This is a genomic window from Streptomyces xantholiticus, assembly GCF_014651015.1.
GTDB classification, from domain to species: Bacteria; Actinomycetota; Actinomycetes; order Streptomycetales; family Streptomycetaceae; genus Streptomyces; species Streptomyces xantholiticus.
On the sequence record NZ_BMWB01000031.1, the window covers coordinates 1 to 41,585 of the forward strand.

Here is a 41,585-nt window from a genome sequence, read left to right on the forward strand (position 1 = left end):
CGGCCACCGCCTGCGCGAAGCCCGTCAGCAGCACATCGTTCACACCCGCCCGGTAGGCGGCGGGGACGCGGGTGAGGAGCGCCCCGGTCACGTCTGCGGGCAGCGTCAGGGACAGGTGCCGGACGGCCGAGGCGGTGTCCACGGCCGGGTCGAGCGGACGGGCGCCGAGAGGAGCTTGCTGAACGCCGGTCAGCATGTCCTGCCACAGAGCCAGTTCGTCGCCCCGCTCCGCGGCCAGCGTGCGCAGTCCCTGCGCCCAGCGGCGGAACGAGGTCCCCACCGGCTCCAGCTCCGCACCCTCGTACGCCTGGGCCAGGTCGGGGAGGAGAACACGCCAGGAGATGCCGTCGACGACGAGGTGGTGGGCCATCAGCAGCAGGCGGCCCGCGTCCTCGAACCAGACCGCCTGCACCATCACACCCGCCTCGGGGGCGAGTCGCTGCTGCGCATCACGTGCTTCGGCGGCAATGTCCTGACGTCCGGCACGGCGGAGGAGGCCGGCTGCCGGGACGGTGCCGGGGGCGGCAACCTCCAGGTTCCAGGCGTCGTCGCCGCGCACCAGCCGCGAGCGCAGCACGTCGTGGCGGTCGAGCACACGCTGCAGTGCCGACTCGATCCGGTCGTACGTTGCGTCCACCGGGGTCTGCACCAGCATCGCCTGGTTGAACCCGTCGACCTCAGTGTCCAGTTCACGCAGCCACGCCACGATCGGCGTCTCGGGCACCAGCCCCAGAGCGGCCTTCGGGTCCTCCGCGAGAACCGAGGAGTAGCTGACGGCGAGAGCGGCGAGAGCCTCCGGGGTGCGGTGCTGGAACACCTCACGCGCCGAGAACACCAGGCCGGCCTTACGGGCACGGCTCACCAACTGAATCGAGACGATGCTGTCACCGCCCAGCTCGAAGAAGCTGTCCTCGACGGAGACCGACTCGAGGCCGAGGAGTTCGGCGAAGATGCCGCAGAGGACCTCTTCCTTGACGTTCTGCGGCTCCCGTCCCTGACCGGCTCCCGTGAACTCGGGCGTGGGGAGGGCTTTGCGGTCGAGTTTGCCGTTGACGGTCAGCGGGAGGGCGTCGAGAGCGACGAACGCGGAGGGCACCATGTAGTCCGGCAGAACGGCCGCGACATGCGCCCGCAGCGCCTCCGTGTCCAGGTCGGAGCCCGTGGTGGGGACGGTGTAGGCGACCAGACGCTTGATCCCCGGCTGGTCCTCCCGGACCACGACCGCCACCTGCGCGACCGTGGCATGAGCACCGAGCACGGTCTCGATCTCACCGAGCTCGATCCGGAACCCACGCACCTTGACCTGATCATCCGCCCGGCCCAGATACTCCAGTTCGCCGTCACGGGTCCAGCGGACGACGTCCCCCGTCCGGTACATCCGCGAACCCGACGGACCGTACGGATCGGCCACGAACCGCTCCCCGGTCAGCCCCGGCCGACGCAGATACCCCCGCGCCAGACCCGCACCCGCGATGTACAACTCACCCGCAACCCCCGCCGGCACCGGCCGCAGCGCCTCGTCCAAGACGTAGACACGAGTGTTGGGAATGGGGGTGCCGATCGTCGGCATACCCGAACCCGCCACCAGCGGCACCGACATGGTCGCCGCCACCGTCGACTCCGTCGGACCATAGGCATTCACCATCCGCCGGCCGGGAGCCCACCGGTCCACCAACTCCGCCGACGTCGCCTCACCACCCACGACCAGCGACCGGAAGAACGGATACTCCCCCGCCGGAACACTGGCCAGCGCCGCCGGCGGCACCAGAGCGTGCGACACCCGCTGCGACTCCAGCACCCCGGCCAGCACCTCACCCGCCAGCGGACCGACAGGCGGCACCACCAAAGCGGCACCCGCCGCGAACGTCATCACCAACTCCAGCACCGACGCATCGAAACTCGGCGACGCGAACTGCAGCACACGACTGTCACCGTCAACCGCGAACCGCTCCACCTCCGCCGCCGCGAAACTCGCCAAACCCGCATGCGGAACCACCACACCCTTCGGCCGCCCCGTCGACCCCGACGTATAGATCACATACGCCGGATGAGACGGCGACACCGAAACCCGCGGACTCGACGCATCCAACGACTCGTCCAGCACCGGCAGTTCACGCAGCACCAGCACCGGCCGCGCGTCCTTGAGCATGAAAGCGATCCGCTCCGCCGGATAATCCGGATCGACCGGCAGATACGCCGCCCCCGCCTTCAACACCGCCAACTGCGCCACCACAATGTCCACCGAACGCGGCAGCACCAACGCCACCACACCCTCAGGCCCCACACCCCGGCCCATCAACCACCGTGCCAGCCGGTTCGCCCGCACCTCCACCTGCGCATACGACAACACCACACCGTCCGCACCGACCACCGCCGGCGCATCCGGACGCGCCGCCACCGCAGCCTCGAACAACCCGTGGAACGTCACCGGCGCAAGCACCCGCTCCCCACCGGCCCACTCACCCAGCACCCGCGCCCGCTCACCCGCACCCAGAACGTCGACCGCACCGACCCGCACACCCGGATCAGCCGCCACCACCCCAAGCACCGACACCAACCGCGCCGCCAGCACCTCCACCGACACCCGATCGAACAGATCGACCGCGAACTCCACACTCCCCTCAAGACCCCCCACCGACTCCGCCAACGTGAACGACAGATCGAACTTCGCGGTGTTCAGGCGGACGGGCTGGCGACGGGTCTCGACGCCGGGCAGGGCGACGTCGGCCGCCGGGATGTTCTGGAGCTGGAGGGACACCTGGAAGAGGGGGTGCCTGGCCATGGAACGCTCCGGGTTGAGCACCTCCACCAGCCGCTCGAACGGCACGTCCTGGTTCGCGTACGCCGCAAGGTCCGTCTCCCGCACCCGCTCCAGCAGCTCACGGAACGTCGGATCACCCGACACGTCCGTACGCAGCACCAGCGTGTTGATGAAGAAGCCGACGAGGTCGTCGAGGGCCTCGTCCGTACGGCCGGCGATCGGGGAGCCGATCGGGATGTCCGTGCCGGCTCCGAGGCGGTGCAGCAACGTGGCCAGGGCGGCCTGGAGGACCATGAAGAGGCTGGTTCCGGTCTCGCGGGCGACCTCGGAGAGCCGGGCGTGGAGTTCGGCGGGGACCGTGAAGTCGAGGGTCTCGCCGCGGTAGCTCATCTCCGCCGGACGCGGCCGGTCCACCGGCAGCACCAGCTCCTCCGGCACCCCGGCCAGCTGACCACGCCAGTAGTCCACCTGACGCGACAGCTCACTCACCGGGTCGTCCTCGTCACCCAGCACATCCCGCTGCCACAGCGTGTAGTCCGCGTACTGCACCGGCAACGACGCGAACGCCGGCGCCGCCCCACCCCACCGCGCCGCATACGCGGCCGACAGGTCGTTCGCCAACGGAGCCAACGACCAGCCGTCGCCCGCGATGTGGTGCACGACGACGAGGAGAGCGTGGTCGTCGGGCGCAAGGGTGAACAGGTGGGCGCGTACCGGGATCTCGGAGGCGATGTCGAAGCCGTGGGCGGCAGCGGAGCTCAGCACCTCGTCGAGGGCGTCGGCGTCCGTTCCGGCGAGGTGCAGCATGGGCCGGGCCGCCGGGTCGGCGGCGTCGAGGATCAGCTGGCGGGGCCGGCCGTCCACGTCGGGGAAGAGTGTGCGCAGTGCTTCGTGGCGTGCGGTGACGTCGGCGAGCGCCGCCTCCAGGGCGTCGGTGTCGACATGCCCGGTCAGCCGCAGGGACAGGCCGAGGTTGTAGGTGCCGCTCGGGCCTTCGAGGTGGCTGAGGAACCACAGTCGTCGCTGGGCGTGCGAGAGCGGGATCTCGGCCGGGCGACGGCGTACGGACAGCGCCTCCCTGGCCTGTTCTGCGTCGCCGAGGCGCGCCGCGAGGGCGGCGACGGTGGGGGCCTCGAAGAGGTTGCGGACGGTGAGCTCGACGTCCAGAGCGGTCCGGATGCGGCTGATGAGGCGGGTGGCGAGCAGGGAGTGCCCGCCGAGGTCGAAGAAGCCGTCGTCGATGGTGACGGTCTCCAGGTCGAGCACTTCGGCGAACAGCTCGCACAGCAGGGTCTCCCTCGCGGTGCGGGGGGCGCGGCCGGTGCTGAGGTGGGTGAATTCGGGTGCGGGCAGGGCCTTGCGGTCGAGCTTGCCGTTGACCGTCACCGGAAGCCGGTCCAGGGGGAGGACGGCGGCGGGCACCATGTAGTCGGGCAGGACGGCGGCCACGTGTCGGCGCAGCTCGGCGGGGTCGGCGAGGGGGCGGGCCGGGTCGGTGGCGACGGTGTAGGCGACGAGCCGCTTGTCGCCGGGACGGTCCTCGCGGACGATCACGGCAACCTGGGCGACGTCCTCGTGGCCGAGCAGCCGTGCCTCGATCTCGCCGAGTTCGATGCGGAAGCCGCGGATCTTGACCTGGTCGTCGACGCGGCCGAGATACTCGAGTTCGCCGCCCGCGCCCCATCGCACGAGGTCGCCGGTGCGGTACATCCGCGCACCGGCCGGGCCGTACGGGTCGGCGACGAAGCGCTCGGCCGTCAGGGCGGGCCGGCCCAGGTAGCCGCGGGCGAGACCGGCGCCGGCGAGGTACAGCTCGCCCGTGACGCCCGGGGGCACGGGGCTCAGGCCCGCGTCGAGCACGTACACGCGGGTGTTGGTGATGGGCCGGCCGATGGTGGGAGTGCCCGCCCCGGCGCGCAGGGGTGCGCTCATGCTGGCGCAGACGGTGGACTCGGTGGGGCCGTAGGCGTTGACCATCTTCCGGCCCAGGGCCCAGCGGTCGACGAGCTCCGCGGAGCAGGCCTCTCCGGCGGTGACGAGGGTCATCGCGGCGGGCAGACGCGCGTCGCCCATAGCGGAGAGCACGACCGGGGGCAGGGTGGCGTGGGTGACCCGGCGCTCGGCGAGCAGGGCGGCGAGCGGTTCGCCGGCGGCCAGCCGTTCGGCGGACGAGACGATGAGCGTGGACCCGTTGAGAAGCGTGGTGAGGATCTCCCACATCGACGCGTCGAAGCTGGGTGACGAGAACTGCAGCACCCGGTGGCCCGTGCCGCCTCCGAACCAGGTGCGGTGGGCGGCGGCCATGCTGGCGACGCCGGTGTGGCTGACGACGACGCCCTTGGGGCGGCCGGTGGAGCCGGAGGTGTAGATGACGTACGCGGCGTCGAGCGGCACGAGGTCGGTCACCCGGTGTCCGTCGGTGGGCAGTTCGCTCTCGTCGAGAAGCAGCCGCTCGGGCCCGTCGGCCGGGAGCGTGCTCTGGAGGGCTGCGGTGGTGACGACGAGCGCGGGGCCCGCGTCGTCGAGGATGTACGCGATGCGGTCGGCGGGGTAGGCGGGGTCGACGGGCACGTAGGCGGCGCCGGCCTTCATCGCGGCCAGGAGGGAGACGACGGTGTCCGCGGAGCGTCCCAGGGCGACGGCCACGGACGCGCCGCGGCGGACGCCGCGGTCGCGCAGGAGTGCGGCCAGGCGGGCGGCGCGGGTGTCGAGCTCCGCGTAGGTGTAGGACGTGTCGTCGGCGATCAGTGCGGTGGCGTCCGGTGTGGCGCTCACCTGCGCGGCGAACAGCTCGGGGGCGGTGGCGTACGGGAGGTCCTGGGCGGTGTCGTTCCAGCCGGTGAGGATCTCTTCGCGTTCCTCGTCGGACAGGATGCCGGCGGCCGCGACCCGGCCGTCCGGGTCGGCGGTGACGGCGGCGAAGAGCCGCAGGAAGCGCTCCCCGATCCCGGCGGCGGTGGACTCGTCGAACAGGTCGCGGGCGTACTCGACGCGGACCTCCACACCGGCCGGCTCGCCGGTGTCCGTGAAGCGCTCGCCGAGCCGGAACGCGAGGTCGAACTTGGCGGTGTCCGTCTCCAGACCGCGCGGGGACGCGCTGACGCCCGGCAGGTCCAGCACGGGTGCCTCGTTGTCCTCGAGTGCCAGGGTGACCTGCGCCAGAGGGTGGCGGGCGAGGGAACGCACCGGGTTGAGGATCTCGACCAGCCGCTCGAACGGCACGTCCTGGTTGGCGTAGGCGGCGAGGTCCGTCTCCCGTACCCGGTCCACGAGCTGACGGAACGTCGGGTCGCCGGAGACGTCGGTGCGCAGCACCAGCGTGTTGACGAAGAAGCCGACCAGGTCGCTCACGGCCTCGTCGGTGCGGCCCGCGATGACCGTGCCGACGGGAATGTCCTCGCCGGCGCCGAGCCGGTTCAGCAGTGCCGCGAGGGCGGCCTGCGCCACCATGAAGACGCTCGCGCCGCTGTGGTTGGCCACGTCGCGCAGCCGTGCGTGGACCTCCGGCGTGAGCCGGAGCGAGACCTTTCCGCCTTCGTGGCTCGCCACCGCCGGACGCGGCCGGTCCACGGGCAGGACGAGTTCCTCCGGCAGCCCGGCCAGCGTGGTCCGCCAGTGCGCGATCTGCTGGGCGAGGACGCTCGCGGGGTCGTTCTCGTCGCCGAGGAGCTCCTGCTGCCAGAGCGTGTAGTCGGCGTACTGCACGGGCAGCGGCGTGAACAGGGGTGCTCCGCCTGCGAGTCGGGCCGTGTAGGCGGCCGACAGGTCGCGGGTGAACGGCGCGACCGACCAGCCGTCGCCCGCGATGTGGTGCACCACCACGAGCAGGACGTGCCGTTCGGGGGCGAGGGTGAACAGATGGGCGCGCACGGGTGTCTCGGAGGCGAGGTCGAAGCCGCGGTGGGCCGCCTCGCGGAGCTCACGCTCGAGCTCGCCTTCCCTGACGTGGACGGTGACCAGTTCGGGCCGGGCGTCCTCGGGGGCGAGGATGTGCTGATGCGGGGCGCCGTCGAGCACGGGGAACACGGTCCGCAGGCTCTCGTGCCGGGCGACGACGTCCGCGAGCGCGGTGCGCAGGGCCTCGACGTCCAGCCCGCCGGACAGTTCCACCGTCAGACCGTCGTTGTAGGCGGCGCCGCCGCTCTCCATCTGGTTCAGGAACCACAGCCGGTTCTGCGCCGCGGACAGGGGCAGCCGCTCGGGCCGGGTGCGGACCGTGAGGGCCGGCCGGGCGCCGGGTGCGAACCCGAGCGCTTCCGCGAGGGTGGCGACGGTGGCGTTCTCGAACACGGTGCGCAGCGTGAGTTCCGCGTTCAGCTCGCGCCGGATCCGGCCGACGAGCCGGGTCACCTGCAGCGAGCTGCCGCCACGGAGGAAGAAGTTGTCGTCGACGGAGACGATGTCCTCGCCCAGCACCTCGGAGAAGAGGCGGCACAGCGCCTCCTCCTGGGCGGTGCGGGGCGCCCGGTGCCCGGCGGCCGTCACGGCCTGCTCCGTGTTCGTCGGCTCGTCGGTCCGCCGTCGCACGGGCAGGCCCGCGAGCTGCTCGGTGTCGAGCGCGATGGAGTCCACCCGCTCGTCCAGGGCGGCGGAGCCGAGCCGGTGCAGGAAGTCCAGGAAGGTCTGCTGGTAGGCGCGGAGCGCATCGTCCTCGTACAGGTCCGGATTGGCGTCGAAGTCGATCTGCAGCCCGGCGCCGGTGCCCCGGTCGTAGACGATGAAGGAGATGTCGTCCGCGGGGCCGATGGACAGGTTGTGCGGCTGGGCCGGGTGTCCGCCGAAGGTGACGTCGTAGTCGAACATCATGATGTTGACGTGCGGTCCGACGAGACGCCGTTCGTCGGCGAGCATGCCGAGGTCACGACGCAGGTCCTCGAACTGGTAGCGCTGGTGCTTCATCGCCGCGCGCATCTCGGCGGAGACCCGGCCCAGCAGTTCGCCGACGGTGACACCCGGCTCGAAGGCGATGCGCAGCGGCACCACGTTGGAGACCATGCCGGGGACGCTCCGGGCGGTGCGGCCGAGACGGGTGGAGACCGGCAGGCCGAGCACGATCTCAGGGGCGCCGGTGAGGTTCTTCAGCCATGCGGCCACGGCCGCGAGCAGTGCCGGCGGCCAGGTGACGGAGGCGTCGGAGGCCAGGTCGCGCAGCCGGTCGGTGTCGGCGGGGGCGAGGTGGGCGGTGCGGCGGGCCAGGGAGCGGGCGAGGGTGGGCTGTTCACCGGAGAGGCTGACCGGCTCGGGGCACTCCTTGAGCCGGTCGATCCAGTAGGCCCGGTCGCCCGCGAACCGCTCGGAGTCCTGGTATCCGCCCTTCTCCTCGAGGAGGAGGGCCAGTGGGGCGAAGGGGGTGTCGGGTACGGCTTCACCCGCCACCAGCGCGGAGTACACCTCGGCCGTCCGCCGGGCCACCATGTTGACGGTGAAGCCGTCGACCAGCAGATGGTGGTAGCGCTGCAGCCACAGGTGGCGGTCCTCGGCGACCTTGAAGAGGGCGAAGAGGAAGAGCTGGTCGTGCTCGGTGTCCAGGGGCTTGGCGAAGTCCTCGGCCATCCAGGCGCGGGCCGCGGCCGTGGGGTCGGGCTCGCCGCTGACGTCCACCACGTTCAGGGACCAGTCGAGGCCTTCCGGCGGGACGATCGTGGCGACAGGGCCGCCGTCCGCCTCGAAGAAGCGCAGCCGCAGGGTCTCGGCCTCGGCGACCACCCGCCGCAGGGCCGCCTCGAAAAGGCCGGCGTCGACCGGTCCCGCGATGTCCAGGAATTCGCCGGTGTTGAAGATCGTGTTCTGCGGATTCAACTGCTGCGCGTACCACACGCCCGACTGGGCAGCGGTCAGCGGAAGAAGGGCGCCCCGAACGTCAGACACAACCACTCACCCTCAATGCAGTGATGAATACGAAACTGCCAAGCATGGCAACCTGGCCATGTCTAACAGTCCGCTTTCGGCCGGGACAACGGCACTTGCAGAAAGCTGCCACCCGACGCCCGAGGCCCGTGCCGGGCACGCGTGCTAGCGTCGCCGGTATGACCGGAGACACGAAATCAGAGGCAACTCTGCTCGATCGTCACATGCCGAAATGGCATTTTCGCGAGCACCATTGGGTGGCGGTTCGGGCACCACGCGAGGAAGTGCTGCGGGCCGCCCGCGAACTGACCTGGCGGCAGGCGCCGGTGGCCCGCTTCCTGCTGGGCTTCACCCGGAACCGGCTGCGTCCCGGTGACCGGGTGCTCGATGATTTCGCCAAGGGCGGGGACACCGTACTCGCCCTGGGCGACGACGAGTTCCTGTACGGCGGGATCGGCTCGCAGGCCGGCCCGGTGACCCCGGACCGGCCGATGCACGAGGTGTTCCTGGACTACGCGGAGCCCGGCTGCACCAAGGTCGGTTTCCATATGCGCTATTCCGACGGGATACTGGCCACGGAGACCCGCATTCTCGCCACGGACGAGAAGACCCGGCGCAGCTTCGGCCGTTACTGGGCACTGATCCGCATTCCGAGCGGGATCATCCGGATCTCATTGCTGGCCGCTGTGAAGCGCCAGGTCGACGGCGGAAGAAAAGGGTCTGCGGGCCGCTCGGCGGAGCGGCCCGCAGACAGTTGCGGTCAGACCTGAGCGTCCCGCACGAGTTCGACGAAACGGCCTGCCGTCGAGTTGCGATAGAAGTCCTGTGTCGCAACCTTCGGCAGGCCTTTTTCGCGCATTTCCCGCAGCACCCGGATGACCAGCAGCGAATTGCCGCCGAGCTCGAAGAAGTTGTCCTTCAGAGTGACTTCGGTGTTGAGTGCGTGTCCCCAGAGCCCCAGAATCTGCTCGGTGAGCCGGTCGTGTTCACCGTCGAGCGTCCCGGCCGGCTCGGCCGCCTCGCCCGTCGCGGCGTCCGGGTCCGTCGAGCGGCCCCCGGCCGGCCGCGCCGCCTCGGGCGCCGGCAGTGCCGCCGTGTCCACCTTGCCGTTGATGGTCAGCGGGATGGCGGGGAGTTCGGTCACCGAGGCCGGGACCATGTACGCGGGGAGCACGCCGCGGGCGTGGGCCAGCACGTCGGTGGTGGAGACCGCCGCGCGCAGTGCCACATAGGCGTCGATACGGGCGGTCGCGGAGTCTCCCGGGGTGTCGTGGTTGAGCACGGCCGCCGCACCCGCGACGGCGGGGTGGCTGAGCAGCACGTTGCGGATCTCGTCGAGTTCGATGCGGTGACCGCGCACCTTGACCTGGCTGTCCAGCCGGCCGAGGTGGTCGAGGCTCCCGTCGGGCCGCAGCCGTCCCCGGTCGCCACTGCGGTAGATCCGGCCGCCGCCGTACGGATCGGTGATGAAGCGCTCCGTCGTGAGCTCGGGCTGCCCGAGGTAACGGTCGGCGACGCCGGAGCCGCCGACGCAGATCTCCCCGGGGACACCGAGCGGCAGGAGCCTGCCACGGGGGTCGCGTACCGAGAGGGTCCAGCCGGGCAGCGCGGCGCCGACCTTGCGGCCCGCGGCAAGGACGTCGGCGGGGGTCACCGTGTGCGCCGTGACGTGGACCGTGGTCTCCGTGATGCCGAACATGTTCACGAGCCGGCAGTCGGTGTGGGAGTGTCGGGCGAACCAGGGGCCGAGCATCCGCACGTCGAGCGGCTCGCCGCCGAAGACGACCAGGCGCAGCGAGAGTTCCTCCGGCCGCTGCCGGTCCGCCTCGACGATCTGGGCGAACGCGGACGGCGTCTGGTTGAGCACGGTCACCCCCTCGCGCACGAGGAGTTCGTGGAAGAGGTCGGTGTCGCGCGTCACCCAGTAGTCGACGATCACCAGGCGGCCACCGGTGAGCAGGCAGCCCCAGATCTCCCAGACGGAGAAGTCGAAGGCGCTGGAGTGGAAGAGCGTCCACACGTCGGAGCCACCGAGCCCGAAGTCCTCGCGGGTGGCCTCCAGGAGGGCGGCGACGTTGCGGTGGGGCACGACGACGCCCTTGGGGCGCCCGGTCGAGCCGGAGGTGTAGATGACGTAGGCGGTGGCGGAGCCGTCCTCGGACTGGGCGGGCACGGTGTGGCCGTCGCCGAGGGTGCGCAGTTCGGCGGGGGTGACCACCCGGACGCCGTCGATGGGGGGGAACGGCTCGTCCGCGCCGCCGACGACCACGGACGCCCCGGCGTTCTCCACGGTGTAGCGCAGCCGCTCCTGCGGGTAGCGCAGGTCCATCGGCACGTAGGCGCAGCCGGCCTTGAGGATGCCGAGCATGGTCACGACCAGGTCGGCGTTGCGCTCCAGGGCCAGGCCGACCAGGCTGCCGGGTTCCACGCCGAGCGCCGCGAGGCCGGCCGCGGTCCGCTCGGCGCGCGCGTCGAGCTCGGCGTAGGTGAGGCTGGTGTCACCGGCGGTGAGGGCCACCGCGTCGGGGCGCTGCCGGGCGACGTCGGCGAAGCGTCCGTGCAGTGTGCGGCCGGCGGCTTCGGGGCTGCCCACGGGCGGGGTGACGCCCAGCCGCAGCACGGCCTCGGCCTCGCCCGCCGTCATCAGTTCCACGGTGTCGAGGGTGCGCCCGCCGTCCTCGGCCAGCTGACCGGCCACATGGGCGACATGGCCGGCGAAGCGTTCTGCGACGACCGGGGCCACGGCACCGAGGTCGTGGCGGAGCACGCCGGTTGCCGTGCCGTCCTCGTGGCGCAGGAAGTGGAGTTCCGCGGGAACGGCCGGGGCGAGATTCGGCAGCCGCCGCTCCCCCGGCCTGGCCGCGTCGATGCGCAGGGCGATACCGGGCAGTGCCTCGCCGTCCGCCTTGCGCAGGGCTGCGAGGAAGTCGGTGGCGCGCTGCGACTCGTCGACCGGCCGGCCCGTTCCGTAGCGGGCGAGGACCAGCAGGGCCGCCCCGGTGAGCAGGGCGTCGTCGGTGCGTACGGCGGCGGGCAGCGGCACCGGCACCTCACCGGTGCGGCCGGCGAGCGCCGGGTCGCCGAGGCCCCACTCCGGCGGCGCGGCGACCTCCTGCCGGGCGGCCGCCCCGCTGGTGCGCCCGAAGGTGAAGCGCGGCTCGTCGAAGGTGACTTCGTGGCGGCCCACCAGGACGAGGTCGGCGTCGCCGTCGGCGTACCGCAGCAGCACCGCGCGCAGCGGCAGCGCCTCGGTGTGCAGCGGCCGTTCGGCCTCCGCGGCGGCCCGGCGCCGGGCGGCCGGGTGGTCGGCGGTGAAGGGCAGCGCCTCCTCCCACAGCCTGAGCCGTGCGGCCGGCTCCGGCCAGGAGGCGGCGGCTCCGGCACGCAGGCGGCGCTCCAGTTCGGCGGCATCGACCGGGCCCGGCACCCGGATCACCAGGCTGTGGCAGGACCTGGCCTGACTTCTCGACATGGCGGGACTCCTGAAGCAGTGCGAGGTGTGTGGTGGCGGGTCAGCGGGCGCTGAAGCCGCCGTCGACGGTGAGCGTGGTCCCGGTGACCTGCCGGGAGTCGTCCCCCGCGAGCCAGACGGCCGCGCCCGCGATGTCCTGGGGCTCGATGAGGGAGTTCATCGGCTGGGACTGGACGAAGATCTCCTCGTGCTCGTCGACGTCGACCTCGAGGGAGCGCGCGATCTCGGCGAGCATCCGGCCCTCGTTGAGCGGGTCGTCGCGTACGGAGCCGGGGCACAGGGCATTGACCCGCACCCGGAACGGCGCGTAGTCGAGGGCGGCGGCCTTGGTCAGGCCGATCAGGCCGTGCTTGGCGGCGACGTAGCCGGCGAAGTGCCGGTAGCCCACGAGACCCGCGGTGGACGCCACGTTGATGACGCTTCCGGACCGTTGTCGCACCATGGCCGGCACCACGGCCTTCGTCATCCGCCAGGCACCGGTGAGGTCGATGCCGACCATCAGGTCCCACTCGTCCTCGGCGATCTCGTGCACGGCCTTGCCGGAAGGGGCGGCGATGCCCGCGTTGTTGAGCAGCACGTCCACCGTTCCGAACCGCTCCAGCGTCTGCCGGGCGGCTTCCTCGACGGCCTCGGGCCGGCGCACGTCGGCGGTGACGGTGACGACGGCCGCGCCGTGTGCCCGGCACAGCTTCGCGGTGTGCTCCAGCTGACTCCCGGAGCCGAGCGGGTACGGGACTCCGGGCAGGTCCCCGCCGACGTCGACGAGGACCAGGTCGGCCCCTTCCTCCGCGAACCGCACCGCGCAGGCCCTGCCGAGGCCGCGGGCGGCCCCGGTGACGACGGCGGTCTTGCCGCCCAGCAGCGCGCGCGGCGTCCGTTCCCGGGTGGCCGTCATGACGCAAGCGCCGCGGCGACCGCGTCGATGAGCGGCAGCGGCGAGTCGATGAGGTACATGTGGCCGCCGTCCGGCTCCACCAGGCGGAAGGCCCCGGTGGTGGCGCTGCGCCACTCCTCGGCCTGCTCGCGCGTGACCAACTGGTCGCCTGTGGCGCGCAGCGACGTGATGCCGGTGCGCAGCGGTTCGTCGGAGACGGGCTTGTAGTTCTCGTGCATCTCCACGTCGGCCCGCAGGATCGGCAGCAGCAGCTCGCGCATGTCCGGGTCGGCCAGTGCGTCGTGCTCGTATCCCGCGAACTCCTGGACACGGGCGAGGAATTCGCTGTCCGGCAGTCCGGTGGCCCGGCGGGTGCGGCCGGTCCAGGGCCCCGGGGAGCCGCTGACGAAGAGGTGGCTCAGCTCGACAGCGGGATCGTGCTCGAGCCTGCGGGCGAGTTCGTAGGCGAGTACGGCGCCGAGACTGTGTCCGAAGAGGGCCACGGGGTCGTCGCCGGCCAGGTCGGCGATCTGCGGGGCGAGCGCGTCGGCGGCCTCGACGACGTCGTGGAACGGCTCGTCGATGAACCGCTCCTCGCGGCCCGGGAGCTGCAGGGGCACGATGCGCGGAGCGTGGTCGGGCAGGTCTTTCCAGGCGCGGTAGAAACCGGCGCCGCCTCCCGCGAAGGGGAGGCACACCAGTGCATGGGTCATGAGCGGCATCGCTTTCTGAAAGGGTGCTGCTTCCCTCGAGGCGGCGTGGGTGCCGCGCTCGCAGCGGCGTCAGTGCCACGGTCACATCGGCGAGGCCCTCGGGCAACGGGCGTTGCAGATTGCTGCCAACGCCCGTTGCCCGGCCGCCCGTGGGGGGTCAGGCGGCGTCCATGGCGACGGCGAGGGACTTCGGCCGCATGTCGGTCCAGTTCTCGTTGATGTGGTCGAGGCAGGCCTGGCGGCTGTCCTCGCCGTGGACGACCGTCCAGCCGGCCGGCACCTCGGCGAAGGCGGGCCAGAGGGAGTGCTGGTTCTCCTCATTGACGAGGACGAAGTAGCGCGCGTCGTCGTTCTCGAAGGGGTTGGTCGCCATGGTCAGTCTTCCTTCACTGTGTGTCGGTCGAAGTGGGCACGGACCGTTCCGACGAAGTCGGGCAGCCGGTCCACACCCCAGAACTTGTCGAATCCGCTGATGAAGAACGGCACCCCGAACACCCCGTCCCGGTGCAGGGAGCCCAGGGCCGCGAGGCCGCGCTCGCGTATCTGCGGATCCTGGTGCGCGCCGGCGAGCACGAGGGGGTCGAGGCCGAGCGTCTTGCCGATCCGGCCCATGGTCTCGGGCTCGGAGATGTCCTCACCGAGCTCCCACCGCGCGCGGTAGGTCTCGTCGATGAACTCCCGCCCGGCGCCCAGTTCGTCGGCCGCCAGATAGGCGAGGTGCGACACCTCCCAGCGCGGCGCCGGGTCCACGGGCCACACCATCTCGAGGCCGCGGGCCCGGGCGAGCCTGCGGACGTCCTGAAGGATGTAGAGGTGCTTCTCCTTGGACATCGCCACGTACGGCAGCGCGATGTCGTTGCGCTCGAGGTGGTCCTGGGCGGACTCGTCCGGCTCCCAGAACGGCAGCCATTCGATCCGCTCGGCCACGTCCGGGTGGCTGCCGGTCAGGTCCCGGTACGCCATCCAGGAGTACGGGCTGCGGAAGGAGAAGTACCAGCGTGGTCCGCGTCGTGCCATCACCGCCTCCAAGGGGGTTCGCGGATGGATCAGATGGTGATGCCGCCGTCGATCTGGAGCACGGCTCCGGTGATGTAGGCGGCCCGGTCGGAGACGAGAAAGGCGACGAGGTCGGCCACCTCTTCCGCCGTGCCCATGCGGCGCAGCGGGATGGAGGAGAGCGCCTCCTTGCGGGCCTTGTCGTTCATCGCCGCGACCATGTCGGTCTCGATGAAGCCGGGGGCGACCGCGTTGACGCGGATACCGGACCGGCCGGTCTCCTTTGCCAGGGCACGGGAGAAGCCGATGATCCCGGCCTTGGAGGCGGAGTAGTTGGTCTGCGTGCCGTGCCCGTACACGCCGGCGACGGAGGAGATGTTGACGATCGCTCCGCTGCGGCGCTTCATCATGCCGAAGACGACGGACCGGCAGACGTGGTAGACGCCGTCCAGATTGGTGTCGATGACCTGGTGCCACTGCTCGTCCTCCATGAGGACCAGTGGGTTGTCACGGGTGATACCGGCGGCCGTGACGGCCGCGTCGATCTGCCCGAACTCCTCCTCGGTGGCGCTGATCCAGGCCCGTACGGACTCGGCGTCGGCGACGTCGACCCGGCTTCCCGTCACGCGTACGCCGAGCTCCGCGGTCTCCTTCTCCAGCGTGCGCGCGGACTCGTCGTCCGAGCGGTAGCAGAAGGCGACGTCGAATCCGTCGCGGGCGAGGGCGTGGACGGTGGCCCTGCCGATGCCGCGCGAGCCTCCGGTGACGAGGGCCACCCGGTTCGTGGTGTCTCCCATGATGTCTCTCCGTGAGTGTGCGAATCAGGTGGTCGCGGCGGCGGGGCGCAGCGCCTCTGCGGGCCGGAAGGCCATGACGATGCGGCCGACGCTCATCACCGTCTCGCCGGCCGAACGGCACTCGCCCTCGAACAGAACGGTGTCGTCGACCCGGCGGTGGAGCCTGACCCTGTGCTCCAGGACCTCGCCGGGCAGCACGGGCCGGTGGAACTCGACCCCGGTCATGGAGCCGAAGAGCATGACCTGCCCGTCGAGGACGTCCGGGTTGGGGTCGTCCCAGGTGGCGAGGACGCCGGCCGACTGGCACCAGGACTCCACGAGCAGGGACTTGGGGTAGGCGAAGTCCTCCTCAAGACTCTGCGGGCCGAGCTTCTCGTACCAGGGCTCGTTGCAGGTGACCGCCTTGAGCGCGGTCAGCCGCTCGCCGGGTACGACGTCGACGACCCGGTCCACGAGCAGCATCGGGAAGCGGTGCGGCAGCCGTGCCCGGATGTCACGCTGTCCGGTCATGCCGCCACCTCCGGGGCCGCGGTGCGGGCGCGGTAGCGCAGCCGTACGGTCGCGGCGTCACCGCGCCGGGTGGCGAGCTTCGCCCGGCACAGCCAGTCCCCGGCGGGGGTCTGCTTCCAGCCCATGGCGATCTCCAGCCGGTCGCCGGGGAAGACGGGCCCGGTGAACCGGGTCGACTCCACTGCGGCCAGCTCGGCCGCCTTCGCACCACCGGGTGCGGTGGCCACGGCCGCGAGATGGGTGCACTCCACCAGGCAGACACCGGGGAAGATCGGAAAGCCCGGGTAGTGGCCGGGCAGCACGGTCTCGCTGTCCTCGACGGTGAAGCGGGCGGCGGTGTGCGACTCGTCCTCGGCGGGCAGCACCTCGACCCGTCCCGCGAGCGGGCTCGCGGCGGACATCAGGCCGCTCGCTGCGCCGCGTCGAGTTTGCCGAGCAGCAGGTCGTAGGCGCTCTGCAGGGTGACGATCTGCTTGAGCTCGGACTCCGGCAGCTTGATGCCGTACTTCTTCTCCAGCACGACGACGATCTCCAGGGCCATGAGCGAGTCGACCTCCAGGTCGTCGACGAACCTGGCGTCGTCGGTGATCTCGGACTCGTCGACGTCCAGCACCTGGGCCACGACGGCACGCAGTTCTTCCTTGTCCAGCACGGTTGGGGTTCCTCTCATCAGCTGGTGGTGGGGCGGGGCCTGATCCGCCGGAGGGGTCTCAGCGCAGGCCGAGCAGGGCGCAGCCGACGGTGCCGGTGCGGTCCACGGAGGTGATCACGCCGATCCGGCCGGCCGCGGCCTCGGGCCGGTCGGCGGCGTACGACAGCAGGGCTGCGGCCTGGAAGGCCGCGGCGGCGGCGCCGGTGTCGCCGATCAGCCCGGTGGGCGTGAGGTCGGCGGGGCCGCCGTCGCCGAACACCTCGGCCACGGCCTCGGCCTCGCCCCGGCCCTCGCGGCCGGGCGCCGCGGACCGGGCGACGGCCACGACCTCGTCCGCTGCGACACCGGCCCGGTGCAGCGCGGAGCGGAGGCAGGACACGAGGGCGGGGCGGGTGTCTGAGTCGAGCACGACGCCGAGTTCGACGGCGACGAGTTCGGCGAGGACGGGCTGGGCGGCGTCGTCGGGGTCGTGCGGTTCGACCAGGAGCATGGCGCAGCCCTCGCCGAGCGGAGCGCCCGGCGAGGCGTCCCCCTCGTCACCGGACCGGCGCTCCAGCCAGGCTCGGGCCTGCGAGAACTCCTCGGCGGCGCCGCACAGCACGGTGCGGGCGCGGCCGGAACCGAGCAGGCGGCGCGAGTAGTTGAGGGCGTGCAGCCCGGCGGTCCGGCCGCCGGCGATGGTGGCGTTGGGGCCCTTGAGCTGGTACCAGATGGCGCTCTGGCCGGCGGCGCAGTTCATCACGGTGTTCGGGAAGCGCGCCGGGTCGACGAAGAAGGGCTGTTCGCCGGTGAGGGAGTCCCGGGTGAAGTCCATCATGGACTGGGCGCTTCCGGTGGTGGTGCCGAGCGCGAAGGCGGCGCCCTCGCCGGTGCCGACCGTCCGGTTGCGGTTGCCGTCGTCGAGGAGAGCGCCGACGGCGGTGACGGTGAGTCCGGTGACCCGGTCCATGGAGCGGGTGCCCTTCTTGCCGAGCACCTTGCGGATGTCGAATCCAGGGACCACGCAGCCGGTGCCGTCGGGGGTCTCGCCGTGCTCGGGGCCGAGGTCGGCCACGGTCCGGCGCTGCTCGCGCAGGCCCTCGGCGAACGCCGCCCTGCCGATGCCGTACGACGACACGGCCGACCAGGCGGTGATCACCGGGCGGCCGGCGCCCGTGGTGAGTGTGGACATGTGCGTCGTACTTCCTTCCGCTCATCGAGCTCGTCGAGCTCGCGAAGTCACTGCGGCGCGTGCGCCGTCGGTGCGGCGGTCACAAGAAACAGACCATCCGGTAGTCGGTCCAGCGGGAGGCCGTCTCGCCCTCCCGGGCGATGCGGATGCCGGCCAGCAGCCGGTCCGGTGAGCCGGCCGCACCCAGGGCGGCCAGGTCCGGCTCCTCCGCCCAGACGCCGACGCCTGCCTCCAGGAGGGTGCGCAGCCCCTGGCGGGGGTCGGTGAGTGTGTCCACCGTGCGGTTGCCGATGCGCAGCGGCGGTACGGGCGGCGCGTCCAGGGCGTACGTCACGGCCTGGCCGCGCAACAGGACGTCGAGACCACCGAGCTGCCGGTGCAGTTCCGTCGCGAGGTAGAGCTCGTCGAAGAACTGCTTCTCCAGCGCGCCCCGGTAGCCGCGTTCGACGATGGCGAGCACCCGCCCGTCCGCCTTCTCCTGATGCCTCATCAGATCACCCCGACCAGTAGGGTCTTGCCGGCGGCGGCCACATTGGCCGCGTATCCGGCGGGCGGGCGCAGCACCACCTGCGGCAGATGCTCCGCGGCGCCCCGGTCGTCACTGCAGAACCGGCAGCCGTACCAGTACAGCCGGCCGGGGAAGGCGGTGAGCAGTTCCTCGGCCAGCGCCGCCGTGGAGGGGTAGTCGCGGTTCCAGTCGGCGAGATTGCGCGGCTTGTCCGGGCCCAGCGCACGCTGGGTGAGCAGCGTGGCGTAGCCGCAGGTCCACACCTGGACACTGGCCCCCCGCTCCAGCAGGGCCTGGGTCAGCCGCAGTGCGCTGGTGACCTGGTCACTGCCGTGCGGGGCGCCCATGAGGGTGATCAGCACATCGGTCTCGGGAATCCTCCTGGCCACTTAGTGCCACACCACCCGGACGGCGGGGTCGAGGATCCAGCCCGCCACTTCGTCCATGCCGACGACCCGCAGCTCGGGCCTGAGCAGATCCGTGTCGAGTCCCCGCTGGGCGAGCGAGAACCCGTCCGCGGCGAGCACCCCGCCGCCCTTCTGGAACCGGTCCAGGTCCTCGTCGCTGCCCGGCACCGCCAGCACGACGCCGTCCTGGACCAGGAAGAGCAGCACCGAGTGCCCGGTGAGGACCTGGGTGACCGCGTCGCGCCGGAAACCGGAGTCCTGCGCGACGCGCCCCTGGCTCTCGATGAGCAGCAGCCTGGGCGGGCCGCCGCTCTCCCAGATCTCCGTCACGCCTGCGGCGCCTTGCCGTTGATGGCGTCGATCACCCGCTGGTCGAAGTTGACCAGGCTCCAGTCGCGGCGGTTCTCGATGACGGCGTAGCCGTGCACGATGCGGCCGGTGGCGGTCTTGACCAGCTTGCCGTCGCGCAGCACGTAGAAGTCCATGCGCGAGGTGTAGGTGAAGTCCTTGAAGACCTCCTCGACGGTGTAGACCGTATAGAGGTCCTCCTCCATCAGCGCCTCGTCGAGGACGCGGATGTCGGAGCGGGGCACGACCGGGATCCAGCGGCGGTCGTCGAGCAGGGTCTTGATGGAGATGCCGCGGTCGGCGACGAAGCGGTCCTTGCCCTCCTCCATCAGCCGCAGATAGCCGGACATCTGGATGCGCTCGGTGAAGTGGCAGTACGGGTACGGGATGTTCCACTTCCAGGCGTACGCGTTCTGTCCGGCGGTGAGCGAGGCGAGGATCTCCTCCTCGGCAGGGGCGGCGGTGGGGGCCTCGCGCTCCAGGTCGTCTCCGAGGGTGGCGACGGCGAACCGGGCCAGCTCGGCCGGGACCTCCCCGGCCGCCTCGAGGTAGGTGTCGATGCGCAGCGAGACGCGGACCTTGGAGGTCACCGCCTTGTGGATCTCGCCGTTCCGCTCGAACTGGATGGTGACCTTGAAGCCGATGGTGGCATCGTCGTCCTTCGTCCACGGCACGACCTCGGCGTCGGCGATGTCGTCCATGTGGAAGGCGTGCAGGATGCGGCTGTCGATGGAAACGATGTCGAGGCCGAGGCCGTGCTCCTCGTACAGCGCGCGGGCGGGCAGCCCGGCCTGCCGGAAGTGGTCCAGGACGGCTTCTTCGACGAGGTAGTTGACGTGCTTGAAGCCGATCCAGGTGCAGATGTTGGAGCCCTCGTAGCGGGGGCGCACCTGCGTGGTCGTGGTGGAGTCGAGGAGCGCCTTGACGGCGGTGTCGGTGACGAGGGTCATCGCTGGGGCTCCAGAGCGTTGAGAGGGGCGGTCCCGCGCTGGGGGGTGACGCCCATGGTCGTGTTGACGAAGTCCCGAACCGTGGCGGCGAATTCCTCGGCCGCCTCGATCATCGGGAAGTGCCCGCAGCCGGGCAGGACGCGGGAGACCGCGTCGGGGAGTGCGCCGGCGAGCGCCAGGCTCTCGTCCGGCCGGGCGGCGAAGTCCCTCTCGCCGCCCAGGACCAGGGTGGGGACGGTGATGCGGCCGGTCTGCAGGGTCGGCGTGCGCAGATAGAGGTCGAAGAACCGGAACCAGCCGTAGGGCCCGACCCGGTCGCGCACCCGCCGGCCCATGGCCTCCTGCAGGTCGGCGGGGAACCGGCCGTCCGAGTGGACCCGGATCCCCTCTTCCATGATCAGGTGGAAGTCGTTGAGGTAGTAGCTGATGGTGTTCCAGTCGAACTCGTCGGCGGAGCGGCGGTAGAACGGCGAGACGAGCACGAGGGCGCGGATGCCGAACTGGCGCAGCGCGTCGACGCCGCCCCGGTTCTTCTGGTCGAGCAGGTCCAGCAGCACGTTGGCCGCCATGGAGTGCGCCACGACCACCGTGGGCCCGCCGGGCACCGCCTCCAGCGCCTTGGCCAGCCGGCCTCGGAGGTTGGGCTGCTCGCCCCACTCGGCGATCGTCTCCGTGCGCCACGGCAGACGCGCGGTCCACAGCTGGTAGTCGTCCGGCAGCAACGGGAGCGTGCGCGCCCAGACGCTGTCGTTGGCGGCCAGGCCGTGCAGCAGCAGCACGCGGGGGCCGGGGCCCTCGGTGCGCTGCTGCACGGACACGGGCCTGAGGTCCACATGGGTGGTCATCACGCTGCCTCGGGAGCCATGAGCAGCAGGCCGGCCCTCGCGTCGTCCGCAGCGGTGCCGGCGACGGCGTGGACCGGGCCTCGCTCCCCTGCGTCGAACCAGCCGACGGCGGCGGCGCACTGGAGGACCCCGTGCGCTCCGGAGGCGCGCCCGAGGTGCTCCGGCAGTTCCCAGCGTCGGGCGCTGCCGGGCACGGGCGTGCCGGCACCCCTGGTGTACGGGCCGAGTACCGCGCGTACAGTCGCCGAGCGCCGCTCGGCCGCCGGCCGGGACTCCAGGACGAGGGCCGCGCCGCCGTCCACCGCGCGGGCGCCGCCGAGCAGCTTGCGCACCACGTCGTTGTCGGGTTCGACGCCGAGCACGAGGACGCGCTCGGCCCGTCCCGCCGCGATCATCGTGGTCGCCCAGTGCATCGCGTCCAAGCCGGACGTCTCGCCGTTGCAGACCATCAAATTGGGACCGCGCAGGCCGTAGCGGATGGCCGCGGACGAGGCGATGACGTTGCTGGACGCGTTGGGGAGGTCCATCGGGCTGGTCGCGGTGACCGTCTCGTCCCGGATCGTGTCCAGGGCCCGGGCGACCGTGTCGAGGTTCCCGAAGTTGGAGCTGGCGACCACGCCCACGCTCTCGGGGGCGCAGGTGAGGCCGTCGTCGCCGAGCAGCCCGGCGTCCTTGAGGGCCGCCGCGGTGAGGCAGTAACCGAGCTGGGTGGCCCGGTCCTTGTAGCGCAGGCCCTTGCGGCCGACGTGCTCGGCCGGTTCGACCGGGGTGCCGCCCTCGGCCGGGCCTTCGGCGAGGGCCCGTACGGTGTCGGCGCCGGGTAGTAGCACGGCGGCGCCGGAGACCACCACGGTGGTGTCGGTGCTCTGCGAGGTCATCGGGGGCCCTCCACTATGGCGACGGCGTTGATGCCGCCGAATCCGAAGGCGTTGAGCTGCGCCACGTTCAGCTGCCGGGAGCCGGCCGCCTCTCCCGTGACGAAGCGGAAGGGGGCGGCCTCCTCGACCGGCTCCTCGAGGCCCACGGTCGGCGGTACCCGTCCCTCTTTCAGGGCGCGCACGCCCACGATCAGGTTGATCAGGCCGGACGCCCCGGAGGTGTGCCCGGTCATGGACTTCACCGCGGTCATCAGCGGCCCGGAGGCGCAGTCGCCGAGTACATCGGCGAGCGCGGTGGCCTCCGCCTCGTCGTTGAGGAGCGTGCCGGTGCCGTGCAGCATCACCAGGTCGACGTCGGAGGGCTTGACGCCGGCGAGCCGGTGGGCGGCACGCATGGCCTCCGCGATGCCCTCCGGGGAGGGCGCGGTGACGTGGTAGGCGTCGCAGTTGACGGCGACGCCGCGCAGCCTGCCGTGCACCTGGGGCGCGTCCTGCTCGGTGCGGCGCAGCACGATCGCCGCGGCGCCGTCGCCCATCAGCACACCGGTGCGGTTGCGGTCGAAGGGCCGCACCCGGTCCGGCGGCTGCGGGTGCACGCGCTCGAGCAGCCCGTACATGGACTCCGTCAGCACGTCGACGCCGGCGACGATCACGGTGTCGGGCGCGTCGTCGCCCTCCTGGTTCAGCAGATCGGAGCCGAGTGCCAGGGCGTACAGCGAGGCGGAGCAGGCGTTGGAGAAGGTGTGGGTGACGTCGGCGTTGAAGCGCTCGCGCAGCCCAGGGCCGAAGTGCAGGCCGGAGTCCGCGAACGGCGAGCCGTCGCGCCACCACAGCTCGAGGGAGCGCAGCTCCCGCAGGCCGGTCCCGACCAGTACGGGGATGCCGCTCAGGTCCTCGCCGAGACCGGCGTCGGCGGCCGCCTGGCCGACGGCGTCGAGCAGCAGCCCCGTCGCACGGCCGGGTACGTCCTCGCCGGCGACCGGTCTGTTGTCGACCTCGTACGCGTGCTGCGCCCGGAACCTGCTGCGGTCGAACCCGCGGAGCTCGGCCCGGCCGCTGCGGCCCTCGCACAGGCTCTCGAAGAGTTCGTCGACCCCGGAGCCGGTGGCGGCGACGGCGCCCATCCCGATGATGGGGCGGATCGTCATGACGCCTCCTTGATCGCGTCGTACCGGCCGAGGAGGACTGCCGCGTTGTTGCCGCCGAACGCGAGACCGTTGTTCTGCACGATCCTCAGGTCGGCCTCGACCGCCTCGTTCGGGACACAGTCGACGTCGCACTCGGGGTCGGTGGTGACGTGGTTGATGGTGGGCGGGATGAAACGGTTCTGGATGGCGAGGGCGCAGCCGATGGCCCCGAGCGCGCTTGCGGCACCCATGGAGTGGCCGAGCATCGACTTCATGGAGACGGTGCGCGGAGGCGTGTCCCCGAAGACCTGGCGGATGGCGCCCGCCTCGGTGATGTCGTTGGCCTTGGTGCCGGTGCCGTGCGCGGAGATGAGGTCCACCTCGTGCGGCTTGACGCCGGCGTTGTCCAGGGCGAGCCGCATCAGTTCGGCGACGCTGTCCCGATCGGGCGCCACCTGGTGGTGGGCGTCGCAGTTGAGGCCGTAGCCGAGGACCTCGGCGTAGATGGTGGCGCCGCGCGCCAGGGCGGAGTCGAGACGCTCCAGAACGAGTACGCCCGCGCCCTCGCCGGTGAGGATGCCCTTGCGGTCCACGTCGAAGGGCTGGCAGCGGTCCGGGGCGATGGTGCCGAGCCGGTAGAAACCGGTGAAGGTCTTGCGGCACATCGCGTCCGCGCCGCCGCAGAAGGCGAACTCGGCCTCGCCGGAGCTGACGGCGTCGAAGCCGTAGCCGATGGCGTAGTTGCCGGCCGAGCAGGCGGTCGGAATGGTGAGCGCCTCCACGTCCGTGAGGCCCAGCTCCTGGGCGATGGCCACCGAGAGCCGGCCGGCCGGCACCCGCCGTGCTGCCATGGGTTCGAACATGCCGGTGCCGTCGGCCAGTTCGTTCTCGACCATCTGGTCGAGGTCATAACTCTCGCCGTCGGTGGTACCGATGGAGATCAGTCCACGACGGGCGCGCAGCTCCGTCAGGTCGAGTCCCGAGTCCTCCAGGGCCATCCGGGCCGCCGCCGCCGAGAACTGCGCGGCCCGGCCGAGCTGTTCCACGTCGAGCGTGCCGATCCAGTCCCGCGGATCGAAATCGGTGATCTCACACCCGTTCGCGTGGGCGAAGCCCTCGGTGTCGAACACCGAGATGGGCCGTGCCCCGCTGCGCCCTTCCCGGAGCCCCCGGAGGAACTCCTTCGCCCCCAGCCCGATGCTGGAGACCACACCGAGTCCGGTGAGGACGACCCGGTGTCGTTCCGGCCCGGCCTGGCCGGTGCCGCGCACTGCCGTCATGCCAACCTCCCAATCCGCCGCGGCCGGACCGACTACCAGCCGGCCGGCTCCGAGACGACCTCGTAGACACCCTTGAGGTTCACCATGCGCGGCAGCTCGGACTGGTTGATGACAACCTTGAACTCCTTCTCGAGCGCGGCCAGAATTTCAATCGCGCGAAGGGAGTCGGCATTGTGGTCCTCCTTGAAAAGGCTGACCTCCGTGACCTCGTCCTCCTCGATCTCGAGAATGTCGCAGACGATTTCCTTGATGGTGACGAGACGCTCGTCGCGCGTTGCAGTGGACACGCCTTTTCCCCTTTTCGAATGTGCCGCCGATCGGTCCGCGGCAGGATTACTCGCAAATGAATACTGTCGCCGTGCCCCATCGGCCACAACGGCGGCTGCAACAAGCTGCCACCGCTGCCCTTTTGTTCACGTTCCTGCGGAGCCGGCAGGCACGAATTCACCCTGGATACGCCGCAGTGCGTCACTCAGCGAGGCGGCGGAATCGATCAGCGCACCGCTGAGCATGCGGCTCGGTGTCGCGGGCACCCGCTCGAGCGGCCCCGACAGCGCCAGGGCGGCCACCACCCGGTGCTCCTTCGTCCGCACGGGCACGGCGTACGCTGCACTGCCCGGCGCCATGGAATCGGGGCCGTGCGCCCAGCCGCGGCGGCGCACCTGGGCGAGCTGAGCGGCGTTGAACCGGGCCCCGCGCAGCCCTTCGTACAGTTCCTCCGGGTCCTCCCAGGCGAGCAGCACCTGGGCGGCAGGCCCGGACTTGGCCGGCCGGGAGGTCCCGACCGGAACAGCGTCGGTCCGGCCCGACGCCGAGGTGGCGACACAGATCTGCAGGGCGCCGCGGCGCCGCAGGAGCCTCGCGTCGAGCCCGGTCAGACTGCACAGATCGGCCAGCACGGGAGGAGCCGCCTGGACCAGCCGGTCCCGCTGCGCCTCCACGGAGAGCAGGCCGAGGCGCGGACCGAGCACGAACCGGCCGTCGAAGTCCCGGGCGAGCAGCCCAAGGCGTTCCAGGGCGACCGCGATCCGATGGGCCGTCGGCCGGGCGAGCCCGCTGCGGGCGACGAGTTCCGCGAGCGTCACCGCCTCGCGTTCGACCACGCTCAGCAGGATCGACGCCTTGTCCAGCACCCCGACCCCGCTCATCGGCAGTGGCTGCGTTGCGGTGTTCATCGCTCCGGCGCCAGCCGTGTGCGGATGTCCGCGACGAGTTCGTCCCGGCGATCCATCAGATAGAAGTGCCCGCCCGGCAGCACCTTGAGGTCGAAGCCCGTGGGAGCCACCACGGCCCAGCCGCGGACGCCCTCGATGTCGACGTCCGGGTCGCTGTCGCCGACGTAGCCGACGACGGGGCAGTCCAGCGGTTCGCCCGGACGCGCGGGGTACGTCGAGACGATGGAGAAGTCGGCGCGGACGGCCGGGAGGATCAGCTCTCTCAGGTCGGGATCGTCGAGGAGCGCGGTGTCGGTGCCGCCCAGCCGTTTCACCTCGGCCACCAGCTCGTCGTCGTCGCCGAGCGGCACCGTGCGGGGCGTGAGCAGATGGGGTGCCTTGCGGCAGGAGACCATGAGTACGGCGGGGGACGTCCCGTGCCGCTGGAGCCGCAGGGCGACCTCGTAGCCCAGCGATGCGCCCATGCTGTGCCCGAAAAGGGCCAGAGGGAGGTCCGAGACGGGCAGCAGCGCTTCGGTGACCGCGTCCGCGAGCGCTTCCATCTCGGTGAAGAGCTCCTCGGCGATGCGTTCCTGGCGGCCGGGGTAGCGGACTGCGAGAACCTCGACGTCGCTGCCGAAGGCGTGACTCCAGCTGTGGAAGAAGCTGGCGGAGCCGCCGGCGTGCGGGAGGCAGACCAGCCGCATCCGGGGCGGGTCCTGGGTGGCGTATCTGCGCAGCCAGATACTGTCCGTGCCGAGTGCCATGGTGCGTCGGTCTCCTCGCTGGCGGGGTGCGTCAGTTCAGGGCGCCGGGTCCGTCCACGGACACGACCTCGATGTCCGGGTCGATCCGGCGGATCAGCCCGGCCAGGGTGCGTCCCGGGCCCAGCTCGACCAGGCGGCCGCAGCCGAGCACCCCGGTGAGGGTCCGCACGCTCTGCTCCCACAGCACCGGGCCGGTGAGCTGGCGGGTGCCGAGCTCGGGCCAGTCGCAGTCGCCCGCGTACGGCTCGGCGTCGACGTTGGCCACCACGGGCAGGTGCGCGGCGGCGAACGCGGTGTTCTTCAGGGCCGTGCGCAGCGACTCGGCGGCGGGAGCCATGTAGGGGCTGTGGAAGGCGCCGCCGACCCGCAGGCGAATCATCTTGGCGCCGATGGAGGGCGCCTCGGCGTCGACCCGGTCGATCCCCTCGGGAGAACCGGACACCACCGTCTGGCCCGGCGCGTTGACGTTGGCGACCCATATGTCGGCCCCGGCGGCGCGCACCTCGCGCACAAGGGCCTCCACCTCGTCCGCCGGCGCTGCGACCAGGACGCCCATGGTGCCCTGCCGGTCCTCGGCCGCCGTGCGCATGGCCCGGCCGCGGGCGGCGACGAGCGCCGCGGCGGCGTCGACGGTGAGGGCGCCGGCCGCGGTCAACGCGGCGTACTCGCCCAGGCTGTGGCCGGCGCAGGCGACGACCTGTCCGCCGAGCACCCCGGTCCGCACCGCCTCGGCGTGCGCGATCAGAGCGACGGTGAACACGGTGAGCTGCGCGAGGTCGGTACGCCGAAGCTGTTCGTCGGGGGCGTGCAGCAGCAGTTCGGGAAGATCCTCTCCGGTGACCTCGGAGATCGTTTCCGTGAGGCGCCACGACGGCGTTTCCCGCCACGGCTCGCCCATTCCCTTTTTCTGAGTGCCCTGTCCGGGAAACACCAGACCGAACGGCAATTGTTTCATGGCCCGCCTTCCACGCGGTGCAAACCGGGGGGAGGCACGGGAGTCCGAACAGCGCGGACCCCGTGCACCGGCGGCGTACACGGGGGATGGACGGCCGCCGGGGACAGGTTTTCCGCAGAGCTGGAATCCCGTGCCTCGAGGCCTATACAACTCCCAGCGAGGAAGGGCGGCAACGATCCTTTCAGGAAGCTGCCAGAAGCTTTCAGGACAGCGAACCCGGGCCGCCGGTGCCGGGTGCGGAGGCAGGCGGAAGGAGCCCCAATTCAGCTGCTCTGACCCCTGCCTGGAAGCGTGAATTCGCGCCGAGCAGGGCCATGATCTCCGCGACGTAGCGGCGGTAGGTCCGCACCGACACGGTGAGTTCGCGGGCGGCGACCTCGTCGGTGACACCGCCTCTGAGGGCGCCGAGGATCTGCCGGGCGAGCATCGCGCGGTCCCGGTCCCCGAAGACGATGCGCTCACCGGCCGGTACCGCGTTGCTCCAGACGCTCTCGAAGAGGACGTGCAGCGTGCGCAGCACTTCGGGGGCCCTGATCAGCGAGGCCCGGCGGCCGACCGCGGATTCGGCCACCACGAGCCCGGTCGTTCCGTCGATCAGCAGCGCCTGGAGCGGAGGTACCCGGGCCACCCGTATCGCCACCGGCCGTTCCCTGCCGAGCTGTTCGCGTACATACGACTCGTCGAGCAGCGCAGGGCTGGCCAGCAGCCGTACGGAGACGGTCTCCTTGGCCCGGTAGATCAGTTCCCGCTCCGAGCGCTGTGCCCGGTCGAGCTGTTCACTGGCGCCCGGCATCCGGGCGTGCACGATGTCGATCGTGCGGTCGGCACCCACGATGAGCTCTTCCGCCGCATCCAGCACCGCTCCGTAGCCGCCCTCGATGGTGGCGATCTGTTGTCTTCGGACGCTGCGGCCTCGATGGATGGCCACGGTCGACTCGATGAGAGCCCGGACCTCCAGCAGAGCGTGCTCCAGGTCGTCGCCCGATTCCCTGGGCACGTCCGATTCTCTGGACACGTCGTCCTTCACCATCCCCCGATTGGCTTTCTGTGGGCGGACCGCCCGTGATTGAACCGCATACACCCGGTGTGCCGGCCGCTGCCGCTACTCCGCCAGCAGACCCAGTTCGACAGCGCGTACCCCCGCCTGGAAGCGGGAGTTGGCGTCGAGTTCCCGCATGATCTCGGCCACGTGGCGGCGGTAGGTGCGCAGCGAGACGCTGAGGTCGCGCGCCGCGACGTCGTCGGTGTGTCCGGCCCGGAGCCGCTCCAGAATCTTGCGGGTGAGCTCGCTGCGCAGGCGCGGGCTCAGGCCCAGATGATCGGCGAGCTTGCGGCCGCGGGACCAGGTGCCGGCGAACAGCAGCTCCAGTGCCCGTACGGCAGCGGCGTCGTTGACGACAGTGGCCTGCTGTCCGTCTCCGCCTGCGGCTGACCTCACCAGTGCGCCCGCTCCGTCGACCACCACGACCTCGCGCAGTTCGCGCTCGGAGACCCGGACCTCCAGGCGGGCCTCGGGGAGCCTGCGTAACGAGGCGAGGGAGGTTTCCGCGGCTTCCGGGGTGCACAGCACCCGCACCGCCACCTCCGGGCCGACCCGGGTCAGCAGCCTGAGCACACGGTCGGAGAAGTCGCCGGGCCCGGTCATGGCCACACTGAGCGAGTGCCTTACACCGCCGATGAGCTGTCTCAGGGCGCTGTCGAGCACCGCGACGTCCGTGGGATCGGCAGCAGGGTGGTCGACCGGCTGCCTGCGGTAGAGAGAGACCGTGGACTCGATCAGGGCATGGGCCTGCAGCAACGTCTGCTCCAGGTGCGCCGCGTGCCCCTCCTGCAGCGACTCCCCGTCCACACCTGGTGGATCAATGACCATATCCATCACTTGCGCCCCCTTGACTACTCAGGATCTTCTTCCGTGTCCGCGCCGATCCTCAGTATTGGTCACGGGCGACTCCCCGGGATCGCCGGCAGAAGATTGCCCGATACAGCTGTTCAACCGGGCACCGCTTTCACGCCAAGAAAGCCTTCGATTGCCCGCCAGGGAACACTAGTTCGCTGGTTACGAACCAGTCAACAAGATCGGCACTCACAGGCTCGTACGGCACAGATGGAACCGTGACACTTCAAGCCACTCGGCAACCGATCCGCCCCGACTGTCAGCAAGCTGCACTCCCGTCCCGGAAGAGAAGTACGCAACTCCCACTTGAGTCACCCGAGGCAGCCGTCCGGTCACGCACCGTCAGAGCAGTGACCCTTTGCTGTCAACGCACCACCACTGTGCGCGGTTTCACACCTACGGTCACGGGGTGACCACACGATGCGCACCGATCGCCCACTCCGTCAGTGCCACCCCGTCCACTCCCTCCGCGACCGATGCCCGGGCGTGGTGGTGGCACGTACCGACGGGGACGTACACCCGGGCCGATCTCGACCTGCTGGACGGCGTGGAGCGCGCACGTGTGGATCAAATGAAATCAGCCGAGGCGGCAGCCGAATACATCTCCTGCCGCGCTGCGGTGAGGCGGATATTGGCCGGCGTCCTCGAGATGCCGGCCACCGAGATTTCATTTGGCCGAAACCCGTGTCCGGGGTGCGGAAGTGAGAAGCACGGACCGCCGGCGGTCGTTCATCCGGAAACCAAATGGCAGATCAGCATCTCCCACTCCTCCGGACTCGGCATGCTGGCCGTCGCCCCTTTCCGAATCGGCGTGGACGCCGAGGCGGTACGGGACATCCCCGTCGACGAGCTCGCGGGCAGCGTGCTGACCTCCCGTGAGCACGACGCGGTCCTCGCCGCCCCGGAGGGCCTCGGCCGCACCAGGGCGTTCCTGCGCTGCTGGACACGCAAGGAAGCGGTCCTCAAGGCCGTCGGCATCGGGATCGTCACCGATCTGACCGAGCTGGAGACCCACGCCCGGACCCCCGGGCCCGCCGAGGTGACCACCGGCGCCCTCGCCACCCCGACCACCTGGCACGTGGCCGACGCCCTGGTGCCCGACGGCTGGACGGCGGCCGTGGCGGTACCCGCGGGCGTCGGCGGCGACATCACCGTGCAGCAACTCGCATTCCACGGCTGAGGCCGGCACCACCCACGCGGCACGACCGCCCGCGCCGCCCTCACCACACGACTTCTCGTCAGGTCCTTCACATCCTTACGACGCCACGCGGGGACACCTCCCCTGCCGTGCCCCGAGGCAACGGAGACAGACCAACGTGAACATCGCACCTTCGCAGAGCATCGCCGGCCTCCTCCTGCGTGCCGCCGAGCAGCACCCCGATTCGGGGATCCGCTACTGCCTGGGCGGAGCGGACGCGCAGTTCCTCGACCAGAGCCACCCCGATCTGCTGGCCGACGCCGCACGTGTGCTGGCCGGACTGCGGGAGCGGGGCCTTCGGCCCCAGGACAAGGTCGTACTGGTACTCGAGCGCCCGCAGGACTTCCTCACCGCGTTCTGGGGCGCTGTGCTCGGCGGATACGTCCCGTGCCCGATGGCCCCCCTCCGCGGCGACCCGGAGCGCTGGGCCGCACAGCTCGAGCACGTCGACACGCTGCTGGACGGCCCACTGATCGTCACGAGCGAGTCCCTGGCCGCCGAACTGCCGCCGGTGCCGGGTCTCTCCGTCACCCCGCTCGACCAGCTGTACGGCACCGAGCCGGCCGCCTTCCACCAGGCCGCGCCCGACGACACCGCCGTCCTGGTGCTGACCTCCGGGTCGACCGGCAGCTCCAAGGCCGTCATGCTCAGCCACGCGAATCTGCTGGCCTCCATGGCCGCGAAGAACGGCCACCACCGGCTCGGCGCAGACGACACCACCCTGAACTGGGTGTCCTTCGACCATGTGGCGGCGCTGCTCGAGTGCCATCTGCTGCCGCTGTCCACCGGCGCCAGGCAGATCCATGTCGAGGCCCCGGTCGTCCTCGGCGAGCCGCTGGAGTTCCTGCGGATCGTCTCGCGGCACGGCGTGACGATGACCTTCACCCCCAACTTCCTTCTCGGGCTGATCAATTCCTCGGCAGACCGGATCGCGGAGACGGACGGGCAGCTGGATCTGACCCGTCTGCGGCACATCATCAGCGGCGGTGAGGCCGTGGTCTGCGCCACCGGCGAGGCGTTCCTCGACCTGCTGGAGCCGTACGGCCTCGCCCGGGACGCGCTCTGGCCGGCCTTCGGGATGACGGAGACCTGCGCGGGCAGCGTCTACTCCCGTGCCTCCTTCCCCGGCATCGACCGCGGCAAGGAGTTCGCCAACCTGGGCACCCCCGTCGAGGGCCTGCGTATCAGGATCGCGGACGCGGACGACCGGCCGCTGCCGGAGGGCGAAGTGGGCGAGCTGCAGCTGACGGGCCCCGTGATCACGCGCGGCTACCACAACAACGCGCAGGCCACCGCGGACGCGTTCACCGCCGACGGCTGGTTCCGCAGCGGTGATCTGGGCCGCCTCGACGAAGGCCGGCTCACCCTCGTGGGCCGCAGCAAGGACAGCGTCATCGTCAACGGTGTCAACTACTTCAGCCACGACATCGAGACCGCTCTGGAGCAGCTCGACTCCGTGGCCGCGTCCTATGTCGCCGCGTTCCCGGTCCGCCCGGCGGGCAGTGACACGGAACAGCTGGTGATCGCCTTCCACCCCGATCTCCCGGAGGACGACGACGCGGCACTGTACCGGTTGATCACCGCCGTACGCAGCAGTGTGGTGATGCACTGGGGCTTCCGCCCGTCCCTCATCCTGCCGCTGCCCAAAGACGCCTTCCCCAAGACCAGCCTCGGCAAGATCCAGCGCGCCCTGATGCGGCGGCGCCTGGAGGCGGGCGCGTACGAGACCCAGCAGCGTCACGTCGCCGACCTCACCCTGCGCATGCTCGGCGGTTACACCGCTCCCGAGGGCAGGGCGGAGCGGATCCTGGCGGAGATCTACGCCGAGATGTTCGACATCGACCCCGGCACGGTCAGCGCCACCGCCAACTTCTTCGATCTGGGCGGCACCTCCCTGGACATCCTGCGGCTACGCAGCAAGGTGACCCAGCGGCTCGGCGTCACCGGCCTGCAGATCATCACCCTGATGACGGCACCGACCGTCCGCGCACTCGCCGCCCGGCTCACCGTGGAACCCGGCGCGCACGGCGCGGACACGGCAGGCGGCGCGGACGCCGCGGAGTACGATCCGATCGTCCCCATGCAGACCGGTGGGACCAGGACCCCGCTGTTCTGTGTGCACCCCGGGGTCGGCGAGGTCCTGGTCTTCGTCAACCTCGCCAAGTACTTCGTGGGCGACCGGCCGTTCTACGCGCTGCGGGCCCGGGGATTCAACGAGGGCGAGAAGCCGTTCGCCACCTTCGAGCAGCTGGTGGACTGCTATGTGGAGGCCATCAGGGCCCGACAGCCCCAGGGTCCCTACGCCGTCGCCGGCTACTCGTACGGCGGTGTGGTGGCCTTCGAGATCGCCAAGGTGCTGCAGTCGCAAGGCGAGCGGGTGGACTTCGTCGGCAGCTTCAACCTGCCGCCGCACATCAAGTACCGCATGGACGAACTGGACTTCGCGGAGACCGCATCGAATCTGGCGTTCTTCCTCTCCCTGATCGACAAGAAGCAGTCCCGGGAACTGCCCGGCCGGCTGCGCGGACTCGCCCCGGAGGAGCAGGTGGCCCGGCTCCTGGCCCTCGCCCCGCAGGAACGTCTCGCCCAGCTCGACCTGGACGCCGACCGGTTCGGCGCATGGGCGGAACTGGCGAACCGGTTGACCGACCTCGGCCGCTCCTACCAACCGAGCGGCACCGTGTCCTCGATGAACGTCTTCTACGCCGTCCCTCTGCGCGGCACCATCGACGACTGGCTCGAGAACGAACTGCGCCGCTGGGACGAGTACACCACCGGAGAGAACCGCTACATCAGGGTCCCCGGCGAGCACTACACACTGATGAGCCCCCAGCATGTGGCGGCCTTCCAGTCGATTCTCCGCCGGGAGCTCGACAGTGCTCTCGTCGACGCCGACCGCACGGCCGCGGCGCGGGCCGCCGCCGCACAGGGAGAGAGCCTTCGATGACCGAGCCGACCGCCCCGCTGAAGGGCAAGAAGATCCTGGTCACCGGCGGCACCGGTCAGGTCGCCCGGCCGGTGGCCGAGTCCCTGGCCGAGCACAACGAGGTCTGGTGCCTCGGCCGCTTCGGCGCACCCGGCGTCGAGCGGGAACTGGCCGCACGCGGGATCACCACCTGGCGCTGGGACATGGACGACCTCTCGGGCGACGGCCTGGGGGGCGTCCCCGAGGACTTCACCCATGTCATCCACTCCGCCGTACGCCGCGGCGAGGACGGCGACTTCAACGCCGCGGTCGAGGTCAACGCCGTCGCCGCCGGCCGGCTGATGACGCACTGCCGCACCGCGGAGGCGTTCCTGTTCGTCTCGACGGGCGCCCTGTACGCACGGCAGACGCTGGATCACCGTTACACGGAGACCGACCCGGTCGACGGCGTGGCCGACTGGCTGCCGGCGTACCCGGTCGGCAAGATCGCGACCGAGGGCGCGGTAAGGGCCTTCGCCCGCGTGCTGGACCTGCCCACCACGATCGCACGGCTCAACATCGCCTACGGTCCGGGCGGTTACGGCGGCGTGCCGATGCTGTACTTCAGGCGCATGCTCGCCGGCGAGCCGATCCCGGTGCCCCTCGACGGCCAGAACTGGTGCTCGCTGCTGCACACCGACGACCTGGTGGCGCAGGTGCCCGCGCTCTGGCGGGCCGCCACCACGCCGGCGAGGCTGGTGAACTGGGGCGGCGACGAACCGGTCGGCATCACCGACTGCATCCGCCACATGGAGGCGCTCACCGGCGTCGAGGCGAAGCTCGTACCGAGCGAAGTGACCCGGGAGACCTACCAGTTCGATCCCACGCTGCGCAGGGAGCTGACCGGACCGTGCACGGTCGGCTGGCGCGACGGCATCCGCCGCACCCTCGAAAGCCTGTACCCCGAGCACGTCAACCGGTGAGGATGAGGAAACTCCATGCAGACCGCGTCACTGCCCCGTACGCCGACCGGTGCACAGCCCGGCCCGGCGGTGTCCGCCGGGACCTCCCCCGAGACGGACAGCGCGCCCCGGCTTCCCGGGCGAAGCGCCCATCTCGATCTGATCCAGCGCGCCTACCGGGCCTTCGGCTCGCGGGACGTGGCGGCGCTGCTGGAGACCCTCGCACCCGACGTGGAGTGGATCCACCCCGACGGAATGGCCGCTTACGGGCTGGGCGGTACGAAGCACGGACACGCCGGTGTCAGGGAATTCCTCTCCCATGTGCCGAACGTGCTGGGCGGCATGCGTCTGCAGCCCGAGGAGTTCGTGCAGTCGGGGGACCGGGTGGTGGTCTTCGGAACGCGGCAGGTGACATCCAGACGCGGCCGTACCGAGACCCTGTCGTTCGTGCACTCCTGGACGCTGAGCGGGGGCAAGGCCGTGCGCATGGAGGACATCTTCGACACAGCTGCCTTCCACCGCCTGATCGAAAGCTGACGACGCCCGCTCCGCCGTGCCCGGGTGCTATCGGGTCCCCGGCTCCGGCCGTGCCGCCGCGGCACCCGGTGCGAGAGCCTCGGCCGCCACCCGCACCGCGTCGAGGACGGCAGCGACCGCGGGCCGGGTCAGGGCTCCGCGCCGGACCACCAGGGACAGCCGCCGGACGAGCTCGGGCTCGGCCACGGGGATGCGGCGCACCGGGTAGCCGGGGCGGGCCGGCACGAGGTCCGGCACCAGGGCAACGCCCCAGCCGAGGGACACCAGTCCGAGAGCGGCCTGCATGTCGCCGGTGTCGGCCACCACATCGGGAGCGAACCCCGCCGCCGCGCAGGCGTGCAGCGCCAGCCTGCCGAGTCCCGAGCCGGGATCGAGGATCCACTGCCGATGAGCGAATCCAACGAGCCCCACCGGGCCGGAACCCGCGGCCGTCGCGTCGTCCGGGGCGACCGCGATCCGCACCGGGTCGTCCGCGATCGGTTCCTCGTGCAGTCCCGGGACGGGCTTCTCCGGGACCTGGTCGTAACGGGCCGCCATGACCACGTCCAGCCGTCCGAGCCGGACCGCCTCGCGGCCCTCGGACGCGGCAACACCGTGCAGGGTGATCCTCAGGTCGGGGTGCTCGGCACGCAGACGGGTCAGGGCGGGCACCAGCAGCGCGGGCCCCTCGTGGAACGGCACACCGACCCGTAGTTCCCCGACGACGTCGCCGGTCACGGCCAGCAGCACGGACTCGGCCGCCTCCAGCCTCTCCAGGATCCGCTCCGTATGTTCTACGAGGGCCCGGCCCGCCACCGTGAGACCGGCCCGCCGGCTCCCCCGGTCGACCAGCGCGACACCTGTCTCGGCCTCCAGCGCGGACAACTGCTGCGAGACGGCCGAGCGTGTGTAGTTCAACGCCTGTGCCGCCGCGGCGATGGAACCGGACGCCTCCACCTCGCGCAGCAGCACCAGTTTCCGTATGTCGAGCACCGTCCGCACCGTCACTTCTTCTAACGCCGGCTGTCGTCGACCGTCACGCCAACATACGGGACTCACAAGCGATTCACCGGTTGAATGACAAGGCCCCCTGCCCGATTCCTCCTAGATGGGGTTCTCGCATGCCAACGCTGCTCCACCTCGACTCCAGCGCCCGTCCGGAGTCCGTGTCACGTCAGGTCTCGGCGGAGTTCGCCGCAGCCTGGCGAACGGCCAACCCGACGGGTACGCACATCCACCGCGACCTCACCGCGGCGCCGGTGCCGCACGTCGACGCCGCACAGATCGAGGTCGTGACCCGGCTGGAGACCGCCGGCATCCGCGATCTCGGCGAGGCGCGGGACGCGGCCCTGACAGCTGAGGAGAAGGGGAGCTGGGCCCTCAGCTGGGAGCTCATCGAGGAGGTACTGGCGGCCGACACGGTGGTGATCGGGCTGCCCATGTACAACTTCTCCGTACCCTCCGCGTTCAAGGCCTGGTTCGACCGCATCGCCATCCCCCCGATGATCGTGGACCCCGCGACCGGACAAGGACCGCTTTCCGGCAAGCGGATCGTCGTGGTGACGGCGAGAGGCGGAGCCTACGGGCCGGGTACGCCCCGCCACGGCTCCGACTTCCAGGAGCCGTATCTGCGTGCCGCCTTCGCCATGGTGGGGCTCTGCGACGACCTGATCTTCCTGCACTCGGAAATGACCAAGTCCGGCCACGTGCCCCGGCTGGCAGCGTTCCGTGAGACCGCCGCCGGCTCACTGAAGCAGGCCGTGGAGAGCGCCCGCGCGGCCGCCCGCCGCTGAGGGCGCCGGCTCACTGGAGCAGGCCGTGGAGGGCGCCGGCGAGGGGCGCCCGCGGCTGAGTCGGCGGCCGAGGGCGGAGCGGCCCTGCCTGGCCATCCTGGGGAGGAAGCTGGCAGGATCGCGCCATGCTCTCGGCGCCCCCGGTCCTTTCCCGCCTCGGCCGCCGCCGCGCCCTGCAGGGTGCCGCGGCGGTCCTGGTGGTCCTCGGACTGCTGCTGTGGTGGCTGCTGCCCTTCGGGCAGACGTCACCGAGCGGGAAGCTGACGCTGAGCACCGGATCACACAGCGGCGTCTACCAGCGCTACGGGGTCCTGCTGAAGGACGCCCTGGCCCGGGACATGCCGGACGTGGAGATAGACCTGCGCACCAGCGAGGGCTCCCAGCAGAACCTGGAGCGGGTGGCGTCCGGGGAGGCCGACTTCACCATCGCCACCGCCGACGCGGTCGCCAAGTACAAGCGGCAGCGGCTCGCGGGAGCCGATCGGCTGCGCGGCTGCGCCCGGCTGTACGACGACTACGTCCAGCTCGTCGTGCCGAAGAACTCGCCGGTCGACTCGGTGCGCGACCTGCGGGGCAAAGTAGTGGGCGTCGGCCAGGACGGGTCCGGCATCCGACTGGTGGCCGACCGGCTGATGAAGGCCGCCGGACTCGACCCCGAGCAGGACATCACCCCGCTCCCCTCCGGCATCAACATGGCGCCGGGGCAGCTGGAGGAGGGCACCGTCGACGCGTTCTTCTGGTCGGGAGGGCTGCCCACCAACACCGTGCAGGAGTTGTCGGAGCGCTTCCCGATCCGGCTGGTCGCGCTGGGACCGGAACTGGTGGCGAAGCTCCACGCGTCGGGCGACCCGACCAGCTACTACCGTTCCGCCGCGATACCGGCCGACGCCTATCCGCAGGCGCAGGGCGGGCAGACCGTCGAGACGATCGCGGTGGCGAACCTGCTGGTCACCACGGACAGGATGAGCCCGGCGCAGACCGAGGGCTTCACCCGTACGGTGATCAGGAGCCGGGATCGCATCGGCAACACGGTGCACCCCGCACAGCTGGTGGATCTGCGGACGGCCGTCTACACGGACCCCCTGCCGCTCCACGAGGGCGCGCGCCGCTACTACCGGTCGGTCAAGCCGTGAGCCCCCTCGAACCGTGGACCCGCCGCAGGCGGTGACCGTCAGGTGTCGTCCGACTGCGTGCGCGGAACGGAGAGCGTCACCTGCAGACCGTGCGGCTCATGGTGCGCGTACGCGATGGACCCGCCGCCCGCTGCGAGCAGCGCCCGCGAGATCGAGAGGCCCAGGCCGGAACCCTTCACGTTCTGGTGGTGCCCGCTGCGCCAGAAACGGTCGCCGATCCGGGACAGCTCCTCGCCGGTCAGGCCCGGCCCACGGTCGGTGACCACGATGGTCGAGGTGCTACCCCGTGACGCGGTCGTCACGGTCACCTCCTCGCCCTGCGGGGTGAACTTCAGCGCGTTGTCGATCACCGCGTCGAGCGCACTGGACAGCGCCACGGGGTCGGCCCACGCGGTGACGGCGACGACCTGCGAGGACAGCAGTACACCCTTCTCGTCGGCCAGTGGCCGCCAGGCGGCCACTCGCCCGGCCGCCAGCTCCCCGATGTCGGTGAGCCGGAGCTCCGCGGAGGCGTGCTCGGCCAGCGCCAGATCGAGCAGGTCGTCCAGGACCTGGGCGAGGCGCTTGCCCTCGGTACGTACGGAGGCGATCTCGGCGTTCCCCTCGGGAAGCTCGAGGGCGAGCAGCTCGATGCGCAGCAGCAGCGCCGCGAGCGGGTTGCGCAGTTGGTGGGAGGCGTCGGCGACGAAGGCCCGCTGTTGTTCGAGGACCTCCTCGACGTTGTCGGCCATCTCGTTGAACGAGCGGGCCAGCCGTCGTAGCTCCGGCGGCCCCCCGGCCGCCGCGACGCGGGAGTTCATCCGCCCGGTCGCGATGTCATGGGTGGCGGCGTCCAGGACGCGTACGGGCCTGAGCACCCAGCCGGTGAGGCGGAAGGCCGCGCCGACCGCGACGAGCATCGCCACACACTCACCTGCCACGATCAGCAGCCAGCCCCGCAGGACCCGCGAGCGCAGTTGGCCGGTGGGCGAATCGGTGAACACGACGGCGACGACGTCCCCGTCCCGTACGACGGGCGAGGCGACGACAAGCCGCTCGCCGCGCTGCCACGGCCACACCTGCGACGGGTCCTCGCTGCGCCGGCCGGTCAGCGCCTCCTGGAACGCCTCGCGGCCCTCACCCTCCGCCGGCATGTACCAGTCGCGCGGCGCACGGGCCATCACGTCGCCGTCACGGTAGAAGACGCCCGCCCTGATCCCGTACGTGTCGTGATAGCGGTCGAGCTGCTCCTGCAGCGTGGAGCGCCGCTCGTCCGGTACGGGTCCCTGGTCGGTGACGAACTGGGCGAGCGCGGCGAAGCGCACGGTGTCGTCGATGCGGTCGACGACGACCCGCTGCTGCTGCGCCGCCGCAAGGCTCACGGCCAGCGGAAAACCGAGCGCGAGCAGCACACCGGCCATGAGGACGATGAGCAGCGGAAGAAGTCGGGTACGCACCGGGGGCGGGGGGCCTTACGCGCCGGCGGGGGCAACGAGCCGGTAACCGACGCCCCGCACGGTCTCGATCAGGGCGGGCATCCGGAGTTTGGAGCGCAGAGAGGCCACGTGCACCTCCAGGGTGCGGCCGGTGCCCTCCCAGTTGGTGCGCCACACCTCGCTGATGATCTGCTCGCGCCGGAAAACCACTCCGGGGCGCTGGGCGAGCAGCGCCAGCAGGTCGAACTCCTTACGGGTGAGCGGTACGGCCTCGCCGTCCACGCTGACCCTGCGGGTGGGCAGCTCGATGGTGACCGGTCCGAGTCGCAGTGCCTCGTCCGCTGCGGGCGCAGCGGTGTCGTCGCCGGTCGTGGTGCGCCGGCTGACCGCGTGGATCCGGGCCAGCAGCTCCCCGGTGTCGTACGGCTTGACCACGTAGTCGTCGGCGCCGAGGTTGAGCCCGTGGATGCGGGAGCGGACGTCGGAGCGGGCGGTCACCATGATCACGGGCGTGGAGGTGAGCTTCCTGATCTTGCCGCACACCTGGTAGCCGTCCTGGTCGGGCAGACCGAGGTCCAGCAGCACGACACCGAAGGGCGGCTTGGCCGGCTCTGTGGTCGGCAGGACGGCCCGCAGGGCCTCCTCGCCGTTTCGGGCGTGCACCACCTGGAAACCGTGCCTGGCGAGCACCGCGGACAGGGCGGCGGCGACATGGTCGTCGTCCTCGACGAGCAGCAGCCTCATGGCCCCCCTCCGGTCGTGTGGTGTTCGTGGTGCGGTCGCGTGGCGTAGTCCGGTCCGTTCCGTGACACACCCCAGGGCATCAAGTCGGATCTACCGGCGCACAGTCAAGAGGCATCGGGGCACCGGATGGTTCCGTTATCCACCCGGTATCGCAGTGCACCATCCCGTTCACGCATAGTGTCCGCATGAGGCCGGATCGTTATGCTCAATTTCCCCTCAGATGTAATGACGCTGGTCGCAGCGCGTGACTAAGGTCCCTCCCAACCGAGGAGGACGGAGCAAGAAGCCGATGAGCGGAGTGTCAGTGACCAAGGACGCCGAGGACACGGTGCCCACGGCCGATCTGGTCGTGCTGAGCAACGTGAACAAGCACTTCGGCGCGTTGCATGTGCTCCAGGACATCGACCTGACCATCGCCCGGGGCGAGGTCGTGGTCGTCATCGGACCCTCCGGGTCCGGAAAGTCCACGCTGTGCCGCACCATCAACCGCCTGGAGACGGTCGACTCCGGCTCGATCTCGATCGACGGCAAGCCGCTGCCGCACGAGGGCAAGGAACTCGCCCGGCTGCGTGCGGATGTCGGCATGGTCTTCCAGTCGTTCAACCTCTTCGCGCACAAGACCGTGCTGGAGAACGTGACGCTGGGGCAGACAAAGGTACGCAAGGCCGACAAGAAGGCCGCGGAGACGAAGGCCCGGGCCCTGCTCGACCGAGTGGGCGTCGGTGCACAGGCCGACAAGTACCCCGCGCAGCTCTCCGGCGGCCAGCAGCAGCGTGTGGCGATCGCCCGGGCGCTGGCGATGGACCCGAAGGTCATGCTCTTCGACGAGCCGACGTCGGCGCTCGACCCCGAGATGATCAACGAGGTCCTCGAGGTCATGCAGCAGCTCGCGCGTGACGGGATGACAATGGTGGTCGTCACACACGAGATGGGCTTCGCCCGGTCCGCCGCCAACCGGGTCGTGTTCATGGCGGACGGCAAGATCGTCGAAGAGGCGTCGCCCGAGGAGTTCTTCAGCAATCCTCGCAGCGACCGTGCCAAGGACTTCCTGTCGAAGATCCTTCACCACTGAGTCCTGGATCAGCTGATCCCACACTTCGCGTCTGATCCAACACTTCGCGTCAACTCTAGGGAAGTCATCATCATGAAGCTTCGTAAGGTCACCGCCGCTTCGGCCACCGTCCTCGCGCTCGCCCTGTCGGCCACGGCCTGCGGCTCCGACAGCGGCAAGGACACCGGCTCGGGCGACGGTGGCGACAAGAAGATCACCGTCGGCATCAAGTACGACCAGCCGGGCCTCGGTCTGAAGACCCCGGACGGATTCACCGGCTTCGACGTCGATGTCGCCAAGTACGTCGCCAAGGAGCTCGGTTACGCCGAGGGCGACATCGAGTTCAAGGAGACGAAGAGCGCCGACCGCGAGACCGCGCTGGCCCGTGGCGACGTGGACTTCATCACCGCCACGTACTCGATCACCGACGAGCGCAAGCAGAAGGTCGACTTCGCCGGCCCGTACCTCCTCGCCCACCAGGACCTGCTGATCCGTGCCGATGACAACGTCACCAAGGGCGAGGACCTCAACGGCAAGAAGCTCTGCTCGGTCGTCGGCTCCACGTCCGCTCAGAACGTGAAGAAGGACTTCGCCCCGAAGGCCCAGCTGCAGGAGGTCGGCACGTACTCGGAGTGCCTCAACGGACTTCAGAGCGGCGCCGTCGACGCGCTGACCACGGACGACTCGATCCTCGCCGGTTACGCCGCCCAGGAGCAGTACAAGGGCAAGTTCAAGCTCGCCGGCCTCAAGCTGAGCAACGAGAACTACGGCATCGGCGTGAAGAAGGGCGACAAGGAGATGGTCGACAAGATCAACGCCGCCCTCGAGAAGATGGTCAAGGACAAGGCTTGGAACAAGGCCGTGACGGACAACTTCGGTCCGGCCAACTACAAGAACGAGCCCGCCCCGGAGATCGGCAACATCGTCAAGTGAAGCAGGGCTGAGACGGCGCGCCGCCCCTG

At 70.8% G+C, this 41,585-nt stretch carries 37 protein-coding genes; 9 read left to right on the forward strand and 28 right to left on the reverse strand.

Annotation, left to right across the window (positions count from 1 at the left end):
• Positions 1-8,629: non-ribosomal peptide synthetase (locus tag IE198_RS30710; protein ID WP_189892544.1), on the reverse strand; the 8,629-nt coding region annotated here is incomplete at its 3' end.
• A 158-nt stretch (positions 8,630-8,787) separates the two neighbouring features.
• On the opposite strand from IE198_RS30710, the gene IE198_RS30715 reads away from it, so the two are divergent.
• Positions 8,788-9,378, forward strand: coding sequence for a hypothetical protein (locus IE198_RS30715; RefSeq protein WP_189892546.1), 591 nt, complete (start codon positions 8,788-8,790; stop codon positions 9,376-9,378).
• On the opposite strand, the gene IE198_RS30720 is transcribed toward IE198_RS30715, so the two are convergent.
• The 24 genes from IE198_RS30720 to IE198_RS30835 all read right to left on the reverse strand — a co-directional run bounded on the left by IE198_RS30720 (position 9,369) and on the right by IE198_RS30835 (position 28,888).
• On the reverse strand, positions 9,369-12,080 hold the full coding sequence (locus IE198_RS30720; RefSeq protein ID WP_189892548.1) for an amino acid adenylation domain-containing protein: 2,712 nt from the start codon (positions 12,078-12,080) through the stop codon (positions 9,369-9,371). The genes IE198_RS30715 and IE198_RS30720 overlap by 10 nt on opposite strands.
• Before the next feature lie 40 nt (positions 12,081-12,120).
• Complete coding sequence (locus IE198_RS30725) at positions 12,121-12,975, reverse strand: SDR family oxidoreductase (protein WP_189892550.1); 855 nt, start codon at positions 12,973-12,975, stop codon at positions 12,121-12,123.
• A complete protein-coding gene (locus IE198_RS30730) occupies positions 12,972-13,667 on the reverse strand; it encodes a thioesterase II family protein (RefSeq protein WP_229834544.1) in 696 nt (231 codons plus the stop codon). Before IE198_RS30730 ends, IE198_RS30725 begins: the two co-directional genes overlap by 4 nt.
• A 157-nt stretch (positions 13,668-13,824) precedes the next feature.
• Positions 13,825-14,040, reverse strand: coding sequence for an MbtH family protein (locus tag IE198_RS30735; protein ID WP_189892555.1), 216 nt, complete (start codon positions 14,038-14,040; stop codon positions 13,825-13,827).
• Between the two features lie 2 nt (positions 14,041-14,042).
• A complete protein-coding gene (locus IE198_RS30740) occupies positions 14,043-14,684 on the reverse strand; it encodes a 2-hydroxychromene-2-carboxylate isomerase (protein WP_189892557.1) in 642 nt (213 codons plus the stop codon).
• Positions 14,685-14,713: 29 nt separating this feature from the next.
• Positions 14,714-15,460, reverse strand: coding sequence for a 3-oxoacyl-[acyl-carrier-protein] reductase (gene fabG / locus IE198_RS30745; RefSeq protein WP_189892559.1), 747 nt, complete (start codon positions 15,458-15,460; stop codon positions 14,714-14,716).
• Between the two features lie 24 nt (positions 15,461-15,484).
• Complete coding sequence (locus IE198_RS30750; protein WP_189892561.1) at positions 15,485-15,970, reverse strand: 3-hydroxyacyl-ACP dehydratase FabZ family protein; 486 nt, start codon at positions 15,968-15,970, stop codon at positions 15,485-15,487.
• Entirely contained in the window at positions 15,967-16,371 is a 405-nt protein-coding gene (locus IE198_RS30755) for a 3-hydroxyacyl-ACP dehydratase FabZ family protein (RefSeq protein ID WP_189892564.1), read from the reverse strand. Before IE198_RS30755 ends, IE198_RS30750 begins: the two co-directional genes overlap by 4 nt.
• Entirely contained in the window at positions 16,371-16,640 is a 270-nt protein-coding gene (locus tag IE198_RS30760) for an acyl carrier protein (RefSeq protein WP_189892566.1), read from the reverse strand. The genes IE198_RS30755 and IE198_RS30760 overlap by 1 nt, the downstream gene beginning before the upstream one ends.
• A 40-nt stretch (positions 16,641-16,680) precedes the next feature.
• Positions 16,681-17,793, reverse strand: coding sequence for a beta-ketoacyl synthase N-terminal-like domain-containing protein (locus IE198_RS30765; RefSeq protein WP_189892568.1), 1,113 nt, complete (start codon positions 17,791-17,793; stop codon positions 16,681-16,683).
• A 79-nt stretch (positions 17,794-17,872) separates the two neighbouring features.
• Entirely contained in the window at positions 17,873-18,283 is a 411-nt protein-coding gene (locus tag IE198_RS30770) for a hypothetical protein (protein ID WP_189892570.1), read from the reverse strand.
• Complete coding sequence (locus IE198_RS30775) at positions 18,283-18,690, reverse strand: hypothetical protein (protein ID WP_189892572.1); 408 nt, start codon at positions 18,688-18,690, stop codon at positions 18,283-18,285. Before IE198_RS30775 ends, IE198_RS30770 begins: the two co-directional genes overlap by 1 nt.
• Positions 18,691-19,038 carry a DsrE family protein gene (locus IE198_RS30780; protein ID WP_100109531.1) on the reverse strand — a complete coding sequence of 116 codons (348 nt, stop codon included), beginning with the start codon at positions 19,036-19,038 and terminating at the stop codon, positions 18,691-18,693. It lies immediately after the preceding gene.
• Positions 19,035-20,006 carry a thioesterase family protein gene (locus IE198_RS30785; protein WP_189892575.1) on the reverse strand — a complete coding sequence of 324 codons (972 nt, stop codon included), beginning with the start codon at positions 20,004-20,006 and terminating at the stop codon, positions 19,035-19,037. Before IE198_RS30785 ends, IE198_RS30780 begins: the two co-directional genes overlap by 4 nt.
• On the reverse strand, positions 20,003-20,851 hold the full coding sequence (locus tag IE198_RS30790) for an alpha/beta fold hydrolase (protein ID WP_189892577.1): 849 nt from the start codon (positions 20,849-20,851) through the stop codon (positions 20,003-20,005). The genes IE198_RS30785 and IE198_RS30790 overlap by 4 nt, the downstream gene beginning before the upstream one ends.
• Positions 20,851-21,729 (reverse strand): beta-ketoacyl synthase N-terminal-like domain-containing protein, encoded by an 879-nt coding sequence (locus IE198_RS30795; protein ID WP_189892579.1) that lies wholly within the window; start codon positions 21,727-21,729, stop codon positions 20,851-20,853. Before IE198_RS30795 ends, IE198_RS30790 begins: the two co-directional genes overlap by 1 nt.
• Positions 21,726-22,877 (reverse strand): beta-ketoacyl-[acyl-carrier-protein] synthase family protein, encoded by a 1,152-nt coding sequence (locus tag IE198_RS30800; protein WP_189892581.1) that lies wholly within the window; start codon positions 22,875-22,877, stop codon positions 21,726-21,728. Before IE198_RS30800 ends, IE198_RS30795 begins: the two co-directional genes overlap by 4 nt.
• Positions 22,874-24,136 (reverse strand): beta-ketoacyl-[acyl-carrier-protein] synthase family protein, encoded by a 1,263-nt coding sequence (locus IE198_RS30805; RefSeq protein WP_189892583.1) that lies wholly within the window; start codon positions 24,134-24,136, stop codon positions 22,874-22,876. The genes IE198_RS30800 and IE198_RS30805 overlap by 4 nt, the downstream gene beginning before the upstream one ends.
• A 32-nt stretch (positions 24,137-24,168) precedes the next feature.
• On the reverse strand, positions 24,169-24,423 hold the full coding sequence (locus IE198_RS30810; protein WP_100109525.1) for an acyl carrier protein: 255 nt from the start codon (positions 24,421-24,423) through the stop codon (positions 24,169-24,171).
• Between the two features lie 126 nt (positions 24,424-24,549).
• Positions 24,550-25,311, reverse strand: a complete 762-nt coding sequence (locus IE198_RS30815; RefSeq protein WP_373300030.1) for an IclR family transcriptional regulator — start codon at positions 25,309-25,311, stop codon at positions 24,550-24,552.
• Positions 25,308-26,057 carry a thioesterase II family protein gene (locus tag IE198_RS30820; RefSeq protein ID WP_189892585.1) on the reverse strand — a complete coding sequence of 250 codons (750 nt, stop codon included), beginning with the start codon at positions 26,055-26,057 and terminating at the stop codon, positions 25,308-25,310. Before IE198_RS30820 ends, IE198_RS30815 begins: the two co-directional genes overlap by 4 nt.
• A gap of 31 nt (positions 26,058-26,088) precedes the next feature.
• Positions 26,089-27,012, reverse strand: coding sequence for an ACP S-malonyltransferase (locus IE198_RS30825; protein WP_189892587.1), 924 nt, complete (start codon positions 27,010-27,012; stop codon positions 26,089-26,091).
• Positions 27,013-27,214: 202 nt separating this feature from the next.
• Positions 27,215-28,027 carry a LuxR family transcriptional regulator gene (locus tag IE198_RS30830; protein WP_229834546.1) on the reverse strand — a complete coding sequence of 271 codons (813 nt, stop codon included), beginning with the start codon at positions 28,025-28,027 and terminating at the stop codon, positions 27,215-27,217.
• A gap of 87 nt (positions 28,028-28,114) precedes the next feature.
• On the reverse strand, positions 28,115-28,888 hold the full coding sequence (locus IE198_RS30835; protein WP_229834548.1) for a helix-turn-helix transcriptional regulator: 774 nt from the start codon (positions 28,886-28,888) through the stop codon (positions 28,115-28,117).
• A gap of 799 nt (positions 28,889-29,687) precedes the next feature.
• Here IE198_RS30835 and IE198_RS30840 point away from each other — a divergent pair.
• The 4 genes from IE198_RS30840 (at position 29,688) to IE198_RS30855 (ending at position 34,508) form a co-directional block, all read left to right on the forward strand.
• On the forward strand, positions 29,688-30,086 hold the full coding sequence (locus tag IE198_RS30840) for a 4'-phosphopantetheinyl transferase family protein (protein WP_229834551.1): 399 nt from the start codon (positions 29,688-29,690) through the stop codon (positions 30,084-30,086).
• 136 nt (positions 30,087-30,222) lie between these two features.
• Positions 30,223-33,051, forward strand: coding sequence for a non-ribosomal peptide synthetase (locus IE198_RS30845; RefSeq protein ID WP_189892591.1), 2,829 nt, complete (start codon positions 30,223-30,225; stop codon positions 33,049-33,051).
• On the forward strand, positions 33,048-33,992 hold the full coding sequence (locus IE198_RS30850; RefSeq protein ID WP_189892593.1) for an NAD-dependent epimerase/dehydratase family protein: 945 nt from the start codon (positions 33,048-33,050) through the stop codon (positions 33,990-33,992). Before IE198_RS30845 ends, IE198_RS30850 begins: the two co-directional genes overlap by 4 nt.
• A 15-nt stretch (positions 33,993-34,007) precedes the next feature.
• Complete coding sequence (locus tag IE198_RS30855; protein ID WP_189892596.1) at positions 34,008-34,508, forward strand: nuclear transport factor 2 family protein; 501 nt, start codon at positions 34,008-34,010, stop codon at positions 34,506-34,508.
• 27 nt (positions 34,509-34,535) lie between these two features.
• Here IE198_RS30855 and IE198_RS30860 read toward each other — a convergent pair whose 3' ends face one another.
• Entirely contained in the window at positions 34,536-35,480 is a 945-nt protein-coding gene (locus IE198_RS30860) for a LysR family transcriptional regulator (RefSeq protein WP_189892598.1), read from the reverse strand.
• A 128-nt stretch (positions 35,481-35,608) separates the two neighbouring features.
• Between IE198_RS30860 and IE198_RS30865 the strand changes: the two genes are divergently transcribed.
• Both IE198_RS30865 and IE198_RS30870 read left to right on the forward strand, forming a co-directional pair.
• On the forward strand, positions 35,609-36,280 hold the full coding sequence (locus IE198_RS30865; protein WP_189892600.1) for an FMN-dependent NADH-azoreductase: 672 nt from the start codon (positions 35,609-35,611) through the stop codon (positions 36,278-36,280).
• 125 nt (positions 36,281-36,405) lie between these two features.
• Positions 36,406-37,413 (forward strand): TAXI family TRAP transporter solute-binding subunit, encoded by a 1,008-nt coding sequence (locus IE198_RS30870; RefSeq protein ID WP_189892602.1) that lies wholly within the window; start codon positions 36,406-36,408, stop codon positions 37,411-37,413.
• Between the two features lie 38 nt (positions 37,414-37,451).
• Here the strand turns inward: IE198_RS30870 and IE198_RS30875 are convergent, their stop codons facing one another.
• Together IE198_RS30875 and IE198_RS30880 are read right to left on the reverse strand one after the other, a co-directional pair.
• Positions 37,452-38,849: a sensor histidine kinase gene (locus IE198_RS30875; RefSeq protein ID WP_189892604.1), complete on the reverse strand. Its 1,398-nt coding sequence runs from the start codon at positions 38,847-38,849 to the stop codon at positions 37,452-37,454.
• A 15-nt stretch (positions 38,850-38,864) separates the two neighbouring features.
• Complete coding sequence (locus IE198_RS30880; protein ID WP_189892606.1) at positions 38,865-39,572, reverse strand: response regulator transcription factor; 708 nt, start codon at positions 39,570-39,572, stop codon at positions 38,865-38,867.
• A 289-nt stretch (positions 39,573-39,861) separates the two neighbouring features.
• Here IE198_RS30880 and IE198_RS30885 point away from each other — a divergent pair, with 289 nt between their 5' ends.
• Both IE198_RS30885 and IE198_RS30890 read left to right on the forward strand, forming a co-directional pair.
• A complete protein-coding gene (locus IE198_RS30885) occupies positions 39,862-40,644 on the forward strand; it encodes an amino acid ABC transporter ATP-binding protein (protein WP_189892608.1) in 783 nt (260 codons plus the stop codon).
• Between the two features lie 72 nt (positions 40,645-40,716).
• Entirely contained in the window at positions 40,717-41,556 is an 840-nt protein-coding gene (locus IE198_RS30890; RefSeq protein WP_189892610.1) for a glutamate ABC transporter substrate-binding protein, read from the forward strand.
• The last annotated feature ends 29 nt before the right edge of the window (positions 41,557-41,585 follow it).

Excerpts from the sequence above, each read along its gene's own strand:
- IE198_RS30800 (WP_189892581.1), bottom strand. The coding sequence starts at position 22,877 with ATGACGATCCGCCCCATCATCGGGATGGGCGCCGTCGCCGCCACCGGC.
- IE198_RS30840 (WP_229834551.1), top strand. The coding sequence starts at position 29,688 with ATGCTGGCCGTCGCCCCTTTCCGAATCGGCGTGGACGCCGAGGCGGTA.
- IE198_RS30815 (WP_373300030.1), bottom strand. The coding sequence starts at position 25,311 with ATGAACACCGCAACGCAGCCACTGCCGATGAGCGGGGTCGGGGTGCTG.
- IE198_RS30765 (WP_189892568.1), bottom strand. The coding sequence starts at position 17,793 with ATGTCCACACTCACCACGGGCGCCGGCCGCCCGGTGATCACCGCCTGG.
- IE198_RS30740 (WP_189892557.1), bottom strand. The coding sequence starts at position 14,684 with ATGGCACGACGCGGACCACGCTGGTACTTCTCCTTCCGCAGCCCGTAC.
- IE198_RS30785 (WP_189892575.1), bottom strand. The coding sequence starts at position 20,006 with ATGACCCTCGTCACCGACACCGCCGTCAAGGCGCTCCTCGACTCCACC.
- IE198_RS30770 (WP_189892570.1), bottom strand. The coding sequence starts at position 18,283 with ATGAGGCATCAGGAGAAGGCGGACGGGCGGGTGCTCGCCATCGTCGAA.
- IE198_RS30825 (WP_189892587.1), bottom strand. The coding sequence starts at position 27,012 with ATGAAACAATTGCCGTTCGGTCTGGTGTTTCCCGGACAGGGCACTCAG.
- IE198_RS30730 (WP_229834544.1), bottom strand. The coding sequence starts at position 13,667 with ATGACCCATGCACTGGTGTGCCTCCCCTTCGCGGGAGGCGGCGCCGGT.
- IE198_RS30885 (WP_189892608.1), top strand. The coding sequence starts at position 39,862 with ATGAGCGGAGTGTCAGTGACCAAGGACGCCGAGGACACGGTGCCCACG.
- IE198_RS30850 (WP_189892593.1), top strand. The coding sequence starts at position 33,048 with ATGACCGAGCCGACCGCCCCGCTGAAGGGCAAGAAGATCCTGGTCACC.
- IE198_RS30820 (WP_189892585.1), bottom strand. The coding sequence starts at position 26,057 with ATGGCACTCGGCACGGACAGTATCTGGCTGCGCAGATACGCCACCCAG.
- IE198_RS30855 (WP_189892596.1), top strand. The coding sequence starts at position 34,008 with ATGCAGACCGCGTCACTGCCCCGTACGCCGACCGGTGCACAGCCCGGC.
- IE198_RS30725 (WP_189892550.1), bottom strand. The coding sequence starts at position 12,975 with ATGACGGCCACCCGGGAACGGACGCCGCGCGCGCTGCTGGGCGGCAAG.
- IE198_RS30870 (WP_189892602.1), top strand. The coding sequence starts at position 36,406 with ATGCTCTCGGCGCCCCCGGTCCTTTCCCGCCTCGGCCGCCGCCGCGCC.
- IE198_RS30880 (WP_189892606.1), bottom strand. The coding sequence starts at position 39,572 with ATGAGGCTGCTGCTCGTCGAGGACGACGACCATGTCGCCGCCGCCCTG.
- IE198_RS30750 (WP_189892561.1), bottom strand. The coding sequence starts at position 15,970 with ATGACCGGACAGCGTGACATCCGGGCACGGCTGCCGCACCGCTTCCCG.
- IE198_RS30835 (WP_229834548.1), bottom strand. The coding sequence starts at position 28,888 with ATGGATATGGTCATTGATCCACCAGGTGTGGACGGGGAGTCGCTGCAG.
- IE198_RS30760 (WP_189892566.1), bottom strand. The coding sequence starts at position 16,640 with ATGAGAGGAACCCCAACCGTGCTGGACAAGGAAGAACTGCGTGCCGTC.
- IE198_RS30720 (WP_189892548.1), bottom strand. The coding sequence starts at position 12,080 with ATGTCGAGAAGTCAGGCCAGGTCCTGCCACAGCCTGGTGATCCGGGTG.
- IE198_RS30790 (WP_189892577.1), bottom strand. The coding sequence starts at position 20,851 with ATGACCACCCATGTGGACCTCAGGCCCGTGTCCGTGCAGCAGCGCACC.
- fabG (WP_189892559.1), bottom strand. The coding sequence starts at position 15,460 with ATGGGAGACACCACGAACCGGGTGGCCCTCGTCACCGGAGGCTCGCGC.
- IE198_RS30715 (WP_189892546.1), top strand. The coding sequence starts at position 8,788 with ATGACCGGAGACACGAAATCAGAGGCAACTCTGCTCGATCGTCACATG.
- IE198_RS30865 (WP_189892600.1), top strand. The coding sequence starts at position 35,609 with ATGCCAACGCTGCTCCACCTCGACTCCAGCGCCCGTCCGGAGTCCGTG.
- IE198_RS30755 (WP_189892564.1), bottom strand. The coding sequence starts at position 16,371 with ATGTCCGCCGCGAGCCCGCTCGCGGGACGGGTCGAGGTGCTGCCCGCC.
- IE198_RS30795 (WP_189892579.1), bottom strand. The coding sequence starts at position 21,729 with ATGACCTCGCAGAGCACCGACACCACCGTGGTGGTCTCCGGCGCCGCC.
- IE198_RS30805 (WP_189892583.1), bottom strand. The coding sequence starts at position 24,136 with ATGACGGCAGTGCGCGGCACCGGCCAGGCCGGGCCGGAACGACACCGG.
- IE198_RS30890 (WP_189892610.1), top strand. The coding sequence starts at position 40,717 with ATGAAGCTTCGTAAGGTCACCGCCGCTTCGGCCACCGTCCTCGCGCTC.
- IE198_RS30735 (WP_189892555.1), bottom strand. The coding sequence starts at position 14,040 with ATGGCGACCAACCCCTTCGAGAACGACGACGCGCGCTACTTCGTCCTC.